The following is a 56,465-nucleotide window of genomic DNA, read 5'->3' as shown; positions in this document are numbered from 1 at the left end:
CAGGACCTGCTGAGTTTGCAGATTAAGCGTTAAATCGTCTTCCTGCAGCAGGTTGTCGCTGTGCCCCTGATAGCGACGAATCAGCGCGCGAGCACGTGCCTGGAGCTCCGCAAGGGCGAAAGGTTTGACCAGATAATCATCGGCACCTGAGTCCAGGCCTTTCACCCGATCCTCGAGCGCGTCACGGGCCGTCAGGATAAGAACCGGGTTTTTTACCCCACGGCGGCGCCACTGGCTCAGCAGCGTAGCGCCGTCTTTATCAGGCAAGCCAAGGTCGAGGATTATCAGGCTGTACTCGCCGCTTTGCAGTAGGGCGTCGGCCTGGGCGGCCGTGGCCGCACAGTCTAACGCATAACCTTCACCACCCAGTGCGAGCGCCAGACCATCCTGTAGCAGTAAATCGTCTTCAACAATAAGCAGTTTCATAGCTAGTTATTTTGGTAAATATCCTTGTAAAGCCGGCTTTCAAAGCGCACGAGCGGGATTCGACGATTACGCTGGTCGGCCGGTTCTACGGCATAGCCAGAAAGGTATTGTACAAAGGCCATACGTTGCCCACTCGCTGTGGTAATGAAGCCTGCCAGGTTATACACCCCCTGAAGGGAGCCCGTTTTCGCTGACACTTTACCGTCAACCCCCGCCTGATGCAGACCTGCACGGTATTGCAGAGAGCCGTCATAACCCGCGAGCGGCAGCATGGAGATAAAGTTTAGCTGATTATCGTTCTGAGCGATGTATTGCAGCACTTGCATCATGGTGGCTGGCGAAATCAGGTTATGGCGTGACAGGCCTGAACCATCGACGACGAGGCTATTACCTAAATCGACACCGGCTTTTTGCCGCAGAATTTGGCGTACTGCATCAGCGCCAGCACGCCAGGTCCCGGGCACGCCGTACATGTTATGCCCGATGGTACGGAACACGGTGTCGGCAATCATGTTGTCGGATTTTTTCAGCATGATCTTAAGCAGATCGTGCAGCGGTGCTGATTGCTTGCTGGCAATCACCGTGCCCGGCGCATTTGGCTGAGTTTGGCGTAGCAATGTCCCGCTGAAGCTGATGCCAGCCTGCTTTAATTCATCTTTGATGATAGCCCCCGCGTAGCTCGCACCATCCTGAATGGCAAACGCTAACGGCAGAGGGTCAGCACGCTGCGTCAGGCATCCGGTCAGCGTATAGCGATTCAAATCACCCGGCACAACATCCAGTTCACAGTATTGGGCGTCCGCAGAGCCTTTTGCCAGCGTTCTCACCTGGCTAAACATCACCACCGGGTAATAGGATGCAATGCGGATGTAAGCCAGATCGTCGGCTTTCGGTGCGCTATACAAGGAAATTGAGAAGCAGTTGCGGTCAACGATAGCGGCGGCAGGTGGCGCGCTAAAGCACTGGGTAAGATCGTTCCAGGGCCAGCCGGGTGCTTTATCATGGCTGGCAAAGATAGACGTATCGACCAGCACATTGCCTTTAATTTGCTGTACGCCGGCCTTTTTTAATTCCGCGACCATATTACGAATATCCTGGCGTTTAAGCGTAGGATCGCCACCAAATCGTGCAATAAGATCGCCGTCAAGCACGCCATTATCGACTTGTGCATGGCTCTCTAGCGTCGTGGTAAAGCGGAAATCAGGGCCTAGCTGGAGCAGCGCTGCCAGCGCCGTAATCACTTTTTGGGTGCTGGCAGGAAGCGCCATCTGCTGGCTGTGATAATCAATGAATGGGCTTGTGGCACCCACTTTTTGTACTATCAGCGCCAGGTTCGCCCCGTCAGGCAACTGGGAGGTATAATCTTCAACATTGGCAGCCTGGACATTGATGGCTACGGCAGCGGTCAACCCAATGACAAATCTCAAAAATCGCATAATCTCGCGGTAACGGCCTGGAAACGTGACCGCCATACTACGGTGCATCGCGGTGCAAAGTAAACGATGACCCTCAGGGAACTCCAGGGTAAAATACCGGTCAATTTGAAAACTGTTACTGACCTGGAGTTATCACCCCGGGTCGGTTTTCTTTTATTTGTTGCCGGTGGTACATCACGTAGCCCGGCCATGCTCTTAAGCCAGCGCGGCGTTTTGCCCTGCTGCAGAGGACTGATTTTAAGAGGTATAACAAATGCAACCTATTCCGATGACCTTACGTGGCGCTGAACAATTACGCGAAGAACTGGATTTTCTGAAGTCCGTTCGCCGTCCGGAAATTATTGCTGCAATCGCCGAAGCTCGCGAACATGGCGATCTTAAAGAAAATGCTGAGTATCACGCTGCGCGTGAGCAGCAGGGCTTTTGCGAAGGTCGCATTCAGGATATTGAAGCAAAGCTGTCTAACGCTCAGGTGATCGACGTCACAAGAATGCCAAATAACGGCCGCGTGATTTTTGGTACCACCGTAACGGTATTGAATCTGGATAACGACGAAGAGCTTACTTACCGCATTGTTGGCGATGATGAGGCTGATTTTAAAAAGAATCTTATTTCTGTAAATTCGCCGATTGCACGCGGTCTGGTGGGCAAAGAATGCGATGATGTTGTCGTGATTCGTACCCCGGGCGGCGATGTCGAGTTCGAAATCCTGAAAGTAGAATATTTGTGATTTTTACTACGCTGACTCAAGGGTTGGCGTATTGTAAAGAAAAGAAAAAGGCCGCATAGCGGCCTTTTATCAACGAACATAGCGTGGCATTTTGCACACCTCTGCTTACTTCGGCAGAGAGATCTTCCGCTCTTTAGAAGGGCGATAGAGCACCAGCGTTTTACCGATGACCTGTACGTTACAGGCGCCGGTTTCCCGCACGATAGCATCCACAATTAAGGTTTTCGTTTCGCGATCTTCAGTTGCGATCTTCACCTTGATTAACTCATGGTGCTCAAGCGCTTGTTCAATCTCGGCCAGTACCCCTTCGGTCAAACCATTATTGCCAAGCAGAACGACCGGCTTGAGCGGATGGGCCAGACCTTTCAGGTGCTGTTTTTGTTTAGTACTCAGATTCATCGTATTATTTGCTTACGTTGGGATTGAAAACGGTTCATTCTACCGCCATCTCCAGTGTATCGCCAAATCGGCTGTGCTGATTGTTAGTTAGCCTGCTATTCACGATGAACAAAGTTGGAAATTGAGATGACAGGTAAAAAGCGTTCTGCCAGCTCCAGCCGCTGGCTGCAGGAACACTTTAGCGATAAATATGTTCAACAGGCACAGAAAAAGGGGTTGCGGTCCCGTGCCTGGTTTAAACTTGATGAAATACAGCAAAGTGACAAACTTTTTAGGCCAGGAATGACTATTGTTGATCTTGGTGCTGCACCCGGCGGGTGGTCACAGTATGTCGTGACACAAATCGGGAATCAGGGGCGAATCATCGCTTGCGATCTTTTACCAATGGATCCTATCGTTGGTGTGGACTTCCTTCAGGGCGATTTTCGTGATGAATTAGTCGTCAAGGCCCTGCTGGAACGTGTTGGTGACAGTAAAGTTCAGGTTGTCATGTCAGATATGGCACCAAACATGAGCGGGACACCGGCAGTCGATATTCCGCGCGCTATGTATCTGGTGGAACTGGCACTTGAAATGTGCCGGGACGTGCTGGCGCCGGGCGGTAGTTTTGTAGTGAAAGTGTTTCAGGGCGAAGGTTTCGATGAATACCTGCGGGAAATTCGCTCCCTGTTTACGACGGTTAAAGTTCGTAAACCGGACTCTTCTCGTGCCCGCTCACGCGAAGTGTACATTGTAGCGACCGGGCGCAAACTATAGTACCCTGACGCTGTTTGTTAACACAGTTGTAATATGAGGTTAATCCCTTGAGTGACATGGCGAAAAACCTAATACTCTGGCTGGTCATTGCCGTTGTGCTGATGTCAGTATTCCAGAGCTTTGGGCCCAGCGAGTCAAATGGCCGTAGGGTGGATTACTCCACTTTCCTGTCTGAAGTTAATCAGGACCAGGTTCGCGAAGCGCGCATCAACGGACGTGAAATCAACGTTACCAAGAAAGATAGTAACCGATACACGACTTACATCCCCGTTAATGATCCCAAGCTGCTTGATAGTCTGATTACCAAGAATGTGAAAGTTGTGGGTGAACCGCCTGAAGAGCCGAGCCTGCTGGCTTCTATCTTCATTTCCTGGTTCCCAATGCTGCTGCTGATTGGGGTCTGGATCTTCTTTATGCGTCAAATGCAGGGCGGCGGTGGCAAAGGTGCCATGTCGTTCGGTAAGAGTAAGGCGCGCATGCTAACGGAAGACCAAATCAAAACCACTTTTGCCGACGTTGCAGGCTGTGACGAAGCGAAAGAAGAGGTGGGTGAGCTGGTTGAATACCTGCGTGAGCCGAGCCGCTTCCAGAAGCTGGGCGGTAAAATCCCGAAAGGCGTGCTGATGGTTGGCCCTCCTGGTACCGGTAAGACGCTGCTGGCGAAAGCCATTGCAGGCGAAGCGAAAGTACCCTTCTTCACTATTTCCGGTTCTGACTTCGTTGAAATGTTCGTCGGCGTGGGCGCATCTCGCGTGCGTGATATGTTCGAACAGGCCAAGAAGGCTGCACCTTGCATTATCTTTATCGATGAAATCGATGCCGTAGGCCGTCAGCGTGGCGCCGGTTTGGGTGGTGGTCACGATGAACGTGAGCAAACCCTGAACCAGATGCTGGTTGAAATGGACGGCTTTGAAGGCAATGAAGGTATCATCGTCATTGCGGCAACTAACCGTCCGGACGTACTTGACCCAGCGCTGCTGCGTCCAGGCCGTTTTGACCGCCAGGTTGTTGTTGGTCTGCCGGACGTTCGCGGTCGTGAGCAGATCCTGAAAGTGCATATGCGTCGCGTTCCTCTCGCGCCGGATATTGATGCGGCAATCATTGCCCGCGGTACGCCAGGCTTCTCCGGTGCTGATTTAGCTAACCTGGTGAACGAAGCCGCGCTGTTTGCCGCTCGCGGTAACAAGCGTGTGGTATCGATGGTTGAGTTCGAGAAAGCGAAAGACAAAATCATGATGGGGGCAGAACGTCGCTCCATGGTGATGACGGAAGCGCAGAAAGAATCTACTGCCTATCACGAAGCTGGCCATGCCATTATCGGTCGTCTGGTGCCGGAGCATGACCCGGTTCATAAAGTGACGATTATTCCTCGCGGCCGTGCGCTGGGTGTCACCTTCTTCCTGCCTGAAGGCGATGCTATTAGCGCCAGCCGTCAGAAACTGGAAAGTCAGATCTCCACGCTGTACGGTGGCCGTCTGGCAGAAGAGATTATCTACGGACCGGAACATGTTTCTACCGGGGCGTCGAATGACATTAAAGTCGCGACCAACCTGGCACGTAACATGGTTACCCAGTGGGGCTTCTCCGACAAACTTGGTCCGCTGCTGTATGCGGAAGAAGAGGGCGAAGTATTCCTGGGCCGTTCGGTTGCGAAAGCGAAGCATATGTCTGATGAGACCGCGCGTATCATCGATCAGGAAGTGAAATCCCTGATTGAACGCAACTATGCTCGTGCTCGCCAGCTGCTGAATGAAAACATGGATATCCTGCATACCATGAAAGATGCGTTGATGAAGTATGAAACCATCGATGCACCGCAGATTGACGATCTGATGGCTCGCCGCGAAGTGCGTCCGCCAGCAGGTTGGGAAGATGCGAGCAAGAGCAGCAATAATTCTGATAACAACGGTACCCCAAATGCGCCACGCCCGGTTGATGAACCGCGTACGCCAAATCCGGGTAACACGATGTCAGAACAGCTGGGCGACAAATAAGACGCTCACGACAGATGTTTTTGCAGTAATCTATAAACCCCGGGCCTGTCCCGGGGTTTTTGTTTTTGTATGTTTTCAGACAAACGCAGGGAATATCGATGAAACTCACCGCTCAGGGCTCTACGCTGGATCTCTCCCATCCTCACGTAATGGGGATTTTAAACGTCACGCCGGACTCTTTTTCCGATGGTGGCCAGCACAACTCATTAATTGAAGCGGTGAAACATGCCAATGCCATGCTAAACGCCGGCGCGACCATTATTGATGTTGGCGGTGAGTCTACGCGCCCGGGGGCGGCAGAGGTTAGCGTTGATGAAGAGCTGTCGCGTGTTGTGCCGGTCGTGGAGGCTTTGGCTCAGCGTTTTGAAGTGTGGATCTCGGTAGACACCTCGAAAGCAGAGGTCATTCGTGAGTCGGCACGTGTAGGAGCGCACCTCATCAATGATATTCGCGCTTTACAAGAGCCAGGGGCATTAGCCGCGGCGGCGGAGACCGGCCTACCGGTTTGCCTGATGCATATGCAGGGAGAGCCTAAAAATATGCAGCAGTCGCCTCAGTACGCGGATCTTTTTACGGACGTGAATCGCTTTTTTATTGAGCAAATTGCGCGCTGTGAAACGGCCGGAATCTCAAAAGAAAAATTGTTGCTCGACCCGGGCTTTGGTTTCGGTAAAAATCTCACCCACAATTATCAGTTACTGGCCCGGCTTTCGGAATTCCATCACTACGGAATGCCGCTACTGGTGGGAATGTCCCGCAAGTCCATGGTGGGTCAGTTACTTAACGTTGGGCCCGATCAGCGGCTAAGTGGCAGCCTGGCCTGCGCGGTGATTGCTGCAATGCAAGGGGCACATATTCTCCGCGTTCATGACGTGAAAGAGACGGTAGAAGCCATGCGCGTGGTTGAGGCCACGCTTTCAGCAAAGGAAAAAAAACGTTATGAGTAACCGTAAATATTTTGGCACCGATGGTATTCGTGGTCGCGTAGGAGATACACCGATCACGCCTGATTTCGTTTTAAAATTAGGCTGGGCTGCGGGTAAGGTACTGGCGCGTCACGGGTCACGTAAAATCATCATCGGTAAAGATACGCGTATCTCCGGCTACATGCTGGAATCCGCACTGGAAGCAGGTCTTGCCGCAGCCGGGCTGTCGGCTTCTTTTACCGGGCCAATGCCAACGCCTGCGGTTGCCTATTTGACCCGTACATTCCGGGCAGAAGCCGGAATTGTTATCTCTGCCTCCCATAATCCGTTCTACGACAACGGCATCAAATTCTTCTCTATTGACGGCACCAAACTGCCGGATGAAGTTGAAGAGGCCATTGAAGCGGAGATGGAAAAAGAGATCACCTGTGTGGACTCGGCAGAATTGGGTAAAGCCAGCCGCATTGTTGATGCAGCAGGGCGCTATATCGAATTCTGTAAAGGTACCTTCCCGAACGAATTAAGCCTCAATGGGCTGAAGATCGTCGTGGACTGCGCCAACGGCGCGACATACCACATCGCCCCAAATGTACTGCGTGAGCTGGGTGCAAAAGTCATCGCTATTGGCTGTGAGCCTGATGGGGTGAATATTAATGAGAAATGCGGTGCGACGGACGTGCGCATGCTGCAAGAGCGCGTGCTGGCTGAAAAGGCCGATCTGGGCATCGCGTTTGACGGTGACGGTGACCGTGTGATCATGGTGGACAACCTGGGCCACAAGGTTGATGGCGACCAGATCCTTTACATCATTGCCCGCGAAGGGTTACGCCAGGGGCAGCTGAAAGGCGGTGCTGTCGGTACTCTGATGAGCAACATGGGGCTGGAAGTGGCGCTGAAACAGCTGGGCATTCCGTTTGCTCGCGCTAAAGTAGGCGACCGTTATGTACTTGAGAAGCTACAGGAAAAGGGCTGGCGCATTGGAGCAGAAAACTCCGGGCACGTCATTCTTCTGGACCAAACGACCACGGGCGACGGTATTGTCGCAGGTCTGCAAGTCCTCACCGCGATGGTTCGTAACCATATGAGCCTCCACGATCTGTGCAGCGGCATGAAGCTGTTCCCACAAATTTTGGTTAATGTTCGCTTTACCGCTGGCAGCGGTGACCCGCTGGAAAATGAAGAAGTAAAACGAGTCACTGCTGAGATTGAAGAAGCCCTTGGTAACCGTGGGCGCGTGCTGCTGCGCAAATCTGGAACAGAGCCACTGATTCGCGTTATGGTTGAAGGCGAAGATGAAGGGCAGGTTACGGCATTTGCACACCGTATCGCTGATGCGGTGAAGGCGGTTTAAGCTTTACCTTGTCGCAAACTGATTGAAAAGGCGGCGTTTGCCGCCTGTTAATCGTTTAAATACTGACTGTTTGCTGTTTTTTTCCGCAGTCAGCGCGTTGTTAATAAATTGCCCTTGCGCACCCGTCTTGCTTTGGTTAGTATTCTCACCCGCTTCAGTGGGTAATGACAAACGTGCCCGCTTTACTGGTTTGAAGCAATTGGCGTGCGGTAATACCGCAAGGAACAGGTTAATTATGTACGAAGCTCTTTTGGTTGTTTTCCTTATTGTAGCGTTAGGCCTTGTAGGTCTTATTATGCTGCAGCAAGGTAAAGGCGCTGATATGGGAGCCTCCTTCGGAGCAGGCGCTTCCGCTACGTTATTCGGTTCAAGTGGTTCTGGTAACTTCATGACCCGTATGACCGGTGTGCTCGCAACGTTATTCTTTATCCTGAGCCTTGTCCTGGGTAACCTGAGCACCAATAAAACCAGCAAAGGAAGCGAGTGGGAAAATTTAAGTCAGCCAGCACAAACTGAGCAGACTGCGCCAGCGGCACCTACCAAGCCGAGCAGCGATATCCCGCAGTAAGTTTGTCAGCTTCAATGCGGTAACATGAAGGTTACCGTGTTCAAAGAGTGCCGAGGTGGTGGAATTGGTAGACACGCTACCTTGAGGTGGTAGTGCCCGATTGGGCTTACGGGTTCAAGTCCCGTCCTCGGTACCAAATCCTAGCAATTCTTGCATTTAGTGCAATACTGGCGTAGTATTTGCCACGTTTTCGGACGCGGGGTGGAGCAGCCTGGTAGCTCGTCGGGCTCATAACCCGAAGGTCGTCGGTTCAAATCCGGCCCCCGCAACCACTTTCCCTGAGAGTTGTTTTTCAAATATACTGTGAACACCAGTCGGTGCCTTCGCGAAGAATTTAGAAAAAAATTCTCCTGGACGGTGTCCGGGCCGCTGTTGCGGCATACAGGGTTCAGTTATATAAAGCCCCGATTTATCGGGGTTTTTTGTTATCTGACTTTAGAATAACTGGGCTATATGCCCTTTTTTTATGTCTTGGGGGTGGGCTTGTCCACATTAGAGCAAAAATTAACAGAGATGATTTCAGCACCGGTCGAAGCACTGGGCTATGAACTTGTAGGCATCGAATTCGTTCGAGGTCGCACGTCTACGCTGCGCATCTATATTGATAGTGAAGATGGCATCAATGTTGATGATTGTGCTGATGTCAGTCACCAGGTTAGTGCGGTCCTGGACGTAGAAGACCCCATCACTGTGGCGTATAACCTGGAAGTGTCCTCACCTGGCCTCGATCGCCCGATGTTCACTGCAGAACACTACGTTCGCTTTAATGGCGAAGAAGTGAGCATTGTATTGCGTATGGCCGTGCAAAACCGTCGCAAATGGCAGGGTATTATTAAAGCCGTAGACGGTGAGATGATCACGGTAACGGTCGAAGGAAAAGACGAAGTGTTCGCGCTGAGCAACATCCAGAAAGCGAACCTGGTACCCCACTTTTAATAGTTTGGATTGAGGTGAAAACCCAGGATGAACAAAGAAATTTTGGCTGTTGTTGAAGCAGTTTCCAACGAAAAATCGCTGCCGCGTGAGAAAATTTTCGAAGCGCTGGAAAGTGCGCTGGCAACGGCGACCAAGAAAAAATACGAGCAAGAAATTGACGTGCGCGTTGAAATCGACCGCAAAAGCGGTGATTTCGATACCTTCCGCCGTTGGGTTATCGTTGAAGAGGTGACCCAACCGACGCGTGAAATCACGTTGGAAGCGGCTCAGTTCGAAGATCCGGCCTTCACGGTTGGTGAATACGTTGAAGATCAGATTGAATCCGTGACCTTTGACCGTATCACCACCCAAACCGCCAAGCAGGTTATCGTGCAGAAAGTTCGCGAAGCCGAGCGTGCGATGGTGGTCGATCAGTTCCGTGAGCACGAAGGTGAGATTATCACCGGCGTGGTGAAAAAAGTTAACCGTGACAACATCGCTCTGGATCTCGGCAGCAATGCTGAAGCCGTGATTCTGCGTGAAGATATGCTGCCGCGCGAAAACTTCCGTCCGGGCGACCGCATTCGCGGCGTGCTGTACGCAGTACGTCCTGAAGCTCGCGGTGCGCAACTGTTCGTTAGTCGCTCCAAACCTGAAATGCTGATCGAACTGTTCCGCATTGAAGTGCCGGAAATCGGTGAAGAAGTTATCGAGATTAAAGCCGCTGCACGCGATCCTGGCTCTCGCGCCAAAATCGCTGTGAAAACTAACGACAAGCGTATCGACCCGGTCGGGGCATGCGTTGGTATGCGTGGTGCACGCGTTCAGGCGGTTTCTACAGAGTTAGGCGGTGAGCGTATTGATATCGTGCTGTGGGACGACAACCCGGCGCAGTTTGTTATCAACGCAATGGCACCGGCTGACGTAGCATCCATCGTTGTCGACGAAGACAAACATACGATGGATATCGCGGTAGAGGCAGGCAACCTGGCACAGGCCATCGGCCGTAACGGTCAGAACGTTCGCCTGGCATCACAGCTGAGCGGCTGGGAACTCAACGTCATGACCGTTGATGACCTGCAGGCTAAACATCAGGCTGAAGCGCATGCGGCTATTGATACCTTTACCAAGTACCTCGACATTGACGAGGATTTTGCCACCGTGTTGGTCGAAGAAGGTTTCTCCACGCTTGAAGAGTTGGCCTATGTGCCAATGAAAGAGCTGCTGGAAATCGACGGCCTTGATGAAGACACCGTGGAAGCATTACGCGATCGCGCTAAAAACGCGCTCACCACACTGGCTCTGGCACAAGAAGAGAGCCTTGGCGATAAGAAACCAGCCGAGGATCTGCTGAACCTCGAAGGGATGGATCGCACGCTGGCCTTTAAACTGGCTGCTCGTGGTGTTAGCTCGCTGGAAGACCTTGCCGAGCAAGGTGTTGACGACCTGTCTGATATCGAAGGTTTAACGGATGAGAAAGCCGGTGAACTGATTATGGCAGCGCGTAACATTTGCTGGTTTGGCGGCGAAGCGTAATAAACTGTAGCAGGAAGGAACAGCATGACAGATGTAACCGTAAAAGCGCTGGCCGCAGAGATTCAGACCTCCGTGGACCGCCTGGTACAGCAATTTGCTGATGCAGGGATCCCGAAGTCTGCTGATGACTCCGTTTCGGCGCAAGAGAAACAAACGCTGCTGGCCCACCTGAACCGTGAACATGGCTCAGGCCCAGACAAGTTGACTTTACAGCGCAAAACGCGCAGTACTTTAAACATTCCAGGTACCGGTGGGAAAAGTAAATCGGTACAAATCGAAGTCCGCAAGAAGCGCACCTTTGTGAAACGTGATCCGCAAGAGGCTGAACGCCTTGCCGCGGAAGAACAGGCGCAGCGTGAAGCGGAAGAGCAAGCCCAGCGTGAGGCAGAGGAAACTGCCAAACGTGCGGCACAAGAAAAAGCTAAGCGTGATGCTGAAGAACAAGCTAAGCGCGAAGCCGCTGATAAAGCGAAACGTGAAGCTGCGGAAAAAGACAAAGTGAGCAATCAACAAACTGACGATATGACGAAAACTGCCCAGGCCGATAAAGCCCGCCGTGAAGCTGAAGCTGCAGAGCTGAAGCGCAAAGCGGAAGAAGAAGCTCGTCGCAAACTCGAAGAAGAAGCACGTCGCGTAGCGGAAGAAGCCCGTAAAATGGCTGAAGCTAACGCAGGCGTGTGGGCCGAACAAGAGAAAGTGGAAGACGACAAGTCTGACTACCATGTCACCACTTCTCAGCATGCCCGCCAGGCTGAAGACGAAAACGACCGTGAAGTAGAAGGCGGGCGTGGTCGCGCTCGTACTACAACGGCTAAAGCTCCTCGCCAGAAAAAGGCAGGCGGCAAACACGGCGAATCTAAAGCTGACCGTGAAGAGGCTCGTGCAGCCGTTCGCGGTGGTAAAGGCAAGCGTAAGCCAAGCAGCCTGCAGCAGGGCTTCACCAAGCCTGCACAGGCGGTTAACCGTGATGTTGTGATCGGTGAAACCGTTACCGTTGCTGAACTGGCTAACAAAATGGCTGTTAAAGGCTCTCAGGTCATCAAAGCGATGATGAAACTGGGCACAATGGCAACCATTAACCAGGTCATCGATCAGGAAACCGCCCAGCTGGTTGCTGAGGAAATGGGTCACAAGGTTATCCTGCGTCGTGAAAACGAGCTGGAAGAGGCGGTAATGAGCGACCGTGATACCGGCGCTGCAACCGAAACTCGTGCTCCGGTTGTGACCATCATGGGCCACGTTGACCACGGTAAAACCTCCCTGCTGGACTACATTCGTTCTACTAAGGTTGCCTCCGGTGAAGCGGGTGGTATTACCCAGCACATCGGTGCTTACCACGTAGAAACTGACAACGGCATGGTGACCTTCCTGGATACCCCGGGTCACGCAGCGTTTACTTCCATGCGTGCTCGTGGTGCTCAGGCGACGGATATCGTTGTTCTGGTTGTTGCGGCTGACGATGGCGTGATGCCACAAACTATCGAAGCTATCCAGCACGCGAAAGCGGCGCAGGTACCGGTAGTAGTCGCAGTGAACAAAATCGATAAACCAGAAGCAGACCCGGATCGCGTTAAGCAGGAACTGTCCCAGTACGGCATCATGCCGGAAGAGTGGGGCGGCGAAAGCCAGTTCATCCACGTTTCTGCTAAAGCCGGTACCGGTATCGACGACCTGCTGGACGCTATCCTGCTGCAGGCTGAAGTTCTGGAACTGAAAGCCGTACGTAAAGGCATGGCAAGCGGCGTGGTTATCGAATCCTTCCTGGATAAAGGTCGCGGTCCGGTTGCTACCGTTCTGGTGCGTGAAGGTACCCTGAACAAGGGCGATATCGTACTGTGTGGCTTCGAGTATGGCCGCGTGCGTGCGATGCGTGACGAGATGGGCCGTGAAGTGACCGAAGCGGGTCCTTCTATCCCTGTTGAGATCCTTGGCCTGTCCGGCGTACCTGCCGCGGGTGACGAAGTGACCGTTGTTCGTGACGAGAAGAAAGCCCGTGAAGTTGCTCTGTATCGTCAGGGTAAATTCCGCGAAGTGAAACTGGCTCGTCAGCAGAAATCCAAACTGGAAAACATGTTCGCCAACATGACTGAAGGCGAAGTGTCCGAAGTGAACATCGTGCTGAAAGCCGACGTTCAGGGTTCTGTGGAAGCGATCAGCGACTCCCTGCTGAAACTGTCTACCGATGAAGTTAAAGTTAAAATCATCGGTTCCGGCGTGGGCGGGATCACCGAGACTGACGCTACGCTGGCAGCAGCATCCAACGCCATCCTGGTAGGCTTCAACGTCCGTGCCGACGCTTCTGCGCGCCGCGTGATTGAAGCGGAAAGCCTGGATCTGCGCTACTACTCCGTCATCTATCATCTGATTGATGAAGTAAAAGCGGCGATGAGCGGCATGCTGTCTCCTGAGCTGAAACAGCAGATCCTCGGCCTGGCCGAAGTTCGCGATGTGTTTAAATCACCGAAGTTTGGTGCCATCGCAGGTTGTATGGTCACCGAGGGTGTGGTCAAACGTCATAACCCAATCCGCGTACTGCGCGACAACGTAGTTATCTATGAAGGCGAGCTGGAATCCCTGCGTCGCTTTAAAGATGATGCTAACGAAGTCCGTAACGGTATGGAATGTGGTATCGGCGTTAAGAACTACAACGACGTGCGCGTGGGCGATATGATCGAAGTCTTCGAAATTATCGAGATCAAGCGTACCATCTCCTGATAGCTATACCGCATCAACTATCTTAGGGGGGCCGTGTGCCCCCCGTTTTGTCTGGAGAAATTATTATGGCGAAAGAATTTGGTCGCTCGCAGCGCGTTTCTCAGGAATTGCAGAAAGAAATTGCCATTATCCTGCAGCGTGAAATTAAAGACCCGCGTCTGGGTATGATGACCACCGTCTCCGGTGTTGAAATCTCCCGTGACCTGGCCTATGCCAAAGTTTTCGTAACGTTCCTGAACGATAAAGACGAAGAAGCCATCAAAGAAGGCATCAAAGTTCTGCAGGACGCGTCTGGCTATATCCGCACTTTGGTTGGTAAGGCAATGCGTTTGCGCATCGTGCCGGAGCTGACCTTCTTCTACGATAACTCGCTGGTTGAAGGGATGCGCATGTCTAACCTGGTTTCCAATGTCATCCGTCATGATGACGAGCGTCGCGTGAATACGGACGACAGCAAGGAGGATTGATGAGTCGTCCTCGTCGTCGTGGTCGTGATATTCATGGTGTACTGTTGCTGGACAAGCCTCAGGGGCTCTCTTCCAACGATGCACTACAAAAAGTAAAGCGCCTTTATAACGCGAATCGCGCGGGCCATACCGGTGCGCTGGATCCGCTGGCGACCGGGATGTTGCCAATCTGCCTCGGTGAAGCAACGAAGTTCTCCCAATATCTGCTGGACTCCGACAAGCGTTATCGCGTGATTGCTAAACTTGGGCAGCGTACCGACACTTCTGATGCCGACGGCATTGTCGTTCAGGAACGCCCGGTTAACTTTAGCGCCGGACAGCTTGCTGCCGCGCTGGAGACTTTCCGCGGGGACACCGAGCAGGTTCCATCGATGTATTCTGCGCTCAAGCATCAGGGCAAGCCCCTGTACGAATATGCGCGCGCGGGTATTGAGGTTGAACGTGAAGCTCGCCCAATCACGGTGTATGAACTGCTGTTTATTCGCCATGAAGGGGATGAACTGGAGCTGGAGGTTCACTGTTCTAAGGGAACGTACATCCGTACGATCGTTGACGATCTCGGTGAAAAACTTGGCTGCGGCGCGCATGTTATTTTCCTGCATCGCCTGGCGGTAAGTAAATATCCGATTGAGCGCATGGTCACTCTGGAACAGCTTAATGAGCTGGTCGAGCAGGCACACCGGCAGGAGGTCGAGCCTGCAGAACTGTTGGATCCGCTGCTGATGCCAATGGACAGCCCCGCCTCAGATTTCCCGCTGGTGAACTTGCTGCCAGAGGTTGCCGTTTATTTTAAAAACGGCAATCCGGTACGCGCTGCGGGTGTTCAGGCTGAAGGCCTGGTGCGCGTTACCGAAGGCGAAGAGCAGAAATTTATCGGTATGGGGATAATCGATGACGAGGGCCGGGTTGCTCCGCGCCGTCTGGTCGTCGAATATCCCGTCTGACTTTTGCCGCTATCTTGCGGTAAAAGAGCGCTACAGGTAAAATAGCGCGGCTTAACGACTGGCCGATTGTTTAACAACGGGTTCAGTCGTGCACTGGGGTTGCTGAATTAGAGATCGGCACCCTGTTTATTTATCTATAATGTTGGAGTTGAAAATGTCTCTAAGCGTTGAAGCTAAAGCTAAAATCGTTTCCGAGTTTGGTCGTGGTACTAACGACAGCGGTTCTACCGAAGTTCAGGTTGCACTGCTGACTGCACAGATTAACCACCTGCAGGGTCACTTTGCAGAGCACAAAAAAGATCACCACAGCCGTCGTGGTCTGCTGCGTATGGTTTCTCAGCGTCGTAAACTGCTCGACTACCTGAAGCGTAAAGATGTAGCACGTTACACCAGCCTGATCGAGCGTCTGGGTCTGCGTCGCTAGTTCTTGCGAGTTTCAGAAAAAGGGGCCTGTAAGGGCCCCTTTTTTCAACCAGACGGCAGCAATTCTATGGAAACTAATGTATTGTTGCTGAGTGTGATCTTTATTGCAGAGGTTCGCGCGGCTAATGAGAGGCTTTACCCGTAGGGACGGGTTAGGGTTGTCATTAGTCGCGAGGATGTGATGAAGATCTGGTACCAACGGCGGCGCGTGAAGCCACGTGCTGCCCGTCATTTTAAAGGATCTTATCTTGCTAAATCCGATCGTTCGTAAATTCCAGTATGGTCAGCATACGGTCACGCTTGAGACCGGCATGATGGCTCGCCAGGCTACCGCTGCTGTGATGGTAAGCATGGATGACACCGCGGTATTCGTTACCGTTGTGGGCCAGAAAAAAGCCAAACCAGGCCAGGACTTCTTCCCGCTGACCGTTAACTACCAGGAGCGTACCTACGCTGCTGGCCGTATCCCAGGTAGCTTCTTCCGTCGTGAAGGCCGTCCAAGCGAAGGCGAAACCCTGATCGCGCGTCTGATTGACCGCCCGGTTCGCCCGCTGTTCCCGGAAGGTTTCGTCAACGAAGTGCAGGTTATTGCGACCGTTGTTTCCGTAAACCCACAGGTACACCCTGATATCGTTGCCATGATTGGCGCATCTGCTGCGCTGAGCCTGTCCGGTATTCCGTTCAACGGCCCAATCGGTTCCGCTCGCGTGGGTTACATCAATGACCAGTATGTGCTGAACCCGACCGCTGAAGAGCTGAAAACCAGCAAGCTGGACCTGGTTGTTGCCGGTACCGAAAGCGCAGTACTGATGGTTGAATCCGAAGCTGAACTGCTGAGCGAAGACCAGATGCTGGGCGCCGTAGTCTTCGGTCACGATCAGCAGCAGATTGTTATCAAGGAAATCAACGCACTGGTTGCTGAAGCTGGCAAACCGCGCTGGGACTGGCAGCCAGAAGCAGTAAACGAAGCGCTGAACGCTCGCGTTGCTGCACTGGCAGAATCCCGCCTGAGCGATGCTTACCGCATCACTGAGAAACAACAACGTTATGCTCAGGTTGACGTCATCAAAGCGGACGTTATTGCAACCCTGACCGCAGAAGACGAATCTCTGGATGCTGGCGAACTGTCTGACATTTTGCACGCTATCGAGAAAAACGTTGTTCGTAGCCGTATTCTGGCAGGCGAACTGCGCATCGATGGCCGTGAAAAAGACATGATTCGTGGTCTGGACGTGCGTACTGGCGTTCTGCCGCGTACTCACGGTTCTGCGCTGTTCACCCGTGGCGAAACTCAGGCGCTGGTTACCGCGACTCTGGGTACCGCACGTGATGCGCAGAATCTGGATGAGCTGATGGGCGAGCGTACTGACAGCTTCCTGTTCCACTACAACTTCCCTCCGTACTCCGTGGGTGAGACCGGGATGGTGGGTTCGCCTAAGCGTCGTGAAATTGGTCACGGTCGTCTGGCGAAACGTGGTGTGCTGGCCGTTATGCCAGAAGCTGATAAATTCCCGTACACCGTTCGTGTGGTTTCTGAAATCACTGAATCTAACGGTTCTTCTTCCATGGCTTCCGTGTGTGGTGCTTCTCTGGCACTGATGGACGCTGGTGTGCCGATCAAAGCCGCCGTGGCGGGTATCGCGATGGGCCTGGTGAAAGAAGGCGACAACTTTGTTGTTCTGTCCGATATTCTGGGTGACGAAGATCACCTGGGCGATATGGACTTTAAAGTTGCCGGTAGCCGCGAAGGTATCTCTGCGCTGCAGATGGATATCAAAATCGAAGGCATCACCCGCGAAATCATGCAGGAGGCTCTGAACCAGGCTAAGGGTGCGCGTCTGCACATTCTGGGCGTGATGGAACAGGCTATTGATGCACCGCGTGGCGACATTTCTGAATTTGCTCCACGTATTCACACCATCAAAATCAACCCAGACAAGATCAAAGACGTGATCGGTAAGGGCGGGGCTGTGATTCGTGCGCTGACCGAAGAAACCGGCACCACAATCGAAATCGAAGATGACGGTACCGTGAAAATCGCAGCGACCGACGGTGATAAAGCGAAACACGCTATCCGCCGTATCGAAGAGATCACCGCTGAAATCGAAGTGGGCCGTATCTATAACGGTAAGGTCACTCGTATCGTTGATTTCGGTGCGTTTGTTGCCATCGGTGGTGGTAAAGAAGGTCTGGTTCACATCTCTCAAATCGCTGACAAGCGCGTAGAGAAAGTGACTGATTACCTGCAGATGGGTCAGGAAGTTCCGGTGAAAGTACTGGAAGTTGACCGTCAGGGCCGCGTCCGTTTAAGCATTAAAGAAGCAACCGAGCAGTCTCCAGCAGAAGATGCAGCACCGGCTGCGCCAGAAGCTGAGTAAGGTTTGCCAATTAAGCTCTCCATGGTGACATGGAGAGCTGTTTGTTACGGGACAGGATGTCTCGTTTGCAGCCGGGGGACAGGACGTTCATCCATTTGTTGTGTTCGGGAGTAGGAAATGAAGCCTTTTTTGCGCTGGTGTTTCGTTGCGACAGCTATCACGCTGGCCGGATGCAGCAACTCTGCCTGGCGTAAGAACGAAGTATTAGCGGTGCCACTGCAGCCTACGCTGCAACAGGAAGTGATTCTGGCACGCATGGAACAAATACTTGCCAGTCGGGCTTTAACCGATGACGAACGCGCACAGCTTTTATATGAGCGCGGAGTGTTGTATGATAGTCTCGGTCTGAGGGCTTTGGCGCGGAATGATTTTTCACAAGCGCTGGCCATCCGTCCCGATATGCCTGAAGTATTCAATTACTTAGGCATTTATTTAACGCAGGCAGGCAATTTTGATGCTGCCTATGAAGCGTTTGATTCTGTACTTGAGCTTGATCCAACTTACAACTACGCGCACTTAAATCGCGGTATCGCCCTCTATTACGGTGGCCGTTATCGTTTAGCGCAAGATGATCTGCTGGCGTTTTATCAAGACGATCCCAACGATCCTTTCCGTAGCCTGTGGCTCTATATTGCTGAACGCAATCTGGACGAAAAACAGGCCAAAGTGGCGCTACAACAGCGTCTCGAGAAATCGGATAAAGAACAATGGGGATGGAACATTGTCGAGTTCTACCTGGGCAACATTAGCGAAAAAGAGCTAATGGAACGCCTCAAGGCGGACGCAACGGATAACACCTCGCTCGCTGAGCATCTCAGTGAAACCAACTTCTATTTAGGTAAGTACTACCTAAGTCTGGGGGATAAGGACAGCGCTAAGGCACTGTTCAAGTTAGCGGTTGCTAACAACGTACACAACTACGTTGAGCATCGTTATGCATTGTTGGAATTAGCGCTCTTGGGCCAGGAGCAAGATGACCTGGCAGAATCGGACCAGCAATAGCTGACGAACAACGATCGTCCCATACACTTTTTAACTAAAGTCATCACCTTCGCGGGTGAGGGCGTTTTTGTTCGTTAATCAATCAAATTTGAGCCGGTTCACACTTTTCAATGAAAATTGCAGATCAATTTCACGATGAGTTACGTAGACTGGCCGCCATCAATGAGGCACATGTACTACATGACTGATATCATCGAAACCACTTTTTCTGATCTGGGGCTGCATGCCTCCATCATTCAGGCTCTTAACGACCTGGGCTACGAAAAGCCATCACCAATCCAGGCAGAGTGTATCCCACATCTGCTGAATGGCCGTGACGTTCTGGGTATGGCCCAGACCGGTAGCGGTAAAACTGCAGCGTTCTCCCTGCCGCTGCTGAACAACCTCGATCCTGAGCTGAAAGCACCGCAGATTCTGGTGCTGGCGCCGACCCGCGAACTGGCGGTTCAGGTTGCTGAAGCCATGACGGATTTCTCTAAACATATGCACGGTGTGAACGTTGTTGCCCTTTACGGCGGCCAGCGTTATGACGTGCAGCTGCGCGCTCTGCGTCAGGGACCACAGATTGTTGTCGGTACCCCAGGGCGTCTGCTTGACCACCTGAAGCGCGGTACGCTGAACCTGTCCGGCCTGAAAGGTCTGGTACTGGATGAAGCGGATGAGATGCTGCGTATGGGCTTCATCGAAGACGTTGAAACCATCATGGCGCAGATCCCGGCTGAACATCAGACCGCGCTGTTCTCCGCTACCATGCCGGAAGCTATCCGTCGCATTACCCGTCGCTTCATGAAAGATCCTCAGGAAGTGCGCATTCAGTCCAGCGTCACCACTCGTCCTGACATCAGCCAGAGCTTCTGGTCTGTTTACGGCATGCGCAAAAACGAAGCACTGGTTCGTTTCCTGGAAGCGGAAGACTTTGATGCAGCTATCATCTTCGTGCGCACCAAAAACGCGACCCTGGAAGTGGCTGAAGCGCTGGAGCGCAGCGGTTATAACAGCGCCGCGCTGAACGGTGACATGAACCAGGCGCTGCGTGAGCAGACCCTGGAGCGCCTGAAAGATGGTCGTCTGGACATCCTGATCGCGACCGACGTTGCGGCCCGTGGCCTGGACGTTGAGCGTATCAGCCTGGTTGTTAACTACGACATCCCGATGGACTCCGAGTCTTACGTTCACCGTATCGGTCGTACCGGTCGTGCTGGTCGTGCTGGTCGTGCGCTGCTGTTCGTTGAGAACCGTGAACGCCGTCTGCTGCGCAACATCGAGCGCACCATGAAGCTGACTATCCCTGAAGTAGAGCTGCCAAACGCAGATCTGCTGGGCGAACGTCGTCTGGCTAAATTCGCCGCTAAAGTCCAGCAGCAGCTGGAAAGCAGCGATCTGGATCAGTACCGTGGTCTGCTGGCAAAAATTCAGCCTTCTGCTGAAGAAGAGCTGGATATCGAAACGCTGGCTGCAGCCCTGCTGAAAATGGCTCAGGGTGAGCGCCCACTGATTCTGCCGCCAGATGCACCAATGCGCCCACGTCGCGAATTCAAAGAGCGTGACGATCGTTTCGAACGTCGCGGCGACCGTAATGACCGTGGCCCTCGTGGCGACCGTCCAGAGCGCGGTGGTGAAGATCGTCCACGTCGCGAGCGTCGCGATGCAGGCGATATGGAACTGTACCGTATTGAAGTGGGCCGTGATGATGGCGTTGAAGTTCGTCACATCGTTGGCGCTATCGCTAACGAAGGTGATATCAGCAGCCGTTACATCGGTAACATCAAGCTGTTCGGGACCCACTCCACCATCGAGCTGCCGAAAGGCATGCCGGGTGAGGTTCTGCAGCACTTTACCCGCACGCGTATTCTGAACAAGCCGATGAATATGCAGCTGCTGGGTGATGCGCAGCCTCGTCCAGAGCGCAGCGGTGAACGCCGTGGCGGTCCTGGCCGTGAAGGTGGTCGTGGTTTCGGCGGCGAACGTCGTGAAGGCGGTCGTGGTCCACGTCGTGAAGGCGCCGGTGCCGGGGCTGGCCGTAGCTTCAGCGGTGAGCGCCGTGAAGGTGGCCGTGGCCCGCGTCGTGAAGACGGTGCCGCAACCGCACGTCGTCGCTTCGGTGATGCATAATTGACCTATAATCTGCCGTATTATTTTTAAACGGCAGTGATAAAAGCCCCGGTTATCGCAATCGGGGCTTTTTTTTATCCCTTTTGTACTCATGTACTGGTACAATGAACCACATAAGACAATTTCGTCGTGCTCAGTTTTTCAGGGATCCGATATGACAACGTTAACCTCCACCGGCACCAGGCCTTCGTTACTAGGCGGTGTAATGATTATCGGTGGAACCATCATTGGCGCAGGGATGTTTTCGTTACCCGTGGTGATGTCGGGTGCCTGGTTCTTTTGGTCGCTGGCCGCGCTGGTGTTCACCTGGTTTTGCATGCTGCATTCCGGATTAATGATCCTGGAGGCGAACCTTAACTACCGCATTGGCTCCAGCTTCGACACCATCACCAAAGACCTGCTCGGTAAAGGCTGGAATGCAATAAACGGCCTGTCGATTGCCTTTGTGCTTTATATCCTGACCTATGCCTACATCTCGGCCAGCGGCTCTATTCTGCATCACACGTTTTCGGAGCTATCGCTCGATGTACCGGCTCGCCTGGCGGGGCTGGTCTTTGCGCTGGTTGTGGCATTTATCGTCTGGCTGAGCACCAAAGCGGTGAGCCGTATGACGGCGATTGTCCTGGGCGCGAAGGTCATCACTTTCTTCCTGACCTTCGGCAGCCTGCTTGGACACGTGACGCCAGTTACACTGTTTAACGTGGCGGAAAGCAATGCTTCTTATACGCCATACCTGCTGATGACGCTGCCGTTCTGCCTGGCCTCTTTTGGCTATCACGGCAACGTACCGAGCCTGATGAAGTATTACGGCAAAGATCCACGCACCATCATTCGCTGCCTGGTGTACGGCACGCTGATGGCGCTGGTGCTGTACGCTATCTGGTTGCTGGGGACGATGGGGAATATCCCTCGTCCGGAGTTCATCGGCATCGCGGAGAAGGGCGGTAACATTGACGTGCTGGTTCAGGCGCTGAGCGGCGTGCTCAACAGCCGGAGCCTCGACTTGCTGCTGGTGGTGTTCTCAAACTTTGCGGTAGCGAGCTCTTTCCTCGGCGTCACGCTGGGGCTGTTCGATTACCTGGCGGATCTGTTTGGTTTCGACGATTCCGCACTGGGGCGTTTGAAAACGGCGCTGCTGACTTTCGCCCCGCCGATTGTCGGCGGCCTGCTGTGGCCGAACGGCTTCCTGTATGCGATTGGCTACGCGGGGCTGGCGGCGACTATTTGGGCGGCGATTGTCCCCGCGCTGCTCGCCAGGGCTTCCCGTAAGCGTTTTGGCAGCCCTAAATTTCGTGTCTGGGGCGGTAAACCAATGATTGCCCTGATTCTGGTCTTTGGCGTGGGCAACGCGCTGGTCCACATCCTTTCTACCTTCGATGTGCTGCCGGTTTATAAGTAAAGATGAATGGGCCCTTTCAGACTGAAAGGGCCTGATACAACGCTAACCTAAAAGCTCTTCTTTAACCTGCATCGCCAAATCAAACGAATGCAAACGAGCCTGATGATCGAAAATCTGCCCGTTAACCATAATTTCATCCGCTTCGGTTTCACGCAGGATGGACTCAAGGCCGTGGCGCACCTTCGCTTTATCCCCCACCAGAGACATGCTCAGCGCCTGCTGGACGCCATACTGTTCTGAAGCAGACCAAAGTTGATGCATATTCTCCACCGGCGGCGGTAGCTGTCCGGTTTCTCCGCGGCGCAGTCGAACAAACGCCTGCTGCATGGAAGTAAACAGAAACTCCGCGTCCCGGGTACTGTCTGCTGCCACGATATTGATGCACACCATCGCGTAAGGTTTTGCCAGCCGCTCGGACGGCTTGAAGTTCTCGCGGTACAGCTGTAGCGCCCGGAACAGCATGTCAGGGGCAAAGTGCGAGGCAAAAGCAAACGGCAAACCAAGCTGCGCCGCCAGCTGAGCGCTGTACAGGCTGGAGCCTAGCAGCCATACCGGGACCTTTTCCCCATAGCCCGGAACGGGGCGAACGTGTGGATTTGGGTCGCGGGCATCGAACCAGTCAACCAGCTCCGCGACATCCCGGGGGAAGTTATCAACGTCGCCGCTCATATGGCGTCGCAGCGCTCGCATGGTGGGCTGGTCGCTGCCCGGCGCGCGGCCAAGCCCAAGGTCAATACGCCCCGGATAGAGTGCGTTCAGGGTACCGAACTGCTCGGCAATGACCAGCGGTGAGTGGTTAGGCAGCATCACACCGCCGGAACCTAAGTGCAGCGTCGTGGTGTTTGCCGCCAGGTAACCAATCAGCACCGACGTTGCCGCGCTGGCGATGCCGACCATATTATGGTGCTCCGCGAGCCAGTAGCGGTGATAGCCGCGCTTTTCAGCCAGCCGGGCGAGATCCAGAGAGTGGGAAAAGGCTGCCTGGGCCGAGGAGCCTTGAGGGATCGGCGCAAGATCGAGCACCGAGAAAGCAATGTTTTTGTCAGTCATAACCGCTCACTTTTATTACAGCGTAGTCATCAGATTGAAGGTCTTCTTCCAGCCTGGCGCAGGAATACCGCGCCGGCCAGAAAAGCTGCACCTTTAATAGTGCATTAAAGAATGACCAGACTTGTTAACAAAGTGAGCTATTATCAGGCCTGCAGCTCCAGCCCGGCAACGCGTCGCCAGTAGCCGTTGCAGTCGCTGTGGTTGGTCAGCGGCAGTGGTGCGATGCCGTTTTCATTGGCGCGGAAGGCGTTCAGAATATCCAGCGTCCCCGGACCCATTGGTGACAGGCGAACGATATCTACCAGCCCTTTCATCGACGTCAGCTCATTGCCGAGGTTATACACATAGCCGCTCATGGTCTGAATACCGTTAAGCACGAAGACCTGCTGCTGCTCCTGAGAGCGCATGTCCCGGCCGTTCGGATAGTTAATGCAGCAGGTTTCGCATTCGTCCTTGGCGCGATCTTCTGAGCGTGCGGTAAAGCAGCGTGCGGAATAAGCCAGCGGCAAATGGCCGTAGCTCAGTACTTCCACTTCGAACTTATCGCGAATACCGAGTTCTTCGCACTGGGTAAGCATATTGGTCAGCCAGTCCCGTGAGAGTTCAACCGGCATACACCAGCGCATCATGCCCTGCTTGTGCAGCAGGCGCAGCGTGACGGCGTTATAGCAGTTGAGCGCGTGCCCGGCGACGAACGGCAGTTTGCGCTCGGCGGCCATATTCACGCTGCCGATGTCGTTGGCCTCAATCAGAAAGTCGCCATTTTCCACGTAGCGTTTCAGCTCGTTCAGCTCGGAAGGCGCCTGCACCAGCGCCAGCGTAGAGAGCACAACCTGTTTGCCTTGCCCCGCGAGCATTTTGGCCATATCCAGCCAGTCACCGACTTTGGTTGCCCGGCGTTTACTGCAGACCGCTTCTCCCAGGTAGATAATATCGGCACGGCTTTCTGCTGCCGCCTGATAAAATTTTTCCAGCGTCTCTTTTGGCCAGTAGTAAAGCACTGGCCCTAATGAATATTTCATGCTTTTTCCTACTGCCATTTACGGTGATAGGCACCGAGAGTCGTTTGCGTGCCTTCGGCCATGGAGCCCAGCGCTTCCATCCAGGCAGGCTGTGCCTGGTAGCCTTGAGGATCGGCCATGCAGCGATCGATGGCCTGACGCCAGACCTTAGCGACCTGAGTCACGTAGGCCGGGCTGCGCTGGCGCCCTTCGATTTTTACCGAGGCAATATTGGCGGCCAGTAGGTCCGGCAGCAGCTCAAGCGTGTTAAGGCTGGTCGGCTCTTCCAGCGCATGGTAGGGACGGTCGTCCACCAGGTAACGCCCTTTGCAAAGCGTTGGATACCCGGCGTTTTCGCCGTCCTTATAGCGATCGATCAGCACGTCGTTGAGGCGAGATTCCAGCCCCTGCGGCGTCTGTTGCCAGCGCACAAAGCGGGCGGGGGAGCAGGCACCCACGGTATTCGGCGACTCGCCGGTGAGGTAAGACGAGAGATAGCAACGCCCTTCGGCCATAATGCACAGGCTGCCGAAGGCAAATACCTCCAGCGGCACCGGCGTGACGCGAGCGAGCTGTTTAACCTGATGAATAGAGAGCACGCGCGGCAACACCACACGGGCAACGTCAAAGTGGCGATGATAAAAACGGATCGCTTCTTCATTAGTGGCCGAAGCCTGGACCGACACATGGCGCTCAATGTGTGGATAGCGCTCAGCGGCATACTCCAGCATGGCCAAATCCGCCAGGATCAGCGCATCGGCCCCAAGCTGCGCGGCCATATCAACCGCCCGCTGCCAGCGCACGTAGCCGTCCGGATGAGCGAAAGTATTGATGGCAATATGCAGCTTACGGCGGCGTTGATGCACGTAGCTGACGGCTTCCTGCAGCTTTTTCTCGGTGAAGTTAAGGCCGGCAAAATGACGCGCGTTGGTATCATCTTTCAGGCCGATGTACACCGCATCTGCACCGTTATCGATGGCCGCTTTCAACGCCGGAAGGTTTCCGGCCGGGCAAAGCAACTCCATAATTTATCCTGAATCATAGGGGGCACGAATAAATGCCCGCGCTGCACAGGGACGGGCAGCAAATTGTTAACGAACCGGGATTTTAGTTAACCTGTCGGCGACAATTTTTGATTTGAGGCAGAGAAAGGCGTATTGCTTAGAGGGCACACCGCCAATATAGCCGTGCGGCAACCTGCGGAATTGTTGATTTGGCGCGTCATCGGGAATTGTCGTTATGGCAAAATAACGGCAAATTTTTTAAAGGAGTCAAAACCCGTGTTCGATAAACTGCGTTCTCGCCTGGTTCAGGCTGGTCCTTCATTGCTGCGGGTTCCGGTCAGATTAACCCCTTTTGCCGTTAAGCGTCAGGTACTGGAGCAGGTGCTTGGCTGGCAGTTCCGTCAGGCGCTGCAGGACGGGGAGCTCGACTTTCTTGAAGGTCGCTGGCTAAGTATTGAAGTGCGTGACCTTGGGCTAAAGTGGTTTACTTCCGTTGAGGACAATAAGCTGCTGGTGTGCGACGATGCGTCAGCAGACGTGAGCTTTAGCGCTGAGGCCAATGACCTGTTGCTGATCGCCGCTCGCAAGCAGGACCCGGATACGTTGTTTTTCCAGCGCCGCCTGGTCATTGAAGGCGACACGGAACTCGGGTTATATGTGAAGAATCTAATGGATGCCATTGAGCTGGATGCCATGCCTAAACCGCTGCGCATCCTGCTGCTACAGCTGGCTGATTTTGTTGAGGCGGGTTTGAAACATAACGCCGCCCCTGAAGGTAATTCGATAGGTGAGCCATGTTAATTCGTGTAGAGATCCCCATTGATGCTCCTGGCATCGACGCGCTGTTACGCCGCGCTTTTGAAGGCGATGGCGAAGCTGAGCTGGTCAGAGCGCTGCGGGAAGATGGGCTGTTAACGCTGGGTCTCGTTGCAACCGATGATGAGGGACAGGTGATTGGCTACGTCGCCTTTAGCCCGGTCGCCGTCGAGGGTGAAGAACTGCAGTGGGTGGGTCTTGCTCCGCTGGCGGTGGACGAATCCGTTCGCGGTCAGGGCATTGCCAAACAGCTGGTATATGAGGGGCTGGATTCTCTGAATGAGTTTGGCTACGCTGCGGTAGTGACGCTGGGCTCGCCGGAGATGTACGGCCATCTTGGCTTCCAGCCTGCGGCCCGTTACGACCTGCACTGCCGTTGGTCGGGCACCGAAGCTGCATTCCAGGTGCATCCTCTGGCAGACGACGCTCTGAATGGCGTAAGCGGTCTGGTTGAGTATTCTGACCACTTCAATCGCGTTTAGCGGGCTTCCCCTTGAAGGCATGCCAGCAGGTCTTCAAGGGAGACCTTTCCTCCGACCAGCCGTTCTTTCTCGGCCTTGCTCAACTGCTTAATCCTGTATTCGGCACGTAGCGCCAGCGAACGATCGCCAACTGCCTGGCTAAAAGCCAAAGCAAGCTGCCCTTTTCCACGCAGAGCTTTAGCCCCTTTCCCGGCCTGATGCTGGGCAAAACGGCGCTCCACATTGGTCGTAATGCCGGTATAAAGCCGGTTATCGGTGCAGCGAATTAAATAGAGATACCAGGAAGTCATAGTGCGGGCGCATAATTAGCATTTGTCGCAGAGTATCACTGTTCAGGATGACGATGGAATCACTCAATGCCATCAGCCGCTGGCTGACAAAACAACATGTTCTGAGCTACTGCGTGGGCAGCGGGGACTCGCTTTGGTGTGCGAATGCTTTTTATATCTTCGATGCCGAGCGGGTGGCGTTCTATTTGCTGAGCGAAACCACTTCGCGCCATGGTGAGCTGATTGGCGAGCAAGCGCCGGTTGCCGGCACGATAAATGGCCAGCCAAAAACCGTTGCGCTTATTCGTGGCGTGCAGTTTCGCGGAGAGATCCGCCTGTTGGCGGCAGAAGAAGTGGCCCACTACCGTAGCCGTTATTTAAAGCGCTTCCCGATTGCGAAGGTGATGTCGGCCCCAATGTGGGAAATTCGGCTCGATGAGCTGAAAATGACCGACAACACGCTCGGTTTTGGGAAGAAACTGCACTGGCTGCGGGAAGCCTAACGGCCCAGCAGAATCAATGCTTCACGATTAAACGCCGGGAGATCGTCAGGCGTTCTGCTGGTGACTAACTGGTGTCCATCGACGACGACTTCACGATCGTAAAAATCCGCACCGGCATTTTTCACATCAACGACGATAGGTTTTACCGCAGTGAGCTTTCTACCGCGTATCACGTCCGCGCTGATCAGCAATTGTGGGCCATGGCAAATGGCAAACACGGGTTTTCCGGTGTTAACAAAATCGCGGGTGAAACTGACAAATCGGTCATCGCCTCGTAGGGCGTCAGGGGAATGACCTCCAGGGAGCAACAGGGCATCAAAGTCGGCAGGGCGGACTTCGTCGATACCCTTGTCGATCTTCACTTTGGCTTCGCCTTGTTTGCCGGTCACCGTTTTCCCGGCCTGCTTCTCGATAGTGATCACCTGGTGCCCGGCCTGGCGAAACGCCTCAGCCGGTGAGGTGAATTCAGAGTCCTCAAACTCGTCGGTAATCAGAACTGCAATTTTCTTGCTCATCTTTCCTCCGTTATGTTTGTGACACCATTAAGCCTGGACTACCATGCTGACATTGCAAGCGCTCAGCGTGAACAGGAGGCATTATGAGTCGAATCTTAATCACCGGCGCCACGGGGCTTGTTGGCGGCGATTTGCTGCGACTGCTTAACCAGGATCCCCGTATCAGCGCCATTGTGGCCCCGAGTCGCCGCCCACTGCCGGTTGCGTTGAGCAAGGTGGTTAATCCTCATGACCCGCAGCTTTCCGATGCGCTTGCCCAGGTCACAGAACCGGTTGATATCGTCTTTTGCTGCCTGGGAACGACGCTACGCGATGCGGGCAGTAAAGAAGCCTTTATCCTTGTGGATTACACGCTGGTGGTGGACACCGCCCTTGCCGGCCTGCGACTGGGGGCAAAGCAGATGCTGGTGGTAAGCGCTCTGGGGGCTAACAGCCGCTCGCCGTTCTTCTACAACCGCGTTAAGGGGGAAATGGAAGACGCGCTGATAGCGCAGAGTTGGCCGCGTCTGACCCTGGCTCGTCCCTCAATGCTGCTGGGGGATCGCCACACCAGGCGGTTAAATGAAACGCTGATGGCGCCGATTTTCAAAATGCTGCCCGGTAAGCTAAAGGCCATTGAGTCGATGGATGTGGCAAAAGCCCTGCTTTCTGAAGCATTCAATCCGGCGCGGGAGGGGGTGATGATTCTCGACTCAGGTCAGCTGCGTGAATTAGCCGCACACTCTTCTGGTGTTTAATCTTTCCCATTGCGCCTGCCGCGCATAATATGGCGCCATAAATACTTATCTCGCTAATCAATCTCAGGGAAACGACTATGTCTCTTTCTTCCTCTTCCGCCCCGGGAGTGCGTACTTTTCCGTGGTGGAAGCCCGCGCTGTTTTTCCTGGTGGTGATAGCCGGGCTATGGTACGTGAAGTGGCAGCCCTACTACGGCAAAGCATTTACCGCCGCGGAAACCCACAGTATCGGCAAATCCATCATTGCTCAGGCTGACGCGAATCCGCTCAAAGCCGCGCTGGATTATGCGATGGTCTATTTCCTGGCCGTCTGGAAAGCGGCGGTGCTGGGCGTTATCCTGGGATCGCTGGTGCAGGTGCTTATTCCCCGCGACTGGCTACTGCGCACTCTGGGGCAGCAGCGTTTCAGAGGGACGCTCTTTGGCACGCTGTTTTCCCTCCCCGGCATGATGTGTACCTGCTGCGCTGCGCCGGTGACGGCAGGCATGCGTCGTCAGTCTGTTTCTATGGGGGGAGCGTTGGCTTTCTGGATGGGCAACCCGCTGCTTAACCCCGCGACGCTGGTCTTTATGGGGTTTGTCCTTGGCTGGCAGTTTACGCTGGTGCGGTTAGTCGCTGGCCTTGCGACGGTACTTGGCGTTGCCTGGCTGGTGCAGCGCTGGGTCAAAGATAAACCGCAAAAGATTGAGCCTGTACCTGCCGCCAGCTACCCGGCAGACGCAGGCACTTTCCTGTCTCGCTGGGGAAAAGCGCTGTGGCAGCTATTCTGGAGCACGATCCCTGTCTATGTCCTTGCCGTGCTGGTACTGGGCGCCGCGCGCGTTTGGCTGTTCCCTCATGCCGAGGGTGCCGTGGGCAATACGCTGTTCTGGGTTATTGCCATGGCGATTGTTGGCTGTCTGTTTGTGATCCCGACGGCGGCAGAAATTCCTGTCGTCCAAACCATGATGCTGGCGGGAATGGGCACGGCTCCTGCATTGGCGCTATTGATTACGCTCCCGGCGGTCAGCCTGCCGTCGTTGATTATGCTGCATAACGCTTTCCCGGCTAAAGCCCTGTGGCTCACCGGCGGCCTGGTGGTGCTAAGCGGCGTGATTGTCGGTAGCCTGGCGCTTGTTTAATATTATTTGCCAGCCCTCTGATTAATAAAAGCCACGCAATAGCGTGGCTTTTTAATGGCGAAGAAATCCTGCTCAATATTATTGAGGGAATCACTGCTTCGGAGGTGGATGCTAAATATTAAAAGGACTGCAGGTAATCAATATAGCCTTTGGCGCTGTTTTCCAGCTGTTGGGCCGAGACTTCATATTCGGCACCGTAAAAAGCATAGAATGGCTGATAATCCGCTTCGACATATTTCGCCGTCATTTCAAAGGGCAGAAGTATTTCCTGTAGCGAATGGTGGTAACGCCCGTCGCGCGAAAAATCCTCTTCCTTAATTCCGGCACTAACCGCCAGCGCAAATTTACGGCCTCTGAGCTTGTGCCCACTGGTGGAACCGTAGGCCCAGCCATAGGTAAAGACTTCGTCCAGCCACTGTTTTAGCAGCGGAGGGCAGTTAAACCAGTACAGCGGGAACTGCAGAATAATTTTATCGTGTTGCTCAATAAGCTTCTGCTCTCTTTCAACATCGATAACGCCCTCTTTATAATTCTGATAAAGATTATGCACGGTATATAGCTCCGGGTGTTTTTCTATTTCACTTACCCAGCGCTTATTGATTTTTGACTCATTGACATTGGGGTGAATAACAACAATTAAGGTTTTCATGTCTAATTCCTTATGAGGTGGTTGACCGTAAGCGCTTATTTGATGTTTGCATCATAGGCAGCTTTAAATTAAAGTACAATACTGTCATTGTTGATATGTACTATACAAAAGGATAGTGTCATGAGCGAAGAGATCGCAGCGGATTCCTGCGCATTTATGGGCGATACGGGTTTTGCCTATACGCTGTCGCTGGTCAATGGGAAATATAAAATGATCATTCTCTACGCGCTGGCGGAGCATAAACCGGTGATTCGTTTCAACGAGCTGAAGCGCTGCATCGGTACTATCTCATTCCGGACCCTGAGCCTGACGCTGAAAGAGCTGGAAAACGACGGGCTGATTATCCGTAATGAATATCCGCAGATCCCGCCCAAGGTGGAGTACAGCCTTTCAGAGCGAGGTAAGTCGCTGATCCCGGTGCTGGATATGATGTGTGAATGGGGAAATGTGCATCGCCATGATGGGCTGAAGTGAGGCCTCCCGCGGGTTGGCGGGAAGCCGGTTTTAACGCAGGTGATGAACGACCTGGTTGCTGCTGCCGCGCCAGATAAGCGCCGGATCTTTTAAATCCTGAACAAACTTGCCGTCGACCAGCACGCTAATCAACCCAACCACTTCCTGCTGGGCTGCGTTCAGTTCGTCAATCTTATATCCCGTCCAGACCCAGATATCCTTGCCGGGGCATTCGGCGCGTACGCGCTGCACCAGTTTAAGAATCTCCGGCACATTTTGTGGGTGCAGCGGGTCACCGCCCGAAAGCGAAATTCCCTGGCGCTTAACGCGGGTATCGTTGAGGTCGGCAATAATGCGGTCGGCCATTTCTGGGGTGAACGGCAGACCTGAGTTCACGCGCCAGGTGCTCTTGTTGTAGCAGCCGGGGCATTCATGCACGCAGCCTGAGACAAACAGCGTGCAGCGAGTGCCGGGGCCGTTGACGATGTCGACGGGATAGTATTGATGATAATTCATTTTCGCGTCCCAATTAACGTCATAACTGTGTTGGCTGCTCTCACTCACCCCGGTCACTTACTTATGTAAGCTCCCGGGGATTCCTTCTTTTGCCGCCTTGTTTTGACGTCAATTGCTTTGCGAAAAACTTACTGAAAGTTAGCTTTATCCCAAAGATTTGGCAGCGTTAAAGGTTAAAACTGAAATCGTTAACCGATCTGCCCGTTACCCAGGTGCTTAACGCGACGCTTAACTTCTTCCTGCTTGCCGGCGTTGAACGGACGCGCGTCCGGGCTGCCGAGGTAGCCACATACGCGGCGGGTAACCGATACGCGTGCGGCGTCATGGTTGCCACATTTCGGGCAGGTAAAGCCCTTGCTGGTGCACTCGAATTCGCCGGTAAAGCCACACTCGTAGCATTCATCGATTGGCGTGTTGGTACCGTAATAAGGCACATGCTGATAGCTGTAATCCCATACATCTTCCAGCGCCCGCAGGTTGTGCTGAATGTTCGGGTATTCGCCGTAGCAAATGAAGCCGCCGTTAGCCAGCGGTGGGTACGGTGCCTCAAAGTCGATTTTGTCGTAAGGGTTCACCTTTTTCTCCACGTCGAGGTGGAAGCTATTGGTGTAGTAGCCTTTGTCGGTCACGCCAGGCACGACGCCGAATTCTGCGGTATCAAGGCGGCAGAAGCGGTCGCACAGGTTTTCACTCGGCGTGCTGTAGAGGCTAAAGCCGTAGCCGGTTTCTTCTTTCCAGCTGTCGGTGGCTTCGCGCAGGCGAGCCACGATAGTAACGGCTTTCTCGCGCAGGGCTTCGCTGTCGTAAACGTGCTGGTTACCGAAGAGGGCGTTAACCGTTTCATGAATGCCGATATAGCCCAGCGAAATCGACGCGCGGCCGTTTTTAAAGATCTCAGACACGTCGTCGTCGGCCTTCAGGCGGACGCCGCAGGCGCCTTCCATATAGAGGATAGGGGCCACGCGAGCTTTGACGCCTTCCAGACGGGCAATGCGGGTCATCAGCGCTTTGCGCGCCAGCTGTAAACGATCGTCCAGCAGTTTCCAGAAAGTAGCCTCATCCCCTTTGGCTTCCAGCGCAATGCGCGGCAGGTTCAGGCTTATTACGCCCAGGTTGTTACGCCCGTCGTGGATTTGCTCGCCGTTTTCTTCGTACACGCCCAGGAAGCTGCGGCAGCCCATTGGCGTTTTAAACGAGCCGGTCACTTTCACAACCTGGTCGTAGTTAAGAATGTCCGGATACATGCGCTTGGACGCACATTCCAGCGCCAGCTGTTTGATGTCGTAGTTGGCATCACCAAACTTATGGTTCAGGCCGTCACGGATTGCAAAGACCAGTTTTGGGAACACCGCAGTTTTGCGGTTTTTGCCCAGCCCGGCGATGCGGTTGCGCAGGATAGACGTCTGGATCAGGCGTGATTCCCAACTGGTGCCGAGGCCAAAACCAAAGGTAACAAACGGCGTTTGCCCGTTGGCGGTATGCAGCGTATTCACTTCATATTCAAGGGACTGGAAAGCGTCGTAGCACTCTTTCTCGGTGCGGGAATGTGCATATTCCTCAGCATTCGGGATTTGCCACTCTTCGGCAATCTTACGGTGCTTGTTAAAGCTTTCGGTCACAAACGGCGCCAGCACTTCGTCGATGCGGTTGATGGTGGTGCCGCCGTAAATGTGGCTGGCAACCTGGGCAATTATCTGCGCCGTTACCGCCGTTGCCGTAGAGATAGACTTCGGAGGTTCAATCTCGGCGTTACCCATTTTGAAGCCGTGGGTCAGCATGCCTTTCAAATCGATAAGCATGCAGTTAAACATTGGGAAGAACGGAGAATAATCGAGATCGTGATAGTGGATATCACCGCGCTCGTGTGCCAGCACGACGTCACGCGGCAGCAGGTGCTGCTTGGCATAGTGCTTGGCGACGATCCCGGCCAGCAGATCTCGCTGGGTTGGGATCACCTTGCTGTCTTTGTTGGCGTTCTCGTTAAGCAGGGCGGAGTTAGTTTGCTCAACCAGGCCGCGAATTTCCTGGTTCAGGCGGCCACGCTTCTCGCGCTCAATATCGCGGTCATGGCGGTACTCAATGTAGGCGCGCGCCAGCTGCTTGTAGTTACCGACCATGAGCTGGTTTTCCACGGCGACCTGGATCTCACCGATGTCTACCTGGCTGCGGCCTGCCATCTGCTGACTGACAATATCTGCGACGGTGGCGCAATAGTCCGCGTCATCGACTCCCGCTGCTTTAGCTGCACGCAGAATAGCTTCTCTGATGCGCTCTGAAGTGAAAGGTACTTTGCACCCGTCTCTTTTCATCACATGCGGTGTCATTGTCTCTCCATTTTTATAAAAGGTTATCCACAAAGGATGGGAGGCTCCGGGAGCGCGTAGCTATTTGTCCTGCCATAGACTTCCCGAAGTGCGGCCCTGTTTATCCACAGATAATCCCCAGATTTATCCCTGAGGTGCTGTAGCTATATTAGTCGATAGATACAACATGTAGGGCCGGGATGCATTTTAAGTTCTATATATAGTGATTTGCATCAAACATGTTTACCATTTTATTGATGCAGAACAAGGTAAATCGGGGGCGGTAGAAACGGTGGGCGTTCGCAAAAAAAAGTAAATTAACGGCGGAATTTTTCGTTTAAATATTCAACGAATACGGCCGTTCTGGGAGGGAGTTTTCCGCCGGCATACTTCATCCAAAGCTGCTGCGGCGCGGGCGTGTACTCTTTCAGAATTGCCTTAAGCCGGCCTTCCTCCACGAGCTTATCCAGATACCAGTTTGCCAGGCAAATAATGCCTATTCCTGAAAGTGCCGCGTCGACCAGCGAATCCGGTGACGTGGTGATAAACCACGAAGAGGCTTCGTCTATCAGCGAGTCATCATCCAGCCAATGTTGCAGGCGGCCCGTGCCGGGGTTACGGTGCACAAGGCAGCGGTGATGCAACAGTTCTTCCGGCTTTTGTGGTGTGCCGTAGCGTTCAAGGTAGGAGGGCGTTGCCGCCACTATCGTTTTGCTTTCATAAAGTTCGCGTGCCACTACGCGGCTATCGCGCACAGTTCGGTGCCCAATGGCAATATCTATCCGCTCGCCAATCAGATTAACGCTGCGGGCTTCCATGGAGAGTTCGATGCGTATCTGCGGATAGCGCCGCTGGAATTCGCTCATCAGGGGCATCAGGCAGTGACGACCAAAGCCGGGGATCACGCTAACGCGCAGCAGGCCGGAGGGTTCCGCACCAGGGTTAACTAAAGCCTGATTCAATGCCTGCCACAGCGGCGCAACCTGTTCACGCAGCGCTGTGCCTTCCTCGGTAAGCACCACGTAGTGCGTATTGCGCACGAAAAGCACGATGCCGAGCCGCTGTTCAAGCTGGCGTATGCCCTTACTCACCGCAGCAGGCGTTATCCCCAGCTGGCGCGCGGCGGCGGAAAAACTGTGACAGTCTGCTGCCGCCAGGAAAGCCGGAATAAGCCGATGAACGTCTGCTGAAAGCATCATGCTTGTAACCCTTGGTTGAAACAGATATGCCATGTTATGGACTACAGGTAAGCCCTGTCATCTGAAAAGATAGCCTCATCCAAAAAATGAGGTCTGAAAGATGAAAAAAATATTAGTTCTGGCGGCGCACCGTTCCCCTGATGAATCCCGCATTAACCATGCCGGTGTTGTTGCCCTGAAAGGTATAGAGGGCGTGACCGTCCACGAGCTGAAACGCGAATACCCGGATCACCAGATTGACGTGGCACGTGAGCAGACGCTGCTGCTGGAGCATGAATCTGTGGTGCTGATGTTCCCGTTCTGGTGGTACAGCTCCCCGGCGATCCTTAAGGACTGGCAGGATCAGGTGCTGACTTTCGGCTTTGCTTACGGCACCAGCGGTACCGCGCTGCACGGTAAAAAAATGATGGTGATGACCTCAACAGGTGGCCTGGCCGAGGCCTACAGCGCCGAAGGGGCAAACCACTATACGGTGGATGAGCTACTGCTGCCGTTCCGTGCGATGGCGAATAAAACCGGTATGATCTGGCAGACACCCGCGCTGATCCAGGGGGCGAACACCATTACGGAAGCGCTGATTGATGAAGGTGTAAACGGCTGGCTGAGCCGGATTCAGGGGCTGAAAGGGTAATTTATCCCTCACCTCAGGCTGCCTCTTAGTCACAAATACACTCTATGAAGGATCGGCTCAGGTTCCGTTCACCAGTACATTTGCTTCCCTCTGCAGGCTCGGAATACGGTGAACGTGTCCGGGGGATAACGCCATCCCCCGAACAGCCCCGACGATCGCTCTCTTTCGCTGCTCCCGGCAGCTCAACCCCGCCTGAGTTGGGTCATCACCGGGGACGATAAGAGCCGGGAACAAGGGCGTGGCTGCGGGTCTTGAAGCGACTGTGACTTTGTGTGTAGCTGCGGGTTAAAAGCGAGGCACGGTTCCGGCTTAAATCGCCTCGGTTTTCTCTCCGACTGGCCAGGGTCCGGACGTCGGGAACGGCCGGAGGCTGAGAGCGTCGGGAACGCATCTCAGCCGACCCAGGACTGGGAGATAAAATGGAGGTCTGCCGCTTCAGCGGTCGATTTATTTCGCCGGGAGTCCGGGGTCTCGGGGAAGTGACGGTGACTTCCCCGAGTCGTTCACAGTATCGGTGATGACATGTAAAACAGAACTGGAAGTGAACGGAACTTTAACCAGCCCAACAAAAGAAACAACACCAAGAAGCGTCTTACTCGGCATAGGGATGCATCTCCACCCAATGCTCCGCAATATCCTGTCTTCTGCAAATCCACACGCCTTCATGCTGCTGCACATAGTCGAGGAAACGCTGCAGCGCCCGGAAACGACCCGGCCTCCCCAGCAGACGGCAGTGCATGCCGATGGACATCATCTTCGGTGCCGTTTCACCTTCTTCATACAGCACGTCAAAGCTGTCTTTCAGATAGGTGTAGAACTGCTCGGCGGTGTTAAAGCCCTGAGCGGTGGCGAAGCGCATATCATTGGTGTCCAGCGTATACGGGACAATAAGATGGGGTTTGACGCGGCCGTCTTCGCAGGTGACTTTGCTCCAGAAAGGCAGATCGTCGCCGTAGTAGTCGCTGTCATACAGGATGCTGCCGTGCTCTACCACCAGCCTACGGGTATTCGGGCTATCGCGCCCCGTGTACCAGCCCAGCGGGCGAGAGCCAAACAAATCCTCCAGTATTTCCATTGCCTGATGCAGGTGCTGTCGCTCGGTGGCAGAGTCCATATTCTGATAATGGATCCAACGCCAGCCGTGGCTGACCACGTCGTAATCTGCGGCTTTGATCGCGGAGACAATTTCCGGGTTGCGGGCCAGCGCCATCGCCACGCCAAACACCGTCAAAGGCAGGCCGCGCTTCTGGAATTCATTATGGATACGCCAGAAGCCCGCCCGCGACCCATATTCATAAAGAGAGTCCATCGACATATGGCGATCGGGAAAACTGGCGGCGCCGATGATATCGGAGAGAAACTGTTCTGAGCCGCTGTCGCCGTGCAGGACGTGGTTTTCAGCGCCTTCTTCAAAGTTGAGCACAAACTGAACCGCAATACGCGCACCGCCTGGCCACTGCGCATGGGGAGGATTGCCGGCATAACCGGCAAGGTCACGCGGGTAGTTTTCGGTAAAAGGATAGCGGTTAGCTTTTTCTTCTGATGGCATGATTCTCTCCTTCAACCTTAACTCAGACGAGCAAAAGAGCCCGAAAGCGGCTTTTTGTTCGGGTAAGCGAGGTCACCAAATTTACTGGTGCCGATGCCCAGCGCCACCAGGGACTCCACCAGCTTCACCGCAGCGGTCACGCCGTCGATAACCGGGATACCGATTTCCTCAGTCAGCTCTTTTGCCAGATTCGCCATCCCGCCGCAGCCCAGCACGATCGCCCCACTGTTATCTTCTTTTTTGGCCTGAATGCAGCGTTCACGCACCAGCCGCTGGGCCAGGCCTGTACCGTCTTCCAGCGCCAGAACAGGGAGATCGATAGCGTGCAGCGCGGCGCAATGATGTTCAAAACCGTATTGATGCACTAAGTGACGGGCAATGATCACCGTGCGCGGCAGCGTGGTAACAATCGAGAAGCGAGTCGCCACCATCGTGGCCATATGCATGGCCGCTTCGGCAATACCAATCACCGGCCCGCTGGCTATCTCACGCGCCGCCAGCAAACCCGGATCGCCAAAGCAGGCTATCACGTGCCCGTTCGCCCCCTGCGCTTTGCCCTGCTTAATTTGTTCAAGTACGCCGATGGCCGCGATGGCTTCATCGAAATGCCCTTCAATTGACTCCACGCCCTGCTCCGGACAGCTGGCGAGGATCTGCGTGCCGGGTGCGGCAACGCTGCGGGCGGCTTCAGCAATAGTGTGCGTCATCGCCTGGCTGGTGTTGGGGTTGATCACTTGAATAATAGGCTGCTGCATGGTTATTCCTGTCGGGTGCCGAAGATGCGGGCGAAGTCTGGGGTGGTTTCACCGCTGCGCTCAAAATGCAGGCTGGAAACAATATGTTCGAAGTGGTGCTGCATGGCGACTGTGAGCGGCTCAAGCGCTTTGTTACGCAGCAGTTCGATAAGATTTTCGTGATCGTCGCAGCGGCAGCCACGCTGCCACGGTGCGCCCCATGCGGCGATAACCAGCGATGAACGGTGCGTCAGGCTGGTGACCATTTCAGTCAGCACGGCGTTGCCGGAAATAGCCTGCAGCTGGATATGGAACGCCGCGGAGAACCGAATTGCTGCAGGCCCGTCGCCGTCGCGATGGGCTTTTTCTTCCTGCTGGATAATTTTACGTAACGCGACGAGATGCGGGGCCTGGAGATGTTCAAGCACGTGCGGCAGGTTGGCGCACTCAAGCACCGCCCGGGTCTGGAAGATCGCTTTCGATTCTTCTACGTCCGGCATCGCCACAAATGCACCACGTCCGGGCAGCATGGTGATCATTTGCACCGTTGCGAGGCGCGTTAAGACTTTGCGGATCCCGGTTCGGCTGATGCCAAAAACGTCTGCCAGCGCTTCTTCCGGCAGTTTACTGCCCGGCGGCAGCTGATGTTCAACCATCGCCGTCATCAGCGATTGCCAGATAACGGCTTCTTTATCATGCAGTTCTGCTGGGGCTGTGACCCCGAAATCACGTTTCATCCACTACTCCTGTTAGCATCAGGCACCCTCATTTTGTATACAATATCATTGATAATTGAATACAAGAAATGCAAACCTGGCCTGGTTCCTGCAATACCTATGGCAGACATAATCCACCTTCTGTTTTATAGGAGCAGATCCCATGCCAGGTATAGAGAACAACGCCACAGCCATGAAAGAGAGTGCCCACGCCGGCTACAGCCCGCGCCTGTGCAACGATGACCTGGCCCCGACCCGCCACCAGACTTGGTCCTGGTATAATATTTTTTCGTTTTGGATGTCTGATGTACACAGCATGGGCGGCTATGTGGTCGCGGCCAGCTTTTTTACCCTCGGGCTTGCCAGCTGGCAGGTGCTGATTTGCCTTCTGGCGGGGATCTGTATCGTGCAGCTGTGCGCCAACCTGGTGGCAAAACCTAGCCAGCTGGCGGGCGTGCCTTATGCGGTGATTTGCCGTCAGGCCTTCGGCGTCTTTGGCGCGAATATTCCAGCGGTGATCCGCGGGCTTATCGCCTTCGCCTGGTACGGGATACAAACTTATCTGGCCGCTAACGCATTAATGCTGGTGCTGCTGAAGTTCTGGCCGACGCTTGCCCCAATGACCGGCGTGAGCTTCCTCGGCCTGTCTCAGCTCGGCTGGATTTGCTTCGGTATTATGTGGGTGCTGCAGGCGATGGTGTTCTGGCACGGTATGAACGCCATTAAGCGCTTTATTGATATCGCAGGCCCTGCGGTTTACATCGTGATGATGGCGCTGGCCGGCTGGATCCTTTATCAGACCGGGTTCGATGGGATCTCCTTCACTTTAGCGAGCAAGCAGCTCAGCTCCGGCGAGCAGGTGTGGCAGATGATCACCGCCACCGCGCTGGTCGTGTCGTACTTCTCCGGCCCGCTGCTTAACTTCGGCGATTTCTCTCGCTACGGAAAAAGCATGAAAGAGATCCGCCGCGGTAACCGCTGGGGCCTGCCGTTTAACTTCCTGCTGTTCTCTATTGTGACGGTAGTTATCGTGTCCGGCACCCAGTCTCTGTTCGGCAAGATGATCACCGATCCTATCGAAACCGTCAGCCATATCGGCAACAGCCTGGCGATGGCCATTGGCCTGCTGACGATGATCACCGCGACTATCGGGATCAATATCGTGGCGAACTTTGTCTCCCCGGCGTTCGACTTCTCTAACTGTTCGCCGCAGAAGATCAGCTTCCGTGCAGGTGGGATGATCGCCGCCGTGGGATCTGTGCTGCTGACGCCGTGGAACCTGTTCCAGTCCCCGGAGCTGATTCATTACACGCTGGATGTTTTAGGTTCATTTATTGGGCCACTGTTCGGCATCCTGATCGCGGATTTCTACCTTGTTAAGGGCGGCAAAATCCACGTCGACGATCTGTTCAACGACACGCCAAAGGGCCGCTACTGGTACAGCAATGGCTTTAACCCGAAGGCGATTATCGCCCTGGTGCCTTCGGTCGCCGTCTGCCTGACCATTAGCTTTATTCCTTCGCTGCATGAAGTCGCCAACTTCAGCTGGTTTATCGGCGTCTTCCTCGGTCTGAGCTGCTACCGCTGGCTGGCTCGTAGCGAAAAAGTTGCCGTTTCGAGCGCTTTTACCGGCCGCGTTGCCACCTCTAAAGAGTAAACATTGAGGCCTGAGCCCTCGCGGTTCAGGCTTTTTAATGTCCAGACATACTCTTTTTCTTCTCCACGACGACGACTAGCCCGACAGCGAGTAATATATTCTCCCTTCGCCCTTTCCAGCAAAATCCCGTGTCAAAGGAGAGTCCCTTGCTCAGCAGTAAGAAGTCGGCCACTGAGGCTGCCCCCCATAAGCCATCGGCCTGGTATGTTTTGCTCCTGTTCACCATTCCGCCGCTGCTATGGGCGTGCAATTACATCGTCGGTAAAGCCGTTCGCAACGATATTCCCCCGGTGGGTCTCACCTTTATGCGCTGGCTGGTGGCGCTGATAGTGATCCTGCCGTTTGCGTTCCCTTATATAAAAAGAGACTTTCGCCGTTACCGGGAATACCTGGGCTGGATTATCGCGGTGTCGGTGACCGGCATCGTCTGCTTTAGCCTGCTGGTGTATATCGGCCTGCACCACACGTCGAGCACCAACGCATTGTTGCTTAACTCCTGTATACCGGTTTTGATTATGCTGTTTGGCGCGCTGTTCTTTGGGCATAAGTTAAGCGTCAAGCAGGTGGTAGGCCTGGCGATTTCCTGCTGCGGCGTGCTGTTTATTATCTTTAAGGGCGATATTCACGGGCTGCTGCAAATGGCGTTTTCATCGGGTGACCTGATGCTGCTGGCGGCCATGGCCTGTTTTGCGCTGTATACGCTGTGGATCCGAAAAATCCCTTCCGATATCAGCCGCATGGGGCTGCTGGGCGTTCAGGTAGCTATCGCGCTGGTGGTGACGCTGCCGCTGTGGCTGCATGAGTTGAGCACCGGCGCGGTTCCGCACTGGAACACGATGACGATTTCAGCGGTTATTTTCCTCGGCGCATTCCCTTCTTTTGTTTCATACCTGCTTTACGGGCGCTGCGTGGAAGCCGTGGGTGCCGCACGGGCCGGGCTGAGCATTCACCTGATCCCTGTCTTCGGTGTGGTGTTGTCGCTGGTGTTTCTGGGCGAAACGCTGCATCTTTTCCATATCATCGGGATTGCGACCATTTTGATTGGCGTGGCGTTAGCCAGCAGGCACTAGAGGTTACTTCAGCCAGCCCTCGCGCGATATCAGCGCGGGGGTGAAACAGAATTTTTCAGAAAGCAGAAACGACGAAAGCCTGAATCATTGCTGACTCAGGCTTTCTGAATTGTGGCGGAACGGACGGGACTCGAACCCGCGACCCCCTGCGTGACAGGCAGGTATTCTAACCGACTGAACTACCGCTCCGCGTTTTGTTCCCCGTCGGGAACGAAGCGAATATTACGGTTTGGCCCGATAGCCGTCAACGCTTTTTATCATAAAATTAACCGTTTGCCGCAAAAATCACCTGAGTGGTGATTTTTAACTCATTTCCGCGCTATTTAGCTGCGCCAGAGGCAGCTTCCGCCTTTCTTCTGCACCAAATCAAGACGAGATTCATGCGCAAGCAGCTCTTCATCACTGGCGTGGATGACCCGCATGCCTGACGCACGGCGCACGACACGCTGGATCCCCCCGCTGCCCTGCTGCTGCTGCACATCACCTTCCATTGAGAATTTCAACGATGTTTGCCCGCCGGTCATCATCAAATAGACGTCGGCCAGGATTTGGGCATCGAGCAATGCGCCGTGCAGCGTACGCTTGCTGTTGTCTATTTCATAGCGCGAGCAGAGCGCGTCGAGGCTGTTTCGCTTGCCCGGGAACATCTTACGGGCCATTGCCAGACTGTCGGTTACCTTACAGAAGGTATCCGTTTTGGGAATGTCGCGGCGCAGCTTGCTGAACTCGTAGTCCATAAAGCCGATATCGAACGAGGCGTTATGAATGACCAGTTCGGCGCCGCGAATATAGTCGAGGAACGAGTCTGCAACCTGGTCAAACGTCGGTTTATCCGCCAGGAATTCATCAGCAATACCGTGAACGCCAAAGGCTTCCGGATCCACCAGCCTGTCGGGCTTTAGGTAGACATGGAAGTTATTGCCCGTCAGGCGGCGGTTGATCACTTCAACCGCACCGATCTCGATAATGCGGTGCCCTTCGTAATGAGCACCGATCTGGTTCATACCGGTGGTTTCGGTATCGAGAACTATCTGTCTGGTCGTGGTAGAAATCATATAGCTGTGCTCATCGCGCTCGTTTATGTCAGACTTGGCCTTTTCATCACAGGAAGTCTACCAGAGATGCGTAAACAGGTAGAAGTTTTCACCGATGGCTCCTGCCTGGGGAACCCAGGACCGGGCGGCTATGGTGCGATTTTACGTTACAAACAGCACGAAAAAATCTTCAGCGAAGGGTTTCGCCTCACCACCAATAACCGCATGGAGATGATGGCCGCTATTGTTGCGCTCGAAGCGCTCATCGAACCCTGCGATGTGGTCCTCAGCACCGACAGCCAGTATGTCCGCCAGGGCATTACCCAGTGGATCCACAACTGGAAAAAGCGAGGCTGGAAAACGGCCGACAAAAAGCCGGTGAAGAACGTAGATTTATGGAAGCGTCTTGATGCCGCTCTGAGCCACCATCAAATTAAGTGGGAATGGGTGAAAGGCCACGCCGGCCACCCGGAAAACGAACGCTGCGACGAACTGGCTCGCAACGCTGCGTCCCGTCCTACTCATGAGGATGTGGGTTATCAGCCGGACGGGGCTGCACCTTAACAGCATCACGATATTGCCGCGTCGCCCCCACCGCCGAGCGAATCTGATTTTTCGCTTTGCGGCTTCTCATCGGATTCAACGTGAGCGGGAGTGTGCGTTTGCGCGCCACGATTACATGCATACAGCCAAGCGCAGGCAGATGGGTGCTCAACAACTTCCCACCCTGCTTATGCCAGGGCAATACCTGGAAACTACGCCGGTACATCACTTCAAAATTCAGCAAAGACAGCCAGTCCAGCTGCCGCATTGGGGTAAACATACGGCAATTATAAGGTACTCGCTTGCGCAGGAATGGGACGGTTTTCCCTAACCCCAGCAGGCTTATAGGATTGAAGCTGCTGAGAATGATCCAGCCGTCGTCGATTAACACGCGGTCGACTTCCCGCAGTAAGCGATGAGGATCTGAGCACCAGGGTAACGTGTGGGCCAGCAGGCAGGTATCAACCGACTTTGCCGCAAACGGTAAATGAAGAGGGTCAGCATTTACCTGCAAATGCTCTCCCTTTAATGCCACATTCACCTGATGTGAAATCGCGCAGGCTTCAGTGTTAACTTCCGCACTCAGGTTGCCGATTTTCAACAGGTGAAAACCGAACATTTTGCCAAGCCATGGGCGCAGCTGCTCTTCAAGCGCTTCCCGGTAATATTCCCCCCACCGCAACTGCGCCCAATGATGGGGGGAAGTGATAATCTCAGGTATCCTTGCCGGTTTCATCACTACCTTCTTAATCGCCATAGAGAGGTTGAACTATGAATCTTAACAGTATTCGCGCCTTCCAGGATAACTACATCTGGGTGCTTAATAATGCGCAGGGAAAATGCGTAATTGTCGATCCGGGTGAAGCCGCGCCGGTCTTGAAGGCAATAGAGGAAAACGGCTGGCAGCCAGAGGCCATTTTGCTGACCCATCATCATGCCGATCACGTTGGTGGCGTTCAGCAACTGAAGGACAAGTACCCGAACATTGAGGTCTACGGCCCGGAGGAAACCCGGCAGAAAGGGGCTACGCAGATCGTTGGTGAAGGGGATAAGTTTAGTCTGCTTGGGCGTGAATTTCGCGTGATAGCAACACCTGGTCACACTTTAGGACATATCTCTATTTTTAGTTTTCCTTATCTATTTTGCGGCGACACAATGTTTTCTGGCGGCTGCGGAAGACTTTTTGAAGGTACGGCAGAGCAGATGTTTACATCATTTCAAAAACTTAATTCACTACCCGCTGAAACCCAGATTTGTTGCGCACATGAGTACACCGAGTCAAACATAAAGTTTTCCTTAAGTATTTTACCCCATAATGAGCAATTAAAGGGATATTATCGAAAAGTTAAGGAGTTACGCGCAAAAAATCACTCAACCTTGCCGTCAACGCTGCAAACAGAACGCCAAATAAATATTTTTTTACGCACGGAAGATAATGTTTTAAAAGAAAAAATATCAAAAGAAACAAACTTGCAACAACCCCATGAGATATTCGCCTGGTTAAGGACAAAGAAGGACAGCTTCTGAATATTCTGGTTGTGTTGTCGAAAAGGCGACGGTATTATCGCTCGTCTTTTAAGCAACCATTGACACACACATGAAGGCAAAAGCGATACTACTCGCCTCTGTCTTGCTTGTCGGGTGCCAGGCGTCAAAGCATGATGCCAACATTCAACAGCACGCACAGAGTCTGTCTGCAGCTGGTCAAGGTGAAGCAGGAAAGTACACAGGTCGAGCGGCCTCTGCGCGATGGATGGATGATGGAACCTTCCTCGCGCAAGACCAAAACCTGTGGAACTTCATCGGCAACGAGCTAAAGATGGGGATTCCGGAAAACGTCCGGATCCGCGAACAGAAACAGAAGTACCTGAGTAATAAGAGCTATCTCCACGATGTAACATTACGGGCAGAGCCGTATATGTACTGGATTGCCGGGCAGGTTAAGAAACGCAACATGCCAATGGAACTCGTACTACTACCCATAGTGGAGAGCGCTTTTGACCCCCACGCGACGTCTGGCGCAAATGCAGCAGGCATTTGGCAGATTATCCCAAGTACGGGGCGCAATTACGGTCTTAAGCAGACCAAAGCGTACGATGCACGCCGTGATGTAGTGGCTTCCACCACTGCCGCACTGGATATGATGCAGCGTTTGAACAAGATGTTTGACGGCGACTGGTTGTTGACCGTGGCAGCGTACAACAGCGGCGAAGGCCGTGTGCTGAACGCCATTAAAGCGAACAAATCGCGGGGTAAACCTACCGATTTCTGGTCGCTGGCTTTGCCGCGTGAAACAAAGATCTACGTACCGAAAATGCTGGCGCTGAGTGACATACTCAAAAACAGTCAGAAGTACGGCGTACGTCTGCCAACAACGGATGAAAGCCGCGCGCTGGCGCGTGTTGAAGTAAGCAGTCCGGTTGAGTTAACGCAGGTCGCCGAAATGGCAGGCATGTCGCTTACCAACCTGAAGACCTTCAACGCTGGCGTGAAAAGTTCTACCGTTGGGAAAAATCAGCGTTACGTGATGGTGCCGAAAAAGCATGCCGAGCAGCTGAAAGCCTCTTTGGCTTCTGGTGAAATCGATGCTTTACAGCCAACGCTGGTTGCGGATAACCGCAGCAGCGCGGGTGGCAACAAATCTTATAAGGTGCGGTCCGGGGATACCTTGTCCACTATTGCTTCACGCCTCGGTGTGAATGCAAAAGATTTGCAGAGCTGGAATAACCTACGCGGTTCGCACCTTAAAGTTGGGCAAACGCTCAGCGTGAAAGGTGGCGCAACGCAGCTTGCTGATAACAGCAGCATCACCTATCAGGTGCGCAAAGGTGACTCGTTGTCGAGTATTGCCAAACGTCACGGCGTGAACATCAAAGATGTGATGCGCTGGAACAGCGATACTGACGATCTGAAACCAGGTGACCGTTTAACGCTGTTTGTCAGCAATAACGCGACGCCGGATACCTGATTCAGGTTCAAAAAAGGCACCTTAACGGTGCCTTTTCTTTTGCTTTACGCTTTTCTGGCTTCCAGCATAATGATATCGCTGGTAAACGAGCCGTCCCGCTGCAGTTCAAAGTACTGTTTAACCTCGTCAGAAGCGCTTTTTTGGTAAGCGCGGATCGCATCAGACAACACTATTGGCGTTCGCATTCTTGAAATCCAGCTGGAAAACTCCAGGTTCAACCTGTCACACAACACGCTGTGCGTCATCAGGCCTGCATCGTTAAACAGGCTCAGCCACTCTCCGCTGGAATAATTACGCACGTGCGAAGTGTCACGTAATGCCTCGACCGTTTGCAGCCAGATATCCTTCACCGGGTGACCCGGTGAAGTGACATCCATAAAAATAGCAATGCCACCAGGCTTAAGCACACGCTTCACCTCGCGCAGCGCCTGGCCAACATCGTGCCAGTGGTGGGCGGAATAGCGGCTGATCACGACATCGAAGGTACGGTCGTCGAAGGGAAGTGACTCTGCATACCCCTGGCGAGTCGAAATATTCGTTATTCCCCTCGTCGTTGCCGCTTCTGAGACTACCGTCAACATCTGCTCAGATAAGTCATAAGCCACTACTGACTTCACCTTTGCGGCGGCGATAAAACTCGCATGCCCTGCTCCGCATCCCATATCCAGCAAGGTTGCATGTGGGAAATCATTCAGACGTGCGCTAAGGCGTTCTAAATCTCGCCCCGAGGAATGAACCGTACTGGTCAAATAGGCGCTGGCCTGGGAGCCAAACTGCTGACCGACTTTGTCGTGATGGGATTGCGTTGTCATCGTTATGTCCTTGCGGTTAAGTGAGAAAAGGGGCAGCGCACAGGTCTGCCCAACGGCAGACCTGACGAACCTTATTTCAGCTCAGGCTTGCCGGGACGGAATTCAACGAGTAGCGGGTTATGGTCTGAGGCACGCGTCACCAGCACCGAAGCTTCGGTGACGTTCAAACCACGATAGAAGACGAAATCAAGCGGGCGACCAAACGCCCGGCGGCGATGATCGTCGGTAAAACGGACTTCACGCAGCGTCATTTCGCGGGCAAAACGGAACAATGCATTCATGCGTGGTCGGCTCCAGGCATTGAAATCACCGGCCATGATAACCGGCCCGTTGTGATGCCCTATCTGATCGCCGATTGGCCCAAGCTGTTTGCTGTAAACGTCAACACCAAGGCTAAAATTGACGGCATGAATATTGATAACCATTAGCATACGCCCATCCGGCAAAGGGTAAACGGTCACCAGTGCCGATTTAGACAACCGCAGGATCGGCTCACGTTCACGCAGCGGACAGCAATATACGGGGTGTGCGGCGGAAAGTGTCATAACGCCAGAAGGATGCTGAGGCAAAACAAACGCGGGCACCTGGTCGGCCGCCAGATAGTTGCTGGTCGCAAATCTGACTAATTCAGGCGTGGTTTGCGCTTCCTGTAACAGCATCAGTTGCGCATCTTTGCCAAAAGTTTGCAACACCGAAAGCCAGTCGGCTCGCTGCTGCTTGAAGATGTTCCATACCAGAACACGTATCGTGTCCTGCCCCGGTAAGGGTTCACCGGGAGGTAATGCCTGCCCAATAGTCGCAAACGAGCCGGGAGGCAGAATTCGCTCTGCTGGCTGTCCGGCTACGTATCGCATGGCATAGGTATTCTTGTGCACGTTTGGCTAACGACCTCTGTAACTCAAATACCTGCAGTTCGCAGGCTGTCTTTCAGTTATAGGGACTTTAGCGCAGACTTTCAACGCCCATTACAAACCATTGCCTTTCAGGAGCGTAAAACCGCCACGCTCCTGAAAGAAAAACTTAGCTCATCGCAACACGTGACTGCTTATCCAGCCTGCCGCTGACGCCAATCAGCAGTAGCGCGAGGACAACAATCACCGCACCAATCCACGGCGTTTGTGCCAGACCAAAATTTTGCACCGTTTGGCCGCCAATGACCGAACCAATCGCGATGCCAACGTTAAAAGCGGCGATGTTCAGCCCAGAGGCAACATCAACAGCGTTAGGCGTGTACTGTTCAGCTTTCTGCACAACGTAAACCTGCAACCCAGGTACGTTACCGAAAGCAAATATCCCCATAACCAGAATCGTAATCAGCGCGCCAATATGCGAATGGGCAGTGAACTGGAATACCAGCAGCAGCGCGGCCAGAGCTGCAAAGATAAATTTCAAGGCCGGAACCGCACCGTGACGATCCGCAAGCTTGCCTCCCCAGATATTACCGATAGCGACAGATACACCGTAACCAAGCAAGATCCAACTGACTGCCGAGGGTGAAAAGCCCGCGAGATCCTGCATCATTGGTGCAAGGAAGGTAAAGGCGGTAAACACGCCCCCATAGCCCAGCGCGGTAACCAGATAGATCAGCACCAGACGCGGATGGGTTAATACCTGCAGCTGCTCCTTAATTCCAGCCAGCGCACGATTAGGAATATCTTTCGGGATAAGGATCGTGCTGCTAATCAATGCGATAACGCCAATAGCCGATACTGCCAGGAAAGTTTCACGCCAGCCGAAATGCTGCCCGATGAACGTCCCCAATGGCACGCCGGTCACCAGCGCTACCGTCAGGCCACCAAACATAATGGCAATGGCTGAAGCCGCTTTCTCTTTGGGTACAAGGCTCGTCGCAATCGTCGAACCAATGGAGAAAAATACGCCATGTGCCAGCCCGGTAAGCAGGCGAGCTACGACCAAAGTCTCGTAATTAGGCGACAGCCAGGCTATCACATTCCCTACGGTAAATAGCGCCATAAGGCCGATGAGCAATTGCTTACGCGGCAGTTTGCCTGTTAAGGCGGTCAAAACAGGCGCGCCAATCGCCACGCCAAGAGCATAGATAGATACCAGCAATCCTGCAGACGGAACTGAGATTGCAAGCTGTTCAGCAATCGTCGGTACAAGCCCGACAATAACAAATTCGGTGGTGCCGATTGCGAAAGCACTGATCGTCAGTGCAAGAAGCGCCAGAGGCATAATTTACTCCATAACGGGTGTCTGTTGATGACACGCAGTATGGCGGGATGCTTAAATAACAAAAATATGTAAAATCTCAATAGAATTTTGCTTGTGGAGCAACAATGAAGGCTACATCGGAAGAACTTGCGATTTTCGTTGCCGTAGTAGAGAGCGGGAGCTTCAGCCGTGCAGCAGAGCAACTGGGGCAAGCCAACTCGGCGGTGAGCAGAACGGTTAAAAAGCTGGAGATGAAGCTGGGGGTGAGCCTACTCAACCGCACAACCCGGCAGCTAAGCCTGACGGAGGAAGGCGAACGCTACTTCCGTAATGTGCAGCAGATTCTGCAGGCGATGGCCGCCGCCGAAAATGAAGTGATGGAAAGCAAACAGACGCCGCGGGGATTATTGCGTATCGATGCCGCAACGCCGGTAATGTTGCATTTACTGATGCCGCTGATAAAACCGTTCCGCGAACGCTACCCGGAAATGACGCTCTCGCTTGTCTCTTCAGAAACGTTCATTAACCTCATTGAACGTAAAGTCGATGTGGCGATTCGCGTCGGCAATTTAACCGACTCGAGCCTACGTGCTCGTCCGCTCTTTAGCAGCTATCGCAAGATTATTGCTTCACCTGAGTATCTGGCGGCTCACGGCACGCCGGAGAGTGCCGCCGATCTGGTGAATCACGTCTGCCTCGGCTTTACAGAACCGTCCTCCCTTAACCGCTGGCCGGTTTCACAGGCGGATGGGCAGCTTTTTGAGATAAAGCCAGGTTTATCTTCGAATAGCGGCGAAACGCTTAAACAGCTGTGTCTGTCGGGGAACGGCATCGCCTGCCTGTCGGATTTTATGATTGATAGAGAGATTGAGAGCGGAGAGTTTGTCGAGGTGCTTGCCGATAAGCTTTTACCGGTCAATATGCCTTTCAGCGCGGTGTACTACAGCGACCGTGCGGTCAGTACCCGTATCCGGGCCTTTATCGATTTTCTAAGCGAAGCGGTAAAACGGCCCCCTGAAGGGCCGTAATCAGGATCAGTTATCCCACTTCGGTGCCAGGCCTTCAGGGCTTACCAGGCGGTCATTGCATTCCAGGGCAGCAATGGCCGCCATGTCTTCTGCATCCAGCTTCAGGTTCAGCGCCTGCAGGTTGCTTTCCAGATTCGCACGTTTGGTGGAAGAAGGAATAACCGCGTAACCCAGAGCCATCGCCCATGCCAGAATCACCTGTGCAGGCGTGGCCTGATGTTTCTGTGCAATACGACCGATGGTTTCATCCGCCAACGCTTTACCATAGGCCAGCGTCATATAGGACGTAATGTGGATGTTGTGCTGCTTAGCCCACTCAACCACGGTGTGGTTCTGCAGGTAAGGCGACAGCTCAATCTGGTTAGTCGCGATATTCTCAGCGCCAACCGCGTCAATAGCCCGCTGCATCAGTTCAACGGTAAAGTTAGAAACCCCAATCTGACGAGTCAAACCGGCTTCTTTAGCGGCCAGTAGCGCCTGCATAAATTCGGCAACCGGTACGGCATCGTTTGGCGATGGCCAGTGGATCAGGGTCAGATCAGCATAGTCAGTACGCAGCTTCGCCAGGCTCTCTTTCAGGCTTGGGATCAGTTTGTCTTTGCTGAGATTTTCGATCCAGATCTTAGTTGTGATAAACAGTTCTTCACGTGAAATACCGCTCTCTTCCAGAGCCTGGCCAACGGCCGCTTCATTATCATAGATTTGTGCAGTATCTACAGCGCGGTAGCCGAGCTCCAGTGCTGTTTTAACCGATGCGATGACGACGTCGTCTTTCAGGCGGAAAGTGCCCAGACCGAATGCAGGAATTGCCATTTTTAACCTCATTATAGGGTGTACGTTTGTATGAGGAAGAGTATGCCGGGGGATACTTTGCTGAAAAAGACGGATAAATGCAGAAGATTTTTGCTAAATCAGCAACAATGCTATTTTTCTCTCTGCTGGATGCCGTAACCGCTGGAGTAAAACACTTACTCGGTGCTCAATCCTGCGTTAAAGCGACAATCATAATTAGAATATAATTAACAAAGAGGGTTAATTACATATCCAAATAAATTTAAAACAAACATTACGAGAAAAAAATAAATTCAGCACAAATAATTCCACCCTGAATAAGAAAGGGCATTTTTACTTTCATGGAACTATACAACGCCGCATCGGCAATGCTATATATAACCACCTCTTAGATTTAAACCAATAAAGCATCCGCTTTCTCCGCACCAGGCCAATCGGCAACGGGGTTTATTATTCACATAGAAAATCAATTAATAATAAAAGCATTTAAACAATGAATATATATCAGAACCAATAGCAAATTAAATAGATGTTTAATACTGCTCAAGGATTGGAGCCAGCTGATCATGCACACCACCGATTTTATAAATATTGGCCACACAATTGAGTTACGGAACCTGCCCATAGAAGAGCACCATAGCGCTAATAACAACACCACAGGCAATGATGAATCCCTCCCCCCCCCTTATTTCAGCAATTATTCCATGCCTGAATGAAGAACTGACATTGGGCATCTGCATAAATAAAGCTATGGCGTCTTTTACTCAGCGAGGGGTTAAAGGAGAGGTGATTGTGGGTGATAACGGCTCCACCGATAAATCCGTTGAGATTGCAGAGTCGTTAGGCGCTCGTGTCGTTCATCAGCCAACAAGAGGTTATGGTGCCGCACTCAGCGCCGCTGCTGGTGCCGCCAGGGGTAAATATATCATCATGGCGGATGCCGATGATTCGTATGACTGGAGTCAGCTTGATTGCTTTATCGACACCCTGGAAAACGGCGCTGATTTTGTCATGGGGAACCGTTTTGCTGGCGGAATAGAGGCGGGTGCAATGCCGCCCCTGCATCGCTATTTGGGGAACCCCGTGATGTCCGGTATTGCGCGCTGGCTTTATCGCTCCCCTATTCGAGATTTTCACTGCGGCATGCGCGGCTTCACCCGGGAAGCTTTTCAAAAAATAGCGGCTCGTTCGACCGGAATGGAATTTGCGTCAGAAATGATTATTAATGCGCAAGGTTGCAAAATGAGTATGACGACGCCTTTTGCTTACCTGCTTGTTTCAGGCTGCTGTTTTGTAGGCCACAACATCACAATGATCGCCCTGAACGCTCTACACGTACCATTATGGTCGTCCGTTCTTCTCTCTTTCGGGATTGTCGTAATGCTGGGCTATATATTACACAGCCTCATTACTTTCGAACGTTCCTTCTCTGCTTCCGTCTTCATGCGCTATGCCGCCAGTATGTCATTCAATATCCCGCTTACCTTCGCGACGACCTGGTTTTGGTATTGCTGGATTGGATTTTCCATGTCTGTTGCGTCACCGCTGGCTTCAATCTGCATGGTGCTGCTGAACTACCTGCTTAGCCGCTGGGCTATCGCCCCCTCAGGCAAGAAAAAGGTTATAGATTTATGACTCACCATCCTATTGATTCAGGCGTGTTGCAGGAGATCTTGTCCCGTCATCTTGCACTGTACCGAACAAAAGTACCCCACTATCAAGCAACTATGCTAAATAGCCTGTACTCGATATGGGATAAACATCATGGCAGGTTACTCGATGTTGGTGGTGGGACTGGCGTGATTGCTCAGGCCATCGCGGAGCTCTTCCCTGTCAATGATGTGGTAACAGTAGATCTGGTTGACCGCTTCTGTCCTTCATTAAGCATTACGGCTCGACAGTACGATGGCACAACGCTACCGTTCGCCAACGGCTCGTTTCAGGCTGCCACATTGAATAACGTATTACACCACGTCCCCGTTGCTGCCAGAGTCGGCTTGCTCAGGGAAATAGGCCGGGTGGTGGAAGGCCCGCTTTATATTAAAGATCACGAAAGCGAAGGTTTGCTGGATAACATGCGCCTGATCGCAATGGATGCCATCGGCAATATCCCATTCGGCGGCATGCTATGGGCAAGTTACCTTACCCGCATGGGATGGGAACGCCTCGCCAATGCCAGCGGCTACCGCATCGCTGCCCGCGTGACCCAGTCGCATTACCGCAGTGGAGCTTACGCTCTACTCTTCCCGAATCGACTGGAAATCACGATGCGCTTAGAGAAGGCGCATAATTTTTGAAGATCCTCATGGTAAGCCCTTTCTATGAGACTCACGGCGGCGGTCTGGAACGAGTCGCCGGGCATCTGTGCCGTGAGCTTATGCTACAGGGGGAAAAACTGCTCTGGGCGGCAAGCAGCGATGATGCTCTACTCAACAATGATATTGAAATGCTTCCCCTTCGCTGCATCAACCCTCTGGAAAGATTCACGGGTTTGCCAACACCGCTTCCGGGGCTGCGGGCTATTCCTCAACTCATACGAGCCATACGGCGCAGCGACGCGGTAATTATTCATGACGCGTTATATGCAATTTCTATACTCGCAATGGTAATCGCCAGGATGTTAGGTAAACGTACCGTTCTTATTCAGCATATTGCGGCTATCCCTTTCTCCTCACGCCTCCTGCGTCATCTTATGGCTCTGGCGAACCGGCTAGTGACGCGTCCAATGCTACGGGCGGCCAACGCCCGGGTATTTATTAGCGATACAGTACGCCACGATCTGCTCGGAACTCCCGCTCGTTATCCTTACCAACTCATCTTTAACGGTGTTGACAGGACGACCTTCTTTTTCCGGGGAACGGCTGTAAAAAAAACGATTTTACCTGCCGACATAGCCGTACCTACGGGAATGCGCCCGGTACTCTTTGTTGGTCGCTACGTTGAGAAAAAGGGGCTGGCGATATTACGCACACTGGCGGAAACCCGGCCCGATCTCTTTTTTTTACTGGCAGGCCAGGGACCGCTCAGCCCGGACGACTGGGGATTAAGCAATGTTTACGATCTTGGCATCCAGTCACCTGCTGCGCTGGCCGATCTTTACCATCAGGTCGATCTGCTTCTGCTACCGAGCGTGGGTGAAGGGTATCCGCTGGTTATCCAGGAAGCGATGGCCTGCGGCCTGCCGGTCATCTGCGGTATACCGACTCACCGGGCCGATCCACAGGCCGCGCGTTGGCTATGCGGTGTAGATATCGATCTTGCCAACCCTCAGGCGTCGGCTCATCTCTGCGCCAACGCTATCGATAGCATGGCGCTCAGCGAGTCCGAACGCACCGAGATGGCACATTACGCCACCACCCACTATTGCTGGCAGATCATGGCCAGCAAAGTCCTGGCGCTGGGCATGCCGCCAGACGCAATCATTTCATCAAATGCCTAATGCATATAATGAAACTAGCGACCCCAATTCATACCCGTTTAAGTAAACATCAGCATCTGTTCAGTACTGCTCTGGGCATCGTTATTACTTTTAAAATCACTTTTATTTTTATCTTTGCCTGGCACATCCTTCTGGTAATGGATGAGTTTGCCTAGGTGGGTTATGCGAAGTATTTCTCCAACGGCTTGTTTACGACGGTGCAGCCCAGCAAGGCCGTAGGTTTTGCTGTATTTTATAAAATTGCCCATCTTGTTGGCTGGAATGCCTCATCCATCCTGCTTATCGGGCGGATACAAACCGCGCTACTTGCCTGCGCCACGCTTGCTTTGATCTATGCGTGCGCTCGCCTGCTAGAAGGAAATCGGGTCCGTGCCCTGCTGGTTGTCCTTATTCTGCTTTGCTTCTCTAATTTCATGGAGCGAATATTCCGCACAAGATCGGAGCCAATCGCCGTCTTTTTTGCCGTCACGGCGCTTTGGGTGATATTGCAGGGCCATACGATAAGCGCAAAGCGAATACTTTTTGCCGGTCTTTTCAGCGGGCTGGCATTCCTGGTCACGCAAAAGTCAGTCTATTTTAACCTTGCACTGGGATTGGGGCTGGTCATTGACGCGTTGATGAGAAGAAACTATGCAGTAAGCATTTCCCGGGGATTATGGCTGGTCGGAGGCTGGGGGCTTCCTGTCATTGCCTACTGCGTTATATTCGGGGGAAGCGATCCGATCCGAATTGCTGCCGGGATTATTTTTGGCCCCGTGGAAGTGGCGTTGCGCGGTAACGGAGAATATGAGGGGCTACGGCTGTATGTATTACAGACCCTGATAAAAAACCCACTACTCTATCTGCTTTGTTTCTCCGGCATGATACTGACGCTTAGTCGCATCAAAACGCTGGATGAGCGGAAACGTATCGCTCTGATCTTCTCAGCCATCATCACCATGCTGGTTTTTCTTCACGATCAACCATGGCCGTACGTGTTTATTATGGCGCTACCGTTTATGTCACTCTGGCCTCTGGCCGCCGTTGATTTTCTTATAGTGCGCCAATATAAACTGCTGCTTGCCTGCGTTATCGCCGGGATCACGCTAACCATTGCTTCAAGCTGCGCCGATAACATCCGCTATCTGAACCTTAACAATAGGACACAGCTGGAGCTGGTTGTCAGAGCAGAGGCAATGATAAAGCCTCATGAAAGGTATTTTGATGGGATTGGGATGATACCAAACAGGCTGGAACCCACGCCCTTATGGCTTGATATGCATTATGTCTTAGAAACGCTCAGGCAGGGCAAACGCTCTGAAGCCTATCAAATATTCAGCCATTCACCGCCTAAGATCGTTTTATGGTCCTACCGAATGGACAGGATTTCCCCGGTCGTTGCTGAGGTAATACATAATAGCTACACCAGGGTCGCCCCCAATATCAGGATTGCTGGCCGCCTTCTACATACCGATCATCAGGAAATCTTCAACGTCCCTCTGGCAGGTCAATATCGGCTATATAGTGAGGCAGGTAATCCATTGTCGCTACCGATAGAAATCGATGGCAGCTTGCAGAGCCCACCATTTCATCTCTCCACCGGAAACAAAGTAATCATGCTGCGCGATGGTCCGGCAACGGCGTTACTGCTACCTGAAGGCGCGTACGATAATCTCTTTAAGGTTGGCGATGACAATGAAGATCTTTTTGCCAACACCTACAGCTACTAAACAAAATCCCTGAGGAATTAGGCAGAGATTGATTAGCAGACATCTGACAAAAAAGCAGCGAATTAGATGATACAGATAACCAACGCCGGAAAACGAAAAAAGCCGCATTGCTGTCAGGCAATGCGGCTTTCTCTTATCAGATGCAATAAAACATACTGATGTAAATAAGTGGCGGAACGGACGGGACTCGAACCCGCGACCCCCTGCGTGACAGGCAGGTATTCTAACCGACTGAACTACCGCTCCACCGAATTTTTCTACAACCACCGGTTTGTTGCTCCGGTTTACTGCTTAATTTGATGCCTGGCAGTTGATGAACTTACGTTCACCCTACGGGCCGCTGCTTCGCAGCGTTCAGACTCGCCTTTCGGTTCGTCAGTCCTACTCTCTGAGAGTAGTGAACTGCCTCGTATTACTGACCATTACTGCTAATTTGATGCCTGGCAGTTCCCTACTCTCGCATGGGGAGACCCCACACTACCATCGGCGCTACGGCGTTTCACTTCTGAGTTC

The 56,465-nt window shown here is 53.3% G+C and carries 55 protein-coding genes, 4 tRNA genes and 1 rRNA gene (1 of these 60 running past the window's edge); 36 read left to right on the top strand and 24 right to left on the bottom strand.

The genetic code is table 11. The annotated features are described in order from the left end of the window. Both pmrA and dacB read right to left on the bottom strand, forming a co-directional pair. Window positions 1-426, bottom strand: partial view of a two-component system response regulator PmrA gene (pmrA, locus tag VGM55_RS03210; protein WP_154188390.1) — the 5' portion only. 237 nt of this gene lie to the left of the window's left edge; 426 of the gene's 663 nt are visible here — the first part of the coding sequence; its start codon is at window positions 424-426; the stop codon falls past the left edge of the window. Between the two features lie 2 nt (window positions 427-428). After that, window positions 429-1,862 (bottom strand): serine-type D-Ala-D-Ala carboxypeptidase, encoded by a 1,434-nt coding sequence (gene dacB / locus VGM55_RS03205; protein ID WP_154188391.1) that lies wholly within the window; start codon window positions 1,860-1,862, stop codon window positions 429-431. Between the two features lie 253 nt (window positions 1,863-2,115). On the opposite strand from dacB, the gene greA reads away from it, so the two are divergent. Further along, entirely contained in the window at window positions 2,116-2,592 is a 477-nt protein-coding gene (gene greA / locus VGM55_RS03200) for a transcription elongation factor GreA (RefSeq protein ID WP_039288100.1), read from the top strand. Window positions 2,593-2,697: 105 nt separating this feature from the next. Here greA and yhbY read toward each other — a convergent pair whose 3' ends face one another. Further along, the gene (gene yhbY, locus VGM55_RS03195; RefSeq protein ID WP_045784735.1) at window positions 2,698-2,991 is read right to left on the bottom strand and encodes a ribosome assembly RNA-binding protein YhbY; all 294 of its coding nucleotides are present in this window, start codon (window positions 2,989-2,991) and stop codon (window positions 2,698-2,700) included. 126 nt (window positions 2,992-3,117) lie between these two features. On the opposite strand from yhbY, the gene rlmE reads away from it, so the two are divergent. The 18 genes from rlmE to mtr all read left to right on the top strand — a co-directional run bounded on the left by rlmE (window position 3,118) and on the right by mtr (window position 22,477). Continuing rightward, window positions 3,118-3,747, top strand: coding sequence for a 23S rRNA (uridine(2552)-2'-O)-methyltransferase RlmE (rlmE, locus tag VGM55_RS03190; RefSeq protein ID WP_154188484.1), 630 nt, complete (start codon window positions 3,118-3,120; stop codon window positions 3,745-3,747). A 56-nt stretch (window positions 3,748-3,803) separates the two neighbouring features. Then, a complete protein-coding gene (gene ftsH / locus VGM55_RS03185) occupies window positions 3,804-5,741 on the top strand; it encodes an ATP-dependent zinc metalloprotease FtsH (RefSeq protein WP_331634569.1) in 1,938 nt (645 codons plus the stop codon). Window positions 5,742-5,839: 98 nt separating this feature from the next. Next, entirely contained in the window at window positions 5,840-6,688 is an 849-nt protein-coding gene (gene folP / locus VGM55_RS03180) for a dihydropteroate synthase (protein WP_331634568.1), read from the top strand. Then, window positions 6,681-8,018, top strand: coding sequence for a phosphoglucosamine mutase (glmM, locus tag VGM55_RS03175; protein ID WP_154188394.1), 1,338 nt, complete (start codon window positions 6,681-6,683; stop codon window positions 8,016-8,018). The genes folP and glmM overlap by 8 nt, the downstream gene beginning before the upstream one ends. A 235-nt stretch (window positions 8,019-8,253) precedes the next feature. Then, the gene (gene secG, locus VGM55_RS03170; protein WP_038478508.1) at window positions 8,254-8,586 is read left to right on the top strand and encodes a preprotein translocase subunit SecG; all 333 of its coding nucleotides are present in this window, start codon (window positions 8,254-8,256) and stop codon (window positions 8,584-8,586) included. A 49-nt stretch (window positions 8,587-8,635) separates the two neighbouring features. Next, a tRNA-Leu gene (locus VGM55_RS03165) sits at window positions 8,636-8,722 on the top strand. A 59-nt stretch (window positions 8,723-8,781) separates the two neighbouring features. Continuing rightward, window positions 8,782-8,858 (top strand) — tRNA-Met (locus VGM55_RS03160). 211 nt (window positions 8,859-9,069) lie between these two features. Continuing rightward, window positions 9,070-9,522: a ribosome maturation factor RimP gene (gene rimP, locus VGM55_RS03155; RefSeq protein WP_071844451.1), complete on the top strand. Its 453-nt coding sequence runs from the start codon at window positions 9,070-9,072 to the stop codon at window positions 9,520-9,522. A gap of 27 nt (window positions 9,523-9,549) precedes the next feature. Next, a complete protein-coding gene (gene nusA, locus VGM55_RS03150; RefSeq protein ID WP_038478514.1) occupies window positions 9,550-11,037 on the top strand; it encodes a transcription termination factor NusA in 1,488 nt (495 codons plus the stop codon). 24 nt (window positions 11,038-11,061) lie between these two features. After that, entirely contained in the window at window positions 11,062-13,752 is a 2,691-nt protein-coding gene (infB, locus tag VGM55_RS03145) for a translation initiation factor IF-2 (RefSeq protein WP_331634567.1), read from the top strand. Between the two features lie 65 nt (window positions 13,753-13,817). After that, window positions 13,818-14,219 (top strand): 30S ribosome-binding factor RbfA, encoded by a 402-nt coding sequence (gene rbfA, locus VGM55_RS03140; protein ID WP_038478520.1) that lies wholly within the window; start codon window positions 13,818-13,820, stop codon window positions 14,217-14,219. Next, window positions 14,219-15,163: a tRNA pseudouridine(55) synthase TruB gene (truB, locus tag VGM55_RS03135; RefSeq protein WP_331634566.1), complete on the top strand. Its 945-nt coding sequence runs from the start codon at window positions 14,219-14,221 to the stop codon at window positions 15,161-15,163. The genes rbfA and truB overlap by 1 nt, the downstream gene beginning before the upstream one ends. Window positions 15,164-15,317: 154 nt before the next feature. Further along, window positions 15,318-15,587: a 30S ribosomal protein S15 gene (gene rpsO, locus VGM55_RS03130; protein WP_002434239.1), complete on the top strand. Its 270-nt coding sequence runs from the start codon at window positions 15,318-15,320 to the stop codon at window positions 15,585-15,587. 247 nt (window positions 15,588-15,834) lie between these two features. Continuing rightward, window positions 15,835-17,964, top strand: a complete 2,130-nt coding sequence (gene pnp / locus VGM55_RS03125) for a polyribonucleotide nucleotidyltransferase (RefSeq protein WP_154188397.1) — start codon at window positions 15,835-15,837, stop codon at window positions 17,962-17,964. 117 nt (window positions 17,965-18,081) lie between these two features. After that, complete coding sequence (gene nlpI / locus VGM55_RS03120; protein WP_154188398.1) at window positions 18,082-18,966, top strand: lipoprotein NlpI; 885 nt, start codon at window positions 18,082-18,084, stop codon at window positions 18,964-18,966. A 110-nt stretch (window positions 18,967-19,076) separates the two neighbouring features. After that, complete coding sequence (yrbN, locus tag VGM55_RS03115) at window positions 19,077-19,154, top strand: protein YrbN (protein ID WP_099458804.1); 78 nt, start codon at window positions 19,077-19,079, stop codon at window positions 19,152-19,154. After that, window positions 19,147-21,078, top strand: a complete 1,932-nt coding sequence (locus VGM55_RS03110) for a DEAD/DEAH family ATP-dependent RNA helicase (RefSeq protein WP_331634596.1) — start codon at window positions 19,147-19,149, stop codon at window positions 21,076-21,078. Before yrbN ends, VGM55_RS03110 begins: the two co-directional genes overlap by 8 nt. 154 nt (window positions 21,079-21,232) lie before the next feature. Continuing rightward, complete coding sequence (gene mtr, locus VGM55_RS03105) at window positions 21,233-22,477, top strand: tryptophan permease (RefSeq protein WP_331634565.1); 1,245 nt, start codon at window positions 21,233-21,235, stop codon at window positions 22,475-22,477. Between the two features lie 42 nt (window positions 22,478-22,519). Here the strand turns inward: mtr and VGM55_RS03100 are convergent, their stop codons facing one another. From VGM55_RS03100 to ubiU, 3 genes are all read right to left on the bottom strand, one after another. Further along, window positions 22,520-23,527: a luciferase-like monooxygenase gene (locus tag VGM55_RS03100; RefSeq protein ID WP_154188400.1), complete on the bottom strand. Its 1,008-nt coding sequence runs from the start codon at window positions 23,525-23,527 to the stop codon at window positions 22,520-22,522. Between the two features lie 143 nt (window positions 23,528-23,670). Beyond that, window positions 23,671-24,549 carry a U32 family peptidase gene (locus VGM55_RS03095; protein WP_414648187.1) on the bottom strand — a complete coding sequence of 293 codons (879 nt, stop codon included), beginning with the start codon at window positions 24,547-24,549 and terminating at the stop codon, window positions 23,671-23,673. An 8-nt stretch (window positions 24,550-24,557) separates the two neighbouring features. Next, window positions 24,558-25,553: a ubiquinone anaerobic biosynthesis protein UbiU gene (gene ubiU / locus VGM55_RS03090; RefSeq protein ID WP_331634563.1), complete on the bottom strand. Its 996-nt coding sequence runs from the start codon at window positions 25,551-25,553 to the stop codon at window positions 24,558-24,560. Between the two features lie 255 nt (window positions 25,554-25,808). Here ubiU and ubiT point away from each other — a divergent pair, with 255 nt between their 5' ends. Continuing rightward, window positions 25,809-26,333 (top strand): ubiquinone anaerobic biosynthesis accessory factor UbiT, encoded by a 525-nt coding sequence (gene ubiT / locus VGM55_RS03085; protein ID WP_331634562.1) that lies wholly within the window; start codon window positions 25,809-25,811, stop codon window positions 26,331-26,333. Beyond that, a complete protein-coding gene (locus VGM55_RS03080; RefSeq protein ID WP_331634561.1) occupies window positions 26,327-26,830 on the top strand; it encodes an N-acetyltransferase in 504 nt (167 codons plus the stop codon). The genes ubiT and VGM55_RS03080 overlap by 7 nt, the downstream gene beginning before the upstream one ends. Here VGM55_RS03080 and VGM55_RS03075 read toward each other — a convergent pair. Next, a complete protein-coding gene (locus VGM55_RS03075) occupies window positions 26,827-27,120 on the bottom strand; it encodes a GIY-YIG nuclease family protein (protein WP_154188404.1) in 294 nt (97 codons plus the stop codon). The two genes, VGM55_RS03080 and VGM55_RS03075, sit on opposite strands and share 4 nt — an antisense overlap. Window positions 27,121-27,173: 53 nt before the next feature. Here VGM55_RS03075 and VGM55_RS03070 point away from each other — a divergent pair, with 53 nt between their 5' ends. After that, window positions 27,174-27,602 carry a YhbP family protein gene (locus tag VGM55_RS03070; protein ID WP_154188405.1) on the top strand — a complete coding sequence of 143 codons (429 nt, stop codon included), beginning with the start codon at window positions 27,174-27,176 and terminating at the stop codon, window positions 27,600-27,602. Here the strand turns inward: VGM55_RS03070 and VGM55_RS03065 are convergent. After that, window positions 27,599-28,117, bottom strand: a complete 519-nt coding sequence (locus tag VGM55_RS03065; RefSeq protein WP_154188406.1) for a type 1 glutamine amidotransferase domain-containing protein — start codon at window positions 28,115-28,117, stop codon at window positions 27,599-27,601. The two genes, VGM55_RS03070 and VGM55_RS03065, sit on opposite strands and share 4 nt — an antisense overlap. Window positions 28,118-28,200: 83 nt before the next feature. Here VGM55_RS03065 and VGM55_RS03060 point away from each other — a divergent pair, with 83 nt between their 5' ends. Both VGM55_RS03060 and VGM55_RS03055 read left to right on the top strand, forming a co-directional pair. Next, entirely contained in the window at window positions 28,201-28,854 is a 654-nt protein-coding gene (locus tag VGM55_RS03060) for an NAD(P)H-binding protein (protein WP_154188407.1), read from the top strand. 77 nt (window positions 28,855-28,931) lie between these two features. Beyond that, a complete protein-coding gene (locus VGM55_RS03055; RefSeq protein ID WP_331634559.1) occupies window positions 28,932-29,975 on the top strand; it encodes a permease in 1,044 nt (347 codons plus the stop codon). A 118-nt stretch (window positions 29,976-30,093) separates the two neighbouring features. Here the strand turns inward: VGM55_RS03055 and VGM55_RS03050 are convergent, their stop codons facing one another. Then, complete coding sequence (locus VGM55_RS03050; RefSeq protein ID WP_154188409.1) at window positions 30,094-30,624, bottom strand: NAD(P)H-dependent oxidoreductase; 531 nt, start codon at window positions 30,622-30,624, stop codon at window positions 30,094-30,096. A gap of 120 nt (window positions 30,625-30,744) precedes the next feature. Between VGM55_RS03050 and VGM55_RS03045 the strand changes: the two genes are divergently transcribed. Next, complete coding sequence (locus tag VGM55_RS03045) at window positions 30,745-31,098, top strand: winged helix-turn-helix transcriptional regulator (RefSeq protein ID WP_154188410.1); 354 nt, start codon at window positions 30,745-30,747, stop codon at window positions 31,096-31,098. Window positions 31,099-31,128: 30 nt separating this feature from the next. On the opposite strand, the gene nrdG is transcribed toward VGM55_RS03045, so the two are convergent. From nrdG to VGM55_RS03030, 3 genes are all read right to left on the bottom strand, one after another. Beyond that, window positions 31,129-31,593 (bottom strand): anaerobic ribonucleoside-triphosphate reductase-activating protein, encoded by a 465-nt coding sequence (nrdG, locus tag VGM55_RS03040; protein ID WP_331634558.1) that lies wholly within the window; start codon window positions 31,591-31,593, stop codon window positions 31,129-31,131. A 188-nt stretch (window positions 31,594-31,781) separates the two neighbouring features. After that, window positions 31,782-33,917, bottom strand: a complete 2,136-nt coding sequence (nrdD, locus tag VGM55_RS03035) for an anaerobic ribonucleoside-triphosphate reductase (RefSeq protein ID WP_154188412.1) — start codon at window positions 33,915-33,917, stop codon at window positions 31,782-31,784. Between the two features lie 296 nt (window positions 33,918-34,213). Next, window positions 34,214-35,095, bottom strand: coding sequence for a LysR family transcriptional regulator (locus VGM55_RS03030; protein WP_331634556.1), 882 nt, complete (start codon window positions 35,093-35,095; stop codon window positions 34,214-34,216). A gap of 100 nt (window positions 35,096-35,195) precedes the next feature. Here VGM55_RS03030 and VGM55_RS03025 point away from each other — a divergent pair, with 100 nt between their 5' ends. Beyond that, entirely contained in the window at window positions 35,196-35,726 is a 531-nt protein-coding gene (locus tag VGM55_RS03025; RefSeq protein ID WP_154188414.1) for an NAD(P)H-dependent oxidoreductase, read from the top strand. A 592-nt stretch (window positions 35,727-36,318) separates the two neighbouring features. Here the strand turns inward: VGM55_RS03025 and puuE are convergent. The 3 genes from puuE to VGM55_RS03010 are packed head-to-tail and all read right to left on the bottom strand — an operon-like array spanning window position 36,319 to window position 38,746. After that, window positions 36,319-37,275 (bottom strand): allantoinase PuuE, encoded by a 957-nt coding sequence (gene puuE, locus VGM55_RS03020; protein ID WP_331634554.1) that lies wholly within the window; start codon window positions 37,273-37,275, stop codon window positions 36,319-36,321. 17 nt (window positions 37,276-37,292) lie between these two features. Then, on the bottom strand, window positions 37,293-38,030 hold the full coding sequence (gene hpxA, locus VGM55_RS03015) for an allantoin racemase (protein ID WP_154188679.1): 738 nt from the start codon (window positions 38,028-38,030) through the stop codon (window positions 37,293-37,295). A 2-nt stretch (window positions 38,031-38,032) separates the two neighbouring features. Then, window positions 38,033-38,746, bottom strand: a complete 714-nt coding sequence (locus VGM55_RS03010; protein ID WP_038475361.1) for a GntR family transcriptional regulator — start codon at window positions 38,744-38,746, stop codon at window positions 38,033-38,035. Window positions 38,747-38,888: 142 nt separating this feature from the next. Between VGM55_RS03010 and VGM55_RS03005 the strand changes: the two genes are divergently transcribed. Both VGM55_RS03005 and VGM55_RS03000 read left to right on the top strand, forming a co-directional pair. Beyond that, entirely contained in the window at window positions 38,889-40,382 is a 1,494-nt protein-coding gene (locus VGM55_RS03005) for an NCS1 family nucleobase:cation symporter-1 (protein ID WP_154188680.1), read from the top strand. A gap of 146 nt (window positions 40,383-40,528) precedes the next feature. Beyond that, window positions 40,529-41,452 (top strand): DMT family transporter, encoded by a 924-nt coding sequence (locus VGM55_RS03000; protein WP_331634551.1) that lies wholly within the window; start codon window positions 40,529-40,531, stop codon window positions 41,450-41,452. Window positions 41,453-41,564: 112 nt separating this feature from the next. On the opposite strand, the gene VGM55_RS02995 is transcribed toward VGM55_RS03000, so the two are convergent. Then, window positions 41,565-41,641, bottom strand: a tRNA-Asp gene (locus tag VGM55_RS02995). A gap of 134 nt (window positions 41,642-41,775) precedes the next feature. Further along, a complete protein-coding gene (gene dnaQ / locus VGM55_RS02990) occupies window positions 41,776-42,507 on the bottom strand; it encodes a DNA polymerase III subunit epsilon (RefSeq protein ID WP_414648186.1) in 732 nt (243 codons plus the stop codon). A 66-nt stretch (window positions 42,508-42,573) separates the two neighbouring features. Between dnaQ and rnhA the strand changes: the two genes are divergently transcribed. After that, window positions 42,574-43,050 carry a ribonuclease HI gene (rnhA, locus tag VGM55_RS02985; protein WP_154188683.1) on the top strand — a complete coding sequence of 159 codons (477 nt, stop codon included), beginning with the start codon at window positions 42,574-42,576 and terminating at the stop codon, window positions 43,048-43,050. Here the strand turns inward: rnhA and VGM55_RS02980 are convergent. Beyond that, window positions 43,004-43,765, bottom strand: a complete 762-nt coding sequence (locus VGM55_RS02980) for a class I SAM-dependent methyltransferase (RefSeq protein ID WP_331634550.1) — start codon at window positions 43,763-43,765, stop codon at window positions 43,004-43,006. The two genes, rnhA and VGM55_RS02980, sit on opposite strands and share 47 nt — an antisense overlap. Window positions 43,766-43,800: 35 nt before the next feature. Here VGM55_RS02980 and gloB point away from each other — a divergent pair, with 35 nt between their 5' ends. After that, window positions 43,801-44,556 (top strand): hydroxyacylglutathione hydrolase, encoded by a 756-nt coding sequence (gloB, locus tag VGM55_RS02975; protein ID WP_331634549.1) that lies wholly within the window; start codon window positions 43,801-43,803, stop codon window positions 44,554-44,556. Window positions 44,557-44,626: 70 nt separating this feature from the next. Continuing rightward, window positions 44,627-45,997 carry a murein transglycosylase D gene (gene mltD, locus VGM55_RS02970; RefSeq protein WP_154188686.1) on the top strand — a complete coding sequence of 457 codons (1,371 nt, stop codon included), beginning with the start codon at window positions 44,627-44,629 and terminating at the stop codon, window positions 45,995-45,997. Window positions 45,998-46,041: 44 nt separating this feature from the next. Here mltD and VGM55_RS02965 read toward each other — a convergent pair whose 3' ends face one another. The 3 genes from VGM55_RS02965 to VGM55_RS02955 form a co-directional block, all read right to left on the bottom strand. After that, window positions 46,042-46,809, bottom strand: a complete 768-nt coding sequence (locus VGM55_RS02965; RefSeq protein ID WP_331634548.1) for a class I SAM-dependent methyltransferase — start codon at window positions 46,807-46,809, stop codon at window positions 46,042-46,044. A 71-nt stretch (window positions 46,810-46,880) separates the two neighbouring features. After that, entirely contained in the window at window positions 46,881-47,684 is an 804-nt protein-coding gene (locus tag VGM55_RS02960; protein WP_331634547.1) for an endonuclease/exonuclease/phosphatase family protein, read from the bottom strand. Between the two features lie 145 nt (window positions 47,685-47,829). Continuing rightward, window positions 47,830-49,005, bottom strand: a complete 1,176-nt coding sequence (locus tag VGM55_RS02955; protein ID WP_154188689.1) for an MFS transporter — start codon at window positions 49,003-49,005, stop codon at window positions 47,830-47,832. Between the two features lie 104 nt (window positions 49,006-49,109). Between VGM55_RS02955 and yafC the strand changes: the two genes are divergently transcribed. Further along, a complete protein-coding gene (gene yafC, locus VGM55_RS02950) occupies window positions 49,110-50,012 on the top strand; it encodes a DNA-binding transcriptional regulator YafC (RefSeq protein WP_045781424.1) in 903 nt (300 codons plus the stop codon). A gap of 6 nt (window positions 50,013-50,018) precedes the next feature. Here the strand turns inward: yafC and dkgB are convergent, their stop codons facing one another. Beyond that, entirely contained in the window at window positions 50,019-50,825 is an 807-nt protein-coding gene (gene dkgB, locus VGM55_RS02945) for a 2,5-didehydrogluconate reductase DkgB (RefSeq protein ID WP_331634546.1), read from the bottom strand. Window positions 50,826-51,467: 642 nt separating this feature from the next. Here dkgB and VGM55_RS02940 point away from each other — a divergent pair. From VGM55_RS02940 to VGM55_RS02925, 4 genes are all read left to right on the top strand, one after another. After that, window positions 51,468-52,439 carry a bifunctional glycosyltransferase family 2/GtrA family protein gene (locus VGM55_RS02940; RefSeq protein WP_331634545.1) on the top strand — a complete coding sequence of 324 codons (972 nt, stop codon included), beginning with the start codon at window positions 51,468-51,470 and terminating at the stop codon, window positions 52,437-52,439. Continuing rightward, complete coding sequence (locus VGM55_RS02935) at window positions 52,436-53,101, top strand: class I SAM-dependent methyltransferase (RefSeq protein WP_331634544.1); 666 nt, start codon at window positions 52,436-52,438, stop codon at window positions 53,099-53,101. The genes VGM55_RS02940 and VGM55_RS02935 overlap by 4 nt, the downstream gene beginning before the upstream one ends. An 8-nt stretch (window positions 53,102-53,109) precedes the next feature. Continuing rightward, window positions 53,110-54,243: a glycosyltransferase family 4 protein gene (locus tag VGM55_RS02930; RefSeq protein ID WP_154188696.1), complete on the top strand. Its 1,134-nt coding sequence runs from the start codon at window positions 53,110-53,112 to the stop codon at window positions 54,241-54,243. Between the two features lie 155 nt (window positions 54,244-54,398). Continuing rightward, window positions 54,399-55,952 (top strand): DUF7056 domain-containing protein, encoded by a 1,554-nt coding sequence (locus VGM55_RS02925; RefSeq protein ID WP_331634543.1) that lies wholly within the window; start codon window positions 54,399-54,401, stop codon window positions 55,950-55,952. Between the two features lie 169 nt (window positions 55,953-56,121). On the opposite strand, the gene VGM55_RS02920 is transcribed toward VGM55_RS02925, so the two are convergent. Both VGM55_RS02920 and rrf read right to left on the bottom strand, forming a co-directional pair. Then, window positions 56,122-56,198 (bottom strand) — tRNA-Asp (locus VGM55_RS02920). Window positions 56,199-56,390: 192 nt separating this feature from the next. Beyond that, a 5S ribosomal RNA gene (gene rrf, locus VGM55_RS27585) occupies window positions 56,391-56,465 on the bottom strand; the annotation flags it as partial.

It is taken from the genome of Cedecea sp. (assembly GCF_036500665.1).
GTDB lineage: Bacteria > Pseudomonadota > Gammaproteobacteria > Enterobacterales > Enterobacteriaceae > Cedecea.
Note: the sequence above shows the minus strand (reverse complement) of the source record. Positions and strands in the feature narration are given on the sequence as shown.

What these genes read in the sequence shown, in the direction of transcription:
- dacB (WP_154188391.1), bottom strand. Translation starts at nt 1,862, where the DNA reads ATGCGATTTTTGAGATTTGTCATTGGGTTGACCGCTGCCGTAGCCATC.
- greA (WP_039288100.1), top strand. Translation starts at nt 2,116, where the DNA reads ATGCAACCTATTCCGATGACCTTACGTGGCGCTGAACAATTACGCGAA.
- yhbY (WP_045784735.1), bottom strand. Translation starts at nt 2,991, where the DNA reads ATGAATCTGAGTACTAAACAAAAACAGCACCTGAAAGGTCTGGCCCAT.
- rlmE (WP_154188484.1), top strand. Translation starts at nt 3,118, where the DNA reads ATGACAGGTAAAAAGCGTTCTGCCAGCTCCAGCCGCTGGCTGCAGGAA.
- ftsH (WP_331634569.1), top strand. Translation starts at nt 3,804, where the DNA reads ATGGCGAAAAACCTAATACTCTGGCTGGTCATTGCCGTTGTGCTGATG.
- folP (WP_331634568.1), top strand. Translation starts at nt 5,840, where the DNA reads ATGAAACTCACCGCTCAGGGCTCTACGCTGGATCTCTCCCATCCTCAC.
- glmM (WP_154188394.1), top strand. Translation starts at nt 6,681, where the DNA reads ATGAGTAACCGTAAATATTTTGGCACCGATGGTATTCGTGGTCGCGTA.
- secG (WP_038478508.1), top strand. Translation starts at nt 8,254, where the DNA reads ATGTACGAAGCTCTTTTGGTTGTTTTCCTTATTGTAGCGTTAGGCCTT.
- nusA (WP_038478514.1), top strand. Translation starts at nt 9,550, where the DNA reads ATGAACAAAGAAATTTTGGCTGTTGTTGAAGCAGTTTCCAACGAAAAA.
- infB (WP_331634567.1), top strand. Translation starts at nt 11,062, where the DNA reads ATGACAGATGTAACCGTAAAAGCGCTGGCCGCAGAGATTCAGACCTCC.
- rbfA (WP_038478520.1), top strand. Translation starts at nt 13,818, where the DNA reads ATGGCGAAAGAATTTGGTCGCTCGCAGCGCGTTTCTCAGGAATTGCAG.
- truB (WP_331634566.1), top strand. Translation starts at nt 14,219, where the DNA reads ATGAGTCGTCCTCGTCGTCGTGGTCGTGATATTCATGGTGTACTGTTG.
- rpsO (WP_002434239.1), top strand. Translation starts at nt 15,318, where the DNA reads ATGTCTCTAAGCGTTGAAGCTAAAGCTAAAATCGTTTCCGAGTTTGGT.
- nlpI (WP_154188398.1), top strand. Translation starts at nt 18,082, where the DNA reads ATGAAGCCTTTTTTGCGCTGGTGTTTCGTTGCGACAGCTATCACGCTG.
- yrbN (WP_099458804.1), top strand. Translation starts at nt 19,077, where the DNA reads ATGAAAATTGCAGATCAATTTCACGATGAGTTACGTAGACTGGCCGCC.
- VGM55_RS03110 (WP_331634596.1), top strand. Translation starts at nt 19,147, where the DNA reads ATGACTGATATCATCGAAACCACTTTTTCTGATCTGGGGCTGCATGCC.
- mtr (WP_331634565.1), top strand. Translation starts at nt 21,233, where the DNA reads ATGACAACGTTAACCTCCACCGGCACCAGGCCTTCGTTACTAGGCGGT.
- VGM55_RS03100 (WP_154188400.1), bottom strand. Translation starts at nt 23,527, where the DNA reads ATGACTGACAAAAACATTGCTTTCTCGGTGCTCGATCTTGCGCCGATC.
- VGM55_RS03095 (WP_414648187.1), bottom strand. Translation starts at nt 24,549, where the DNA reads ATGAAATATTCATTAGGGCCAGTGCTTTACTACTGGCCAAAAGAGACG.
- ubiU (WP_331634563.1), bottom strand. Translation starts at nt 25,553, where the DNA reads ATGGAGTTGCTTTGCCCGGCCGGAAACCTTCCGGCGTTGAAAGCGGCC.
- VGM55_RS03080 (WP_331634561.1), top strand. Translation starts at nt 26,327, where the DNA reads ATGTTAATTCGTGTAGAGATCCCCATTGATGCTCCTGGCATCGACGCG.
- VGM55_RS03075 (WP_154188404.1), bottom strand. Translation starts at nt 27,120, where the DNA reads ATGACTTCCTGGTATCTCTATTTAATTCGCTGCACCGATAACCGGCTT.
- VGM55_RS03070 (WP_154188405.1), top strand. Translation starts at nt 27,174, where the DNA reads ATGGAATCACTCAATGCCATCAGCCGCTGGCTGACAAAACAACATGTT.
- VGM55_RS03065 (WP_154188406.1), bottom strand. Translation starts at nt 28,117, where the DNA reads ATGAGCAAGAAAATTGCAGTTCTGATTACCGACGAGTTTGAGGACTCT.
- VGM55_RS03060 (WP_154188407.1), top strand. Translation starts at nt 28,201, where the DNA reads ATGAGTCGAATCTTAATCACCGGCGCCACGGGGCTTGTTGGCGGCGAT.
- VGM55_RS03055 (WP_331634559.1), top strand. Translation starts at nt 28,932, where the DNA reads ATGTCTCTTTCTTCCTCTTCCGCCCCGGGAGTGCGTACTTTTCCGTGG.
- VGM55_RS03050 (WP_154188409.1), bottom strand. Translation starts at nt 30,624, where the DNA reads ATGAAAACCTTAATTGTTGTTATTCACCCCAATGTCAATGAGTCAAAA.
- VGM55_RS03045 (WP_154188410.1), top strand. Translation starts at nt 30,745, where the DNA reads ATGAGCGAAGAGATCGCAGCGGATTCCTGCGCATTTATGGGCGATACG.
- nrdG (WP_331634558.1), bottom strand. Translation starts at nt 31,593, where the DNA reads ATGAATTATCATCAATACTATCCCGTCGACATCGTCAACGGCCCCGGC.
- nrdD (WP_154188412.1), bottom strand. Translation starts at nt 33,917, where the DNA reads ATGACACCGCATGTGATGAAAAGAGACGGGTGCAAAGTACCTTTCACT.
- VGM55_RS03030 (WP_331634556.1), bottom strand. Translation starts at nt 35,095, where the DNA reads ATGATGCTTTCAGCAGACGTTCATCGGCTTATTCCGGCTTTCCTGGCG.
- VGM55_RS03025 (WP_154188414.1), top strand. Translation starts at nt 35,196, where the DNA reads ATGAAAAAAATATTAGTTCTGGCGGCGCACCGTTCCCCTGATGAATCC.
- puuE (WP_331634554.1), bottom strand. Translation starts at nt 37,275, where the DNA reads ATGCCATCAGAAGAAAAAGCTAACCGCTATCCTTTTACCGAAAACTAC.
- hpxA (WP_154188679.1), bottom strand. Translation starts at nt 38,030, where the DNA reads ATGCAGCAGCCTATTATTCAAGTGATCAACCCCAACACCAGCCAGGCG.
- VGM55_RS03010 (WP_038475361.1), bottom strand. Translation starts at nt 38,746, where the DNA reads ATGAAACGTGATTTCGGGGTCACAGCCCCAGCAGAACTGCATGATAAA.
- VGM55_RS03005 (WP_154188680.1), top strand. Translation starts at nt 38,889, where the DNA reads ATGCCAGGTATAGAGAACAACGCCACAGCCATGAAAGAGAGTGCCCAC.
- dnaQ (WP_414648186.1), bottom strand. Translation starts at nt 42,507, where the DNA reads ATGATTTCTACCACGACCAGACAGATAGTTCTCGATACCGAAACCACC.
- rnhA (WP_154188683.1), top strand. Translation starts at nt 42,574, where the DNA reads ATGCGTAAACAGGTAGAAGTTTTCACCGATGGCTCCTGCCTGGGGAAC.
- VGM55_RS02980 (WP_331634550.1), bottom strand. Translation starts at nt 43,765, where the DNA reads ATGAAACCGGCAAGGATACCTGAGATTATCACTTCCCCCCATCATTGG.
- gloB (WP_331634549.1), top strand. Translation starts at nt 43,801, where the DNA reads ATGAATCTTAACAGTATTCGCGCCTTCCAGGATAACTACATCTGGGTG.
- mltD (WP_154188686.1), top strand. Translation starts at nt 44,627, where the DNA reads ATGAAGGCAAAAGCGATACTACTCGCCTCTGTCTTGCTTGTCGGGTGC.
- VGM55_RS02965 (WP_331634548.1), bottom strand. Translation starts at nt 46,809, where the DNA reads ATGACAACGCAATCCCATCACGACAAAGTCGGTCAGCAGTTTGGCTCC.
- VGM55_RS02955 (WP_154188689.1), bottom strand. Translation starts at nt 49,005, where the DNA reads ATGCCTCTGGCGCTTCTTGCACTGACGATCAGTGCTTTCGCAATCGGC.
- yafC (WP_045781424.1), top strand. Translation starts at nt 49,110, where the DNA reads ATGAAGGCTACATCGGAAGAACTTGCGATTTTCGTTGCCGTAGTAGAG.
- dkgB (WP_331634546.1), bottom strand. Translation starts at nt 50,825, where the DNA reads ATGGCAATTCCTGCATTCGGTCTGGGCACTTTCCGCCTGAAAGACGAC.
- VGM55_RS02940 (WP_331634545.1), top strand. Translation starts at nt 51,468, where the DNA reads ATGATGAATCCCTCCCCCCCCCTTATTTCAGCAATTATTCCATGCCTG.
- VGM55_RS02935 (WP_331634544.1), top strand. Translation starts at nt 52,436, where the DNA reads ATGACTCACCATCCTATTGATTCAGGCGTGTTGCAGGAGATCTTGTCC.
- VGM55_RS02930 (WP_154188696.1), top strand. Translation starts at nt 53,110, where the DNA reads ATGGTAAGCCCTTTCTATGAGACTCACGGCGGCGGTCTGGAACGAGTC.